The organism is Mesorhizobium sp. 43Arga (assembly GCF_053714255.1).
The window spans coordinates 1-56,525 of record NZ_JBSKBO010000002.1 but is presented as its reverse complement, the minus strand read 5'-3'; the positions used below and the strand labels follow the sequence as shown (position 1 = coordinate 56,525).

Genomic DNA, 56,525 nt, shown 5'->3' with positions numbered 1-56,525 from the left:
GTGCCCTCCCATTGCTTGAATTCGGTCTTCTGGCCGTCGATCAGCGCCTGGACGAAGGCGAGATACTGCTCCTTGTCCATCGGACAATTGATGTAGTCCTTGCCGGTGCCGCCGGGGCCGACCTTGTCGTAGCGCGACTGGAACCAGCAGGTATCCATGTCGATCGTGTCGAAATGGATGATCGGCGCGATGGCGTCGAAGAAGGCCAGCGCATCGGCGCCGGTCGCTTCGGCGATCGATTGGGCAAGCGATGGGGCGGTCAGCGGCCCCGTAGCGATGATCGCCTGGTCCCAGTCCGCCGGCGGCAGGCCGGGCACTTCCTCGCGCTGGATGATGATCAGCGGGTGCGCCTCGAGCTTTTTCGTCACGGCCTCGGAGAAGCCGTCGCGGTCGACGGCCAGTGCGCCACCGGCCGGCACCTGGTTCGCGTCGCCCGCGCTCATGATCAAGGAGCCGGCCAGCCGCATTTCGGCATGCAGCAGGCCAACCGCATTGTTCTCGGCGTCGTCTGAGCGGAAGGAATTGGAACAGACGAGCTCGGCCAGGCCATCGGTCTTGTGCGCGTCCGTGCCGCGAACCGGGCGCATTTCATGCAGCACGACGGAAACGCCGGCTTGCGCCGCCTGCCATGCGGCCTCGGAGCCGGCGAGACCGCCGCCGATGATGTGTATGGGATTTTTGCTCATGAGCGCCGGAATAATCGCTTGGGGCGGCGATTGCAATTGCCGCGCTTTGCGCGGGCACGGCGCGGGGGGCGAAACCAGCCTCTGAATGCAACAACACCCGCCGGGGGAGGAGGTCCGGCGGGTGTCGTTTTGGGGGTCGACCCTCGGGAGGAGGTGAAGATCGACCGTATTCGTCATCGCCGGGGAGGAGGTCGGCTTTGACGAAATCTCTTTTGCCATTTTTTAAAAGGGGCAAAACCCTTTGGAGCAAAACTCGTTTTGCCCTGGGAAACAACGCCCGCCGCGGGAGGAGGTGCGGCGGGCGCCGTTTGGTTGGCCAACCCTCGGGAGGAGGTGAAGGTTGTGCCTATTCGTCATTGCCGGGGAGGAGGTCGGCTTTGACGAAATCTCTTTCGCGTTTTGAAAAGGGGCGAAACCCTTTGGAGCAAATTCGTTTTGCTCGGGGGAACAACGCCCGCCGCGGGAGGAGGTGCGGCGGGCGCCGTTTTGGTGGTCAACCCTCGGGAGGAGGATAAGGGCTGACCGTTCGCTGAAGGTCGGGGAGGAGGTCGACCCCAGCGAAATTCCGTTAGATCGCCCGGCGGGCGACGATCTTGATTTCGTCGCGGACGATACCGAGATCATGGAGCTGGCGGTTCGAAAGGCGACCCAGCTCGGTAACCGTCTCGCGATATACGCGCCAGTTACGATAGTTGCGGATCAGGTTCATTGTCGTTCTCTCTTCAGAAACTTGTTCGGACCATTCGCGGTCCGAAGGATTAGACCGCCTTGCGAGCGACGTAAGGAATGTCGCTGCGGCTGATGCCGAGGTCGGTCAGTTCGCGGTTGCTCAGGCGGCTCAGCTCGGACACGGTGTCCCGGTAGCGGCGCCAGTTGCGATAGTTGCGGATCAGGTTCATGGTAGTTCTCGTTTCGTCTTTCTTGCGGATCATTCCGTTTGTGTACGAACCATAAGTAGGCGGGCTCATATCGATTTAAAAGCGCTATGGCTGCATGGCAGCAATGCAAATTGTGCAATGCAACATTAACGCGCCTTCACGGACCTGACACAAAGAAGCCAGAATCGGAAAGTGCCGTGACGTCAACGGGTTGGCTGGTTCGGCTGAAAAAACGACCTAGCGGGGGATGCAGGACATGGCGGGCTATTCGACACGGGTCAAATCCGACATTGCGCGGTGGCTTCAGGCAGGCCTGATCGACGCCGCGGCGGCCGATGCCCTGACGCGTGACGTTGAGGCCAATACGCGCAAATCACTGAGCTTCGGTTCGATCCTGGCCATGATGGCGGCGCTACTGTTTGGCGCGGCCATCCTGATCTTCGTCGCTGCCAACTGGGATGCCATCCCGCGGCTGGCGCGGGTCGCGGCGCTGTTTTCCATCATCCTTGGAGGCTATGTCGGCGGCGCGGTGCTGAAGACGCGCGACCACGCGGCGATCGGCGAGGCCTTATGGATCGTGGCTGCCGCTGCTTTCGGCGGTTCGATCGCGCTGATCGGCCAGATGTATCATTTGTCCGGCGACGAGGCTTCCGCGCTGGTCACCTGGGGCGCCGGTACGGCGCTGGCGGCGGTCACGCTGCGGTCGAACCCGCTGACCGTCGCCTCGGTCGGCATCGCCGACGCCTGGCTGTTCTTGAAGGGCTTCGATTATTACAGCCGCAGCGAGTTTCCGCATGCCTTCGTCGCCATGGCCATCGTGCTGTTCGCCGTCTCGTTCTGGACCCGCAGCCAGGCCGCGCGGCACCTGATCATCCTGTCGCTGCTCTTCTATCTCGTGCTGTTGGCCGGAAATCACGCGACGCTGCCGGTGGCGATCCCTCTGGTCATCGTCTCCGCCGTGCTCTTCGCGGCTTCTGTCTTCGCACCGGAACCGGTCGACAGGATCGTGCAGCTCGGCGGCCGCTTGCCCTTGCACGCGCTGCTCGGCTTCCTAACCGGGCTCGCCATCATCCAGTTCGAACTGGCCGACGAAAGCACCTACAACAGTGGCTTCGCCATTGCCTCGGTCGTCGCGCTGGCCGGCATCGTCGCCGCCATCGTGCTGGCGGGACGGGAGAGCCGCGGCCTGCGCTGGCTTGCCTATCTCGGCTTCGCCTTCGAACTCGCCATGATCTATGTCGTGACCTTGCAGTCGATGCTCGACACGGCCGGCTTCTTCCTTGCCGCCGCGGTGCTGCTCGGCATCCTGGCGATCATCATCATCCGCGTCGAAAAACGCATGAAGGGTCCGGCAACGGGGGAAGCCACCGCATGATGACCGGAAAGAGGCTTGTTATCTCGGCACTGGTGCTGGCGCTCGTCCAGATAGGGTTCCTGAGCTGGATCATCGCCGGCCGGGCAGCGATCCTGCGCAACGGCAAGGAAGTGCTGCTGAAGATCGAACCGGTCGATCCGCGCGACCTGCTGCGCGGCGACTACATCATCCTCGGCTACGCGATTTCGCGCATTCCGGTAAAAATGATCGCCAACATTCCCGCCGGCAAATTCTCCAGCGACGATACGCCGATCGTGGTCCGGCTGAAAAAGGGCGACGACGGTTATTGGACACCGACCACCGCCTGGTTCGGCAAGGTGCCGACGCCGGCCGGGGCCGACGAGGCCGACATATCAGGCCATGTCGCCGAGGGCTGGGATCTGCGCAGCGAGGGCATGACCATCGCGCCGGACTACGGCATCGAGCGGTTCTACCTGCCGGAGGGCAAGGGCATGGAGATCCAGAGCGACATGCGGGTGCGCCCGTTCGGGATAAGGCTTGCGCTCGCCAGCGACGGCACTGCGCAGATCAAGGCACTGGTCGACGGCGACAAGACGCTGTTCGAGGAGCCGCTATATTAATAACGATGGATGCCGGTCATCGGTGCAAATCAAGAGACCAGACCCCAAAATCAGGTGTAAGGCCTTTCCGTACAAGCGTTGCGGCAACGCGGAACCGGAATAGACTCATTTTTGTGTCAGCTGTGGTACCCCCACCGGGGCGGCGTGTGCCACTATACGAATAGCCAAACAGATTCTTCGCAAGAAAGTTAATTGACTCAGGGATGGACAACTCCGCGGATCAACTCCGGACCTTACTCGTCTCGGCGATGATTTTGGGATAGGGACCAGTCGATATTGTGTAGCTAAAGTCTGATGCGCCTTTGTCCTGCTTGTGTATCGAGGGGCTGCGGACAAGCCAGTCATAGACACCCGAAACCATGCAGCGATCGTTTGCACAGGTGACCACAATGCTGTCATTGCGGACGTTATATACGCGTTCAGGCCATCGCCGGTAATAGTCCCTCTTGTCCTGAATGATCGAACTTAGGTTCGTCAACTTGCCATAATAGTCGACCGTGCGAGCATAGGACGCCTGAACTTGAGCAAGAGCGAAATCGTCGTTGTCGCCATGATGTTCGATCAGATCCTTGACGAAGGCGACCGCAGCGCTCTCCGCCTGTTGCCTGGCGTCGGGCGCGGGCGCAGGGTCTGGCCTCGTCGACACCTGCGATGTATCTACGGGCGATTGGTTCGCTGCGACATTGGTCACACGCAACTCTGCCATTTCGGTGGCCGATAGGTATCTTATGTCATGCTTGTCATAGCTCGAAGCCAATTCCATCAGCTCGGGGTCCACTCCCATCTCGACTACATAGGATGTGATTGCGGCCGTTCCGAGCTGGACACGAGCCTTTGCTTCTTCTCTGGAGATCCCGTCAACCGATTTCAACCAAGCCCGATGAACGCCGATAGAACCTGGTTCGGCAACCCGGTGGACGCCACCCAGGAAGGCCAGTGAGCAGGCTGAAGCGCACTGCAATTGGCGAAGCTGAAGCGTATCCAACCCTGCAGCGCGGATCATACGCCCCAACCGAAGCGCGCTGCCGACATTGCCGCCGGGGGAGTTGAATACGATCATCCGGGCCCCGCTGCTCGCAACCGCGTTGCTAAAGGCGTTCAGGGGTTCATGGTCTTTGAACTCGCCTGATACAACAAGAAACGGCTGCTGCCCTGGAGACGAAACAGGCGTGTATTCCAGGGCCTCAACCTTACATGTTGCTGCCGCGACAATTGACCCTACCGTCAGAACGAGAGAAACTACACGCATAACCCGACAGATCCCCCACCTGCCTGCTGCAAGTAAGAACCTGTCAACAGACTATTTCAAGAGCCTTCCTTGAAAGTTGGATTTCATTCGGAGCGGCTGTCGTATATGCCGGCGACGCGGTGATCACCAATGTCGATTTCAGTTGAACGAAGCAGGAGATTGTTCAGTGCCGCTCGAACTTATCAACCCCGATGATCTGCCAGTTCCAGAGATGTACTCACAGGTTGTCGTCGCGACGGGGTCCAAGCTGCTATTCGTCTCAGGTCAGCAGCCCGAAGACATAAACGGCAAGCTCGTTGGGCATGGTGATTTCGCGGCGCAGGCGCGCCTGGCATTCGGCAATCTCGGCCGAGCGCTCCGTGCGGCAGGCGCACGGCCCGAACAGGTTTGCAAGATCACAATCTACATTGTCGACTATAAGCGTGACGAACACGTACCGATCATCGAAGAAGCGCAGATTTCGCTGTTTGGCGATCACAAGCCAGCCAATGTGGTGGTCGGGGTGCCGATAATGTCCCCAGGCTACCTCATAGAGGCCATAGCGGTCATTGACGAGGCCGTCAGAAACTAGCGTGCCAGGTCTTTGAGACATAGGCGGGGCCGATGCCAGGCAGATGGCTTTGGTGTCGTCGCCTCTCCGAGCCGCAGCGGCATCCGTGCGAATGGGTGACAGAATTTTCAGCTAAGCTTTCTGCGAAGCAGGCTAAAGTCGACAAGGCGCAGAAGTCTTGTCTTGTCGGTCACAAGCTTGTCGAACGCCGCATCAAAATCATCTCCGATCGCATGCCACTCGCCCTTCAGCCCGCGAACGCGCCGGGCGCGCAGCCAATTCTTTATCTTCGCGCCAATCCCGATGGGTTTCAGAATTATGCCACAGCCGTAATCGGCATCGACGGTGAAATAGTCGAGATCTGGATTGCCCAGCACGAAATCGATGTATGCTTTGTAAGTCACGCCGCACCACTCGCCGTCAAAAAAGGAGGGGTTGGCTGCAGCCCGGTGAGGGGGCAGGCAGTCATGTACCACCACCGCACCGCCGGGCGAGACCATGCGGAAAGCTTCCCTGATGTCTCGCGCCGAGCATTCGTATGTGTGATGCGGATCAACGAACACAAGGTCGAACGTCCGTCCCTTCAGCCGTGTGTCCTTGAGACATGCCGCGATATCGTCATCAGCGGAGGAGAAATCGACGGGGAGGCCATCGAGCGGCAGCTCTGTCGTCCGATACACCAGGCGCATGCAGGGCTGAAAACCCAATTGCCGTGCTTCCGCGTACCTGAAGCCAGTGGTGCTCGTGTTGATTTCAAGGTAGCTCGTGAGCCCGAAGCGAACCGAGAGCAACCCGCAGATGTGCGCCTTGTTCCAGTAATCAAGCGTCATATGATCCCGCCGTTTCTCGGCAAATGACTGGATCCCATTGCCGGCTGTTTCTCAGCGATCAATCAATAGGATTCTCGGCAGGCCCATGGCCGCGCTGAGGAAAGATAATGTCAAGATCAGGAAGAGGCAGAATAAAACAGCTACGGTCGATTGGTGCGGATGAAGGGACTCGAACCCCCACGCCTTTCGGCACTGGAACCTAAATCCAGGGCGTCTACCAGTTCCGCCACATCCGCATCATCCGGCAATCCCATGTAGCCATCATTCTGTCAATGTCGCAGACGAGATGTCTGGTCAGGGCCGAAATGCTGGTTATTCGCCTAAACGCGAAGATGGTTGAAAATTAGGCTCGCCTGTGACAAAAGGCGTGTCGAATGTGACGGGACGCGACGATCCGCTTCTACAGAATGTGAAAAGAAGTAGGAAAAACAAGAACTTATTCACATTTTGGAACGCAGTTTGGGAGAGTTTGAGCCGTAATTTCGGTCAAATCGCCAGGTTCCGTACCAAAAGCCATTCCCGGCAAGATTATACCGGCAGGCTGTAAACGGCAGAGGCCGTGGCAGTCTCATTGGTGAAAACAAAGGTTTTACGATGCAGGTCACCGAAACGCTCAACTCCGGTCTCAAGCGCGAGATCAAGATCACCGTGCCGGCCGGTGACATGGAAGCCAAGCTGATGGCGCGGCTGTCGGACGCCCGCAACAAGGTTCGCATCAACGGCTTCCGGCCGGGCAAGGTGCCGGTGCAGCACCTGCGCAAGGTCTATGGCAAGTCGTTCATGGCCGAAGTGGTCAATGAGATCCTCAACGATTCGACCCGCTCGATCATCACGGGCCGCGGCGAAAAGGCCGCCATGCAGCCCGAAGTCATCATGACCGAGGACGAGAAGGAAGCCGAGAAGATCCTGGCCGGCGGCACCGACTTCGAGTTCCGCCTCAATTATGAGGTCATCCCGGCGATCGAGATCAAGGATTTCTCCGACATCAAGGTGACGCGTCAGGTGTTCGACGTGCCGGACGCCGAGATCGACGACCAGGTCAAGCGCGTCGCCGAATCCGCACGCAGCTATGAGCCGAAGACCGGCAAGGCCGCCGAAGGCGACCGCGTCAGCATCGATTATGTCGGCAAGATCGACGGCGAGGCCTTTGCCGGCGGCGCCGGCACCGACCAGCTGCTGGTTCTGGGCTCCAAGGAGTTCATTCCGGGCTTCGAGGATCAGCTTATTGGCACCAAGGCCGGTGACGAAAAGCAGGTCACCGTGACCTTCCCGGAAAACTACCAGGCGGCACATCTGGCCGGCAAGGAAGCCACCTTCGACGTCACCGTCAAGGAAGTGTCGAAGCCGGGCGAACTGGAAATCAACGACGAGACCGCCAAGAACCTTGGCCTGGAATCGCTGGAGCGCCTGCGTGAGATCGTGCGCGGCCAGATCGAGAACCAGTTCGGCTCGATGACGCGCCAGAAGGTCAAGCGCCAGCTGCTTGACCAGCTGGATGCCGCCTATTCGTTCGAGGCTCCGTCGAAGCTCATTGACGCCGAGTTCAACAACATCTGGGCCCAGGTCACCCGCGACCTGGAAGCCGCCGGCCGCACCTTCGCCGACGAAGAGACGACCGAAGAGGAAGCCCGCGCCGAGTATCTGCGCCTTGCCGAACGCCGCGTGCGCCTCGGCCTGGTGCTGGCCGAGATCGGCGAGAAGGCCGGTGTCACCGTATCGGACGAGGAATTGCAGCGCGGCCTGTTCGAGCAGGTTCGCCGCTTCCCGGCCAATCAGCAGCAGGAAGCTTTCGAGTTCTACCGCAGCAACCCCGAGGCGCTGAATGCGCTGCGCGCACCGATGTTCGAGGAGAAGGTGGTCGATCACCTGCTCGGCCAGATCTCGGTCACCGATGTCAAGGTCAGCAAGGAAGAGCTGATGGCCGACGACGAGGACGCGGAGACCACGACCAAGGCGAAGCCCGCGAAGAAGGCCGCGGCCAAGAAGGCTGAAGCCAAAGCGAACGAGGACGAGGCTGAAGAGCCGAAGAAGAAGGCCGCGCCGAAGAAAAAGGCAGCCAAGGACGCCGAATAAGTTCGCACTTGATGGAATCGACGAAGGCCGCCCTTGAGGCGGCCTTTTTCGTTGCGAAACTGCAACAGCCGATTCGCTTTGCGGGAAGCGGCACTTGGCGTTACCCGGCGTTCAGCATTATCTGCGCTGCTGCTGCAAACCGTGTGGTTCCTGGAGGGGGCGTTGAGCCTATACTTCGAAACGGGGCGTGTCGTCGCCCTGGCGCTCGTTCTGGCCTTTGCCTGCGATCTCGCCCAAGCCGACGCGCTTGCCGGCGAGTGGCGCTTCGGCATGGACGATGATGGCCTTGTCACCGCTTCGCTTCATGGCACCAACAAGCTGATCACCGGCGGTGGCGCCTTGAGCTACAGCCCGGTGCTGACCATTGCCTGCCGGGCAGACGGCGAGCCGCGCTGGACCGAATGGCTGCAGTTGAATGACGGGGTTTCGGCCAGCCGCAAGATCACCATGTCGGTCACCGTCGACGGCGGCGGCAAGGTCGACGAGAGCTGGTCGGTCGGGTCACGCGGCCGAATGCTGGTGCGCGACGGCGCTGACGGCATCAAGCGCCTTGTTCCCGCAAGCCGGCTGTCGCTTTCCTGGCGGTTCGGCTTGTTGTCAGGCCGCGGCCAGGCGGATTTCGACCTTGCAGGACTTGAAGAGGCGGTCGAGCAGATCGCCGGAAGCTGCCGGACGAATCCGCCTTGAGCGTGGCCAGGCCCTAAACCTTCGCAATGCTTGGCTTTTTCTACCCACCGCCTGGATTCCATGGTACGTTGGCGCCGCAATTCCGCTGGGGGAGATATTCTGCCCAGGCGCGGTCGTCCGAGGCATCATTGGCGATCAGGGAGGAAATGCCATGCGCGCTATAGCGTTTTTTGCTGCGGTGTCCGTTACGATCTTCATCGCACATCCGTCGCGGGCACAGGATGCCGCGGCTGGTGAGAAGGTCTTCACCAAATGCCAGGTCTGCCACATCGCAAACGAGGACAAGAACAAGATCGGCCCATCGCTGCACGGCGTCATCGGCCGCACGGCCGGTACGCACCCGGATTTTAAATATTCCGATGCCATGATTGCGGCAGGCAAATCCGGCGTCAAATGGGACGAGCCAACGCTGACGACCTACCTTCACGATCCCAAGGCCATGGTCAAAGGCACCAAGATGACGTTTCCCGGACTCAAGAACGATGCAGACGTGGCCAACGTCATTGCCTATCTGAAAACGTTCTCCAAGTGACCTGGCTCCTCCGCCATCCGTCTAACGTCTTGTTTTACCGTGGTCTTATCCAAATCAAAGGACAGCGTAAGCAAAAACAGGGTTCCAGTCTTCGCTCACGCGGGCGTTCAGTTCGGGACCATCGCCCAGCTTGCCTGATTCCGTCGGTGGTCGTCTGGGATGTCGACTAGGGAAAGCCGCCTCAAGGATACCTCCATCGGCCTTTCGGAAGCGACGGCGGCCGATTTCTTCGCGCTTTTGAAGCCGCGGGTCATGGCGCTTGCCGTATTCACCGCTTTCGTCGGCCTGATGGTGGCGCCTGGCGCGATGAATCCCGTCATCGCCGTGATTGCAATCGCCGCGATTGCGATCGGAGCAGGAGCGGCGGGGGCCCTCAACATGTGGTATGACGCGGACATCGACGCGCTGATGTCGCGCACGTCAAAGCGGCCGGTTCCGTCGGGCCGCGTCACGCCGGGCGAAGCCCTCGGCTTCGGCCTTGTGCTTTCCGCGCTTTCGGTCATGACACTCGGCGTACTGGTGGGCTGGCTTGCCGCATCGCTGCTGGCCTTCACCATCTTCTTCTACATCGTCATCTACACGATGTGGCTGAAGCGCTCGACGCCGCAGAACATCGTTATCGGCGGCGCCGCTGGTGCCCTTCCTCCTGTCATTGGCTGGGCTGCCGCAACCGGCGCCGTCGGCGTTGAAAGCCTCATCCTGTTTCTGATCATCTTTCTGTGGACGCCGCCGCATTTCTGGGCGCTGGCGCTATTCAAGGTTGGCGACTACGCCGCTGCCGGCATTCCGATGATGCCGAATGTGGCGGGCCCTGCTTCGACGCGAAGGCAGATCCTTGCCTATGCTTTGCTCCTGGCGCCGGTCGGCGTGCTGCCTTGGCTCTTCGGATACACCAGCGGCTACTATGGAATCGCCTCGGCCGCATTGGGCGTCGGTTTCATCTGGCATTCCTGGAAGGTTCTGGCAGCTTCCGAAACGGAGCTGAAACCCGCCAAGGCGCTGTTTGCCTATTCGATCCTCTATCTTTTCGCGATCTTCGCTGCGCTGCTTGCCGACACCATTGCCATGCGCGCGCTGATGTCAGCCGGAGCCTGAGCGGAGATCGCCGTTGGCGAACCGCCCTGGCCGGTCGGCAAGCGCCGTACCGACGACGCTGCAGTGCTGTCACGATGGCAGCGCACAGAATCCCAGCAACAGCAGAATGATTATGCCGAGGCCGAGTATGAGAAGCGTCCTTGCGTCCATGACCTTCGCCTTCGACCCGGTGCATGGTCCTGAAGATCGGGATCGACCCTGCTTGGCCGCTCTCCGGTTCGCAAAGGATCATGCGCCAATCCAAGTGATCCAGCGTCTTTACGTGCCCAAAGGGACACGCGGCGCTGCATGAGCATATCGAAGAAGAGCCTCCAGAGCCAGCCGTGCGGCTCGGCCCGCTATCCGTGCCAACAACGGGCGACAAGTCTCTCACAAGAGAGTATATTTGGTGGCGGTGCAGGTCGCGGTTTGCGTGGCCAGTCCCGCAGACGACAGCACCGCGAAACCGCGACCTTTCCGGAGCAGTCTGGAGGAACGGTCATGGCAAACTTTCATGTGATAGCAGGCGCCAGCGAGACGCTGGAACATACCAGAATTCGAAAAATCGCTGTTTCCGACCTTTTTGACGCGCTCAAGCTGGGCGTCGATGATTTCATGGTCAAACCGTCGCATATCGTCTTTCTCTGCCTGATCTATCCACTCGTGGGCGTCGTGCTCGCCGCCTGGACTTCGGGCGCCAATGCTTTGCCCTTGTTGTTTCCGCTGGTTTCTGGTTTTGCGCTGGTTGGCCCATTCGCGGCGATAGGCCTCTATGAGATCAGTCGAAGGCGGGAAGCCGGACTCGACACCTCCTGGAGGCACGCTTTCGAGGTCAGGAACTCTCCGGCGCTGCCGGCCATTGCCGCGGTGGGGATCATGCTGTTTGCAATCTTCATCACGTGGCTTTTGACGGCGAAGCTGTTCTACGAGTATCTTTTCGGCCCAGCACCGCCGGAATCGATATCCAGCTTCATCGACGCGATATTTGCCACCGGACGCGGCTGGACGCTGATCATACTAGGGCATGCCATCGGCTTCGTCTTCGCCGTGGTGGTGTTGTGCACGACGGTCGTCGCCTTCCCATTGTTGCTCGACCGCGATGTCGGCGCCTATGAAGCGATCCACACCTCGGTGCGCGTGGTCCTGGCAAACCCGATCGTGATGGCTGTCTGGGGGCTGATCGTCGCCGTCGGCCTGATCATCGGCTCACTGCCAGTGTTCGCCGGGCTTGCCGTCGTGTTGCCGATCCTCGGTCACGCCACCTGGCATGTCTACCGCAAGGTTGTGGAGTCGCCCGCCAGGCCGACGGGTTGAGGACGTTCTGCCTCACCCACCGGCCAGGGTGCCGGCGCGAGTTTGATCGAAGCCGTCAGTAAGCCCGGTGACTGAAGCGGGCGCGGTATGCGCCCATGGTCAAGTTGCGGAAATCCTCGCCGCTGACATGCACCAGCGTTCTGTGGTCGCCGCCTTCGAAGTAAATGTCGGCGGCATCGCCAAGGCTTTCATCGACAATCACCGGCACATCGTAGGGGGCGCCGATCGGGGGGATGGCGCCGGTGTCGCAATCGACGAAGAGCGAAGTCACCTCGTCTTCGGAGGCTAGTCCGAGACGCTTGTCCATGACGCTCTGCAATGTGCCGAGCTCGATCCTGTGCGTGCTTGGAACCACGGCGAGCGCATAGCCGAGTTCATGGTGAACAACGACCGATTTGGCCACTATGCTGCCGGGTACATGCGCCGCAATGGCGGACTGTCTGCTGGTGGATGTGCGATGGTGGGCGACCGTGTCGTATGAAACTCCCTTCTCGTCGATAAGTCCTTCAGTCTGGTTGCGATCGTCATCTTGGCCTCCCTTTGCCGGAGTTCGCGACGGGTGGAGAATGAGGGCAATCATTCTCCTTATGTCGTTTCCGGTGCTAAAATTGACCAGCTCCTGATGGTTCGAGGCGCGGCGGCAGGATCCGAATGCTGTCTGTGCGTCAGGGTCCGGCTCCGAAAAATGCCAGCCGGGTGAGAAGCGTGTAGTCGGCTTCGAAGACCATCATCGTCACGAACACCAGCACCAGTACCGGCGGCAGGATGATCGCATAGGCCAGCGCCAGCCGTTCCCAGGCCATGTGCATGAAGACGGCGACGATCAGTCCTGCCTTGAGGATCATGAAGATCAGGATCAACGACCATCTGAGATAGCCTTGCAGGCCGAAATAATCGACCAGGTAGGAGCAAGTACTGAGGATGAACAGCCATGCCCAGACCACCAGATAGAGCTTGATCGGGTGTTCCTGATGCACGTCGGCACGGGCGGCGGCCGCCGGCGCTTCATGTGCAAGACCCGCATGAAGTGCGTGTTGTCCGAGGCCGTTTGCGGTTGCTTCAGCCATGTCTGCCTCTCACCAAAGATAGAAGAAAGCGAAGATGAACACCCAGACCAGGTCGACGAAGTGCCAATACAGCCCCATGATCTCGACGTTCTCGTAGCGGCCCCTGCGGCTGGTGAAGAAGCCGCGCCGTCCGGTGTCGAAATCTCCGCGCCAGACCTTTCGTGCCACGATGATCAGGAAGATCACTCCGATCGTCACATGGGTGCCGTGGAAACCGGTGATCATGAAGAACGACGAGCCGAATTGTGCGGCCCCCCAGGGATTGCCCCAGGGCCGTACCCCTTCAGTGATCAGCTTGGTCCATTCGAAGGCTTGCATGCCGACAAAGGTCGCGCCGAGTGCCGCGGTCAGAAGCATGAGGATTGCCGTCTTGCGGCGGTCGCGGCGGTAGCCGAAATTGACCGCCATGGCCATTGTTCCGCTGCTTGAGATCAGCACGAAGGTCATGATGGCAATGAGGATCAGCGGGATTTCCGAGCCGCCGATGCGGAGCGCGAAGACCTCGCTCGGATTGGGCCAGGGCTCGCGTGTCGAAATGCGCGCGGTCATGTAGGCGAGCAGGAAGCAGCCGAAGATGAAGGTGTCGCTGAGCAGGAAGATCCACATCATGGCCTTGCCCCAGGACACGTTCTTGAACGCGCGCTGATCCGAGGACCAGTCGGCGGCAATGCCTCGCCAACCCGTGGGCCGTGGCTCCGTCTGGCCGATATGTGTCAGTGTCTCTGCCATCCGCTTGATCCCCTCAGGTCAGCAACTGTCGGCAAATGTCGATGAACGTCGCGGCCCACCCGGCCAGCAGGACGAAGATGACGAGCCAGACGAAAAGCAGGAAATGCCAGTACATGGCGCACAACTCGACGCCCAGGCGAAGGCGTTCCGGCCGCGTGCCATTCCAGGCGTTAGTGGTCGTTCTGCCGAGGCCCATCAGTCCTCCCAGTATGTGCAAGCCATGCATGCCGGTTATCAGGTAGAAAAAGCTGTTGGCCGGGTTGGAACTCAGCAGATAGCCGTCTTCGGTCAGTTGCCGCCATGCCATGAACTGGCCGACCAGGAAGGCAAGCGCCGTGAGTCCGGCCGTGGCAAGGCCGAGCCTGACCATGTCGATCTGATCCTTGCGTGCGGCGACGACGGCGCATTGCAGGGCTATGCTGCTCAGGATCAGCACGCCGGTGTTGAGCCAGAGCAGGCGCGGCAGCGGCAACGGCTGCCAGTCCGACACCGCCATCCGCATGAAATAGGCACTGGTGAAGAGCGCGAACAGGCAGCCGACGACAGCGAGGAAAACGCCGAGGCCGATCTTGGCGGTTGGCAGGGCCGACCGGTCGAGGCCGACAAGATCACCGGCCAGACCTTGCTCGAGCCATGGCTTCGACATCAGCCCCTGGTGCGAAAGCCACCATCCGGCAAAGCCGGCGATGACAAACAGGAAGACTATGATGACGCTCATGCCGGCTCCCTCGAGGGGCCGTAGGAGCCCGGCATGTTCTGCGGGATGAAGTCCTCCTTGGCGCCCGGTACGCTGTAATCGTAAGCCCAGCGATAGACGATCGGCAGGTCCTTGCCGAAATTGCCGTGGGCCGGCGGCGTTTGCGGCGTCTGCCATTCGAGGGTCGTGGCCCGCCACGGATTGCCGCCGGCCTCGCGGCCATGGCGGATGCTCCAGATCAGGTTGAACAGGAACACCATCTGGGCGAAGCCGACGATGAAGGCCATGACGCTGATGAACGAGTTCAGGTGATGGGCCGACTCCGTCATGATCGTCATGTCGGTCAGTTCAGCATAACGCCGCGGCACGCCCATCAGGCCGAGGTAGTGCATGGGGAAGAAAATCAGGTAGGCGCCGAGGAAGGTGACCCAGAAATGGAACCGGCCCAGCGTTTCGTTGAGCATCCGGCCGGTGACCTTCGGGTACCAATGGTAGATCGCGCCAAAGACCACGAGGATCGGGGCGACACCCATGACCATATGGAAATGGGCGACGACGAACATCGTGTCGGATAGCGGAACATCGACGACGACATTGCCGAGGAACAGGCCGGTCAGCCCGCCATTGACGAAGGTGACGATGAAGGCCAGGGCGAACAGCATTGGTATGGTGAGATGGATGTCGCCGCGCCATAGGGTCAGCACCCAATTGTAGACCTTGATGGCGGTCGGAATGGCGATGATCAGCGTCGTGGTGGCGAAGAAGAAGCCGAAATAGGGGTGCATGCCGCTGACATACATGTGGTGCGCCCAGACCACGAAGCTCAGCGCGCCAATGCCGACGATGGCCCAGACCATCATCCGGTAGCCGAAGATGTTCTTGCGCGCATGGGTGCTGATCAGGTCGGATACGATGCCGAAGGCCGGCAACGCCACGATGTAGACCTCGGGATGGCCGAAGAACCAGAACAGGTGCTGGAACAGGATCGGGCTGCCGCCATTGTGCGGCAGTTGCTCGCCCATTTCAGAGATCGCCGGCATGAAGAAGCTGGTGCCCAGGACGCGGTCAAGCAGCATCATCACGCTGGCGACGAACAGCGCCGGAAAGGCGAGCAGCGCCATGACGGTGGCGGTGAAGATGCCCCAGACGGTCAGCGGCAGGCGCATCATTGTCATGCCGCGCGTGCGGCCCTGCAGAACCGTCACCACATAGTTGAGGCCGCCCATCGTGAAGCCGATGATGAACAGGATCAGCGAGGAGAGCATCAGGATGATGCCCCAGTCCTGGCCGCCTGGCGTCCCGCTCATGATGGCCTGCGGCGGGTAGAGCGTCCAGCCGGCCCCCGTCGGTCCGCCGGGCGCGAAAAAGCTCGACACGAGAACCAGCACGGCGAGCAGGTAGATCCAGTAGCTCAGCATGTTGACATAGGGGAAGACCATGTCGCGCGCGCCGACCATCAGGGGGATCAGATAGTTGCCAAAGCCGCCGAGGAAGAGGGCGGTGAGCAGGTAGATCACCATGATCATGCCGTGCATGGTGATGAACTGGTAGTAGGCTTCCGGGGTGATGAAGTCGAACGTGCCGGGAAAGCCAAGCTGCAGTCGCATCAGCCAGGACAGCACCAGGGCGACCAGGCCGATTGCCGTTGCCGTCGCCGAATACTGGACGGCGATGACCTTGGCGTCCTGCGAGAAGACGTATTTGGTCCACCAACTGTGCGGATGGTAGAGTTCCACTTCCGCGACTTCGGCCGGCGGGATGCCGTCTGCAGGCGTGATGTCGACCATAGGAACACCTCCGTGTCCTTTTTCAGCGAGACCCGACCGTTTCGAGCTTTGCTGCAATTTCGGGACCCGCTGCCGCCGTCCGTCCCGTCGTCTCGTCTGCCGACCCCGTCTGCTTGGGGGCCGTCGATTGTGCAAAAGTCTGCTGCTGGCCGAGCCAGGCCACATAATCTTCCTGGGTATCGACCTTCACGACGCCATGCATCATCGGATGTCCCTGGCCGCAAAGTTCGGCGCACAGGACCTGGAAGGTTCCGGTCCTGGTCGGGGTGAACCAGAAATAGGTCACCGAGCCCGGGATCATGTCCATCTTGGCGCGGAATTCCGGCACATAGAAATCATGCAGCACATCGATCGAGCGGAGCAGCATCTTGACCGGTTTGCCGACCGGCAGATGCAGATCGGCCGCTTCGACCACGACGTCGTCCCGACCATTGGGATCGCCGGGGATGATCCCCAGCGGATTGTCGGCACCAACGTCGCGCGTGTCTGATGTGCCGAGCTTGCCGTCCTTGCCGGGCAGGCGGAAACTCCACTGCCATTGCTGGCCAATGACCTCGACCTCGGTTGCGTCGCGTGGAACGGTAACAAATCGGCTCCAGACGAACAGGCCGGGAACCAGCAACGCCGTGACCCCAACCGCGGTGACGATCGTCAGCCACGATTCGAGTCGCTTGTTCTCCGGTTCGTAGGCAGCGCGGTTTCCCTCCCGGTGACGGAAGCGGAACACGCAATAGGCCATGAAAAGCACGACGGCGGCGAAGACGACGCCGGTAATCCAGAAGGTAATGATGATGGTGTTGTCGATATAGGCCCAGTTCGAGGCAATCGGCGTCCACCACCATGGGCTCAGGAGGTGAAACAACACTGAGCCCACAACGATCAAAACGAGTACAAGCGCTACGGCCATGCCCCGTTCCTCCGGATATTTCGCGGCGCGAGAAGCAGGCCTGCGAAATACCAAGCCGCATCATGCTCGCTTTCCGGTTGAAATTCCAGAGCCGACTACTTGATGTGCAAAACGTTGCTTTTCGCCGGCCGGCCGGGATCGCCTCCGGCCGAGAAGCGGGCGCTGCTCGCCTTTCGAGGTGATCGATGAGATCCGCTGTTCCAGCGCGTCCGCCAGATGGATCTTCGAGGTGTATTTCGACACTCTCGAACGAGGTGACAGCCAGTAGAGGCAATTGGAAGCGACGCCCTAGCTGGAAGGCGGCGCCCGAAACCGTTTTCCCGAAAAGACCTCGAGCGCTTGCGGCTTTCGACCGCCGACGATCCAGTCAGCAAGGTATTTGGCGAAGCCAGGCGCGATGGCAAAGCCATGGCCGGTCCAGGCAAATCCATAGATGGTGTTGTGCAAGGCGGCAGGCGTGTCGACGATCGGGATGCCATCGACCGCGCAACTCTCGACGCGGGACGCATCCACCTTCAGGAACGAGGATTCGTCGATGAAGGGCAAGGTGGCGATGGCATCGATCAGGCCGAGCGCCGTCGAACTGAGCGATCCCTTCCAGCGCCCCCCGGGCGTATAGGCAACGCTCTGGCCGCCTGAAAGCATCAGCGTGCCATCCTGGATCTGCTTCACCGACAGCTTGCGGTGGGCGTGACCGAGAAGATGATTGATCTTTTTGCCGCGTGGATTGGAGACGAACATCATCTGCGGGATCAGGGTGATGACGGGCATGATTTCGTGTGGCTGAAGAACCGGCTTAAGCAGCGGCAGGACGCCATTGTTGGCCAGGAGAACGAGTTTGTCGCCAACCGGCACGACTTCACCACTCGCCAGCCTCACTCCCTTTGCCCTGGCTTTGTCGTGGAGGATTTCGGTGACGCGCGTGCCGGTGCGCAGGCTCGCCCCGACCTTGCGCGCCTGTTTGGCGAAGGCCAGCGTGGCGAAGCTGTGATCGCACACGCCGTCATCCCTGCAGTAGACCGAGCCGATCAGATCGCCCGACAATTCCGGCTCACGTTCCAGCGTTTCGTCGCGGCTGAGAAGCTGGGAGGGAACGCCAAGTGCATTCTGTGTCATGGCCATGGCTTCCATCATGCCGCGCACCTCATGCTCATGAGCGCCATGCGGGATGTTGAAGAGATGAAGCCCACCGGTCCGGCGGTAGCCGACGCCGCCTTCGAACTGTTCCTGATACTTCGCCCAGAGCGGAAAGCTGACAGTCACCATCGGCAGTTCGCGCAAGTCGCGGCTATTTGCCCGCACGCCCCGCTCACCGGAGCCGCCCGATGCGCCGGCGGCAATGTCGTCGGCCTCGAGCAGCGTCACGGTCCTGCCGGCCCGCGCCACTTCGTAGGCGAGGCTCGCACCGTAGATGCCGCCTCCGACGATCACGATTTCAGACGCGGTGGCCTGTGTGGTCATAGTGTCGGTTCCTTCTCGGTTATTTTCGCGTGGATCGCATGTGTGGAAAAGTTGGCTTACTTCAAGCCGTCGCCGCCGCCCGACAAAAATTGCCGGAAGCAGTCGGACCGGCCGGCGGCGAACATGTCGTGGGGCGAGCCTTCCGCCTCGACCGCGCCCTTGTGCAGGAACACGATCTTGCTGGAGACGTCCCGGGCGAAGCCCATTTCGTGGGTAGCGACCAGCATCGTCCTGCCTTCTTCGGCCAGCGCGCGCATGACACGCAGCACCTCGCCGACAAGCTCCGGGTCAAGCGCGGAGGTCGGCTCGTCGAAAAGCATGACCTTAGGGTGCTGGGCCAGTGCCCGGGCGATGGCCGCTCGCTGCTGCTGACCGCCGGAAAGATGGGCGGGATAGTGATTGCGCTTCTCGGCAATGCCGACCTTCTCCAAAAGCGCTTCCGCCTCCTCCAAACAATCGGCGCGGGGGCGCTTCTGAACATGGATCGGAGCCTCGATCAGATTCTCGAGGATCGTCTTGTGAGACCAGAGATTAAAGTTCTGAAACACCATGCTGACGCTCGCGCGCATGCGCTGCAACTGATGCCTGTCGGCAGGCCGCGTCCTGCCGCCCACCTGCTTCAACTGGATGGTTTCGCCGCCGACCTCGATTTGCCCGCTATCGGGCGTCTCAAGCATGTTGATGCAGCGCAGCATCGTCGACTTGCCGGATCCGGAGGAACCGAGGACGGAGACGACATCGCCTTCCATCGCCTCGAGCGAGATGCCTTTCAGCACCTCGAAGGCGCCGAAACTCTTGCGAAGCTCCATCAGGCGCACAGCCGGCTTGAGCTGGTCAGTCATAAGGTTCCTCCTTGGCCAGATGCCGCAGCCGGAGGCGGCCTCAGATCGGCGCCCAGCGCGTATTCGGCCCATTGAACGAGGCGCGTGACGATAAAATTCATGGACAAATAGATCGCGGCCGCCACGGTCAAGATTTCGATGGCGCGGAAAGATTCGGAAATGAGCTGGGCCGCGAGGCCGGTCACCTCCATCAGGGTGATGATGGAGGCCAGCGCCGTCGATTTGATCATCAGGATGAATTCGTTGCCGTAGCCCGGCAAGGCATGGCGCAAGGCGAGCGGGAAGATGACGCGGCGGTGGAGTGTGAGGTTCGACATGCCGCAGGCCCGCGCAGCTTCGATCTGGCCCGATGGAACCGAGAGCAATGCACCGCGAACGATCTCGCAGGAATAGGCGGCGTTGTTCAAGGTCAAGGCGATGAGCGCACACCAGTAGGGTTCGCGCAGGACAGGCCAGAGAAAACTGGCCCGCACCGCATGGAACTGGCCAAGCCCGTGATAGATCAGAAAAATCTGCACCAGCAGCGGCGTGGAGCGGAAGATGAAGACGTAGAAGGATGCGGGCCAGGCCAGGAGCCGCGAAGCTGACAGCCGCGCCAGGGTGAGCATGACGGCCAGAATGGCGCCCAGCCCGACGGAGGATATAGCGAGCTGCAATGTCAACGGCACTCCCGTCAGCAGCTTCAGAAGTGTCTGATACAGGAACGGAATGTCCATCAGGCCCGCCTCGCGCCGATTGTCAGCCGCGCCTCGGTCCGCCGCAGAAACCATGTCGAGAACGACGAAATGGCCAGGTACAGGACGGCGGCGGCGAAGAAGAAGGTGAAGGGCTGGCCGGTCGATCCCGCGCCGATCTGCGCCTGACGCAGAATTTCCACGAGCCCGGTGACCGAGACCAATGCGGATTCCTTGAGCACCAGCTGCCATACATTGCCGAGACCCGGCAGCGCATGCCGCAGCACCAGCGGCGCGATGATGCGGCGAAACATGGTTGTGCGGGACATGCCGGCGGCGATCGCCGCTTCGATCTCTCCGGGCGAGACCGCGCGATAGGCGCCGCGCATGACCTCGGCCTGATAGGCGCCCGACACCAGCCCGATCGCCAGCGCACCGGCCATGAAGCCCGGCAGGCTGACGAAACCCGAAAAGCCGAACAGGCCGGCCAACGGCGTCAGGACCGCGCTTGACCCGAAATAGAAGAGATAGATGACGAGAATGTCGGGTATTCCGCGAAGCACGGTGGTGTAGGCGTCGGCAACCAACCGCGGAAGAATGCCGCCCTTGATCTTTGCCCATGCGCCGAAGCTGCCAACCAGGAGGCCGAAGGCGTAGCCGGTCAATGCCACTGCAAGTGTCATCATAGCGGCTTGAAGCAGTGCGGTTCCCCAGCCGGCTTCGCCAAATCCCAGAACGAAATCGGATGCAGTCATTGCGATGGCTCGTCGCGCAGGGCGCGGCAGTGTGGGGCAGGGGTCATCGGATGCTCACATTGCTGAAACAAGCCGCATAAGAGATGTGCAGGGCGACCCAGCGCGCCCGGTCGCTTATCTCTTCAGGGGCAATAACCGCGGAAAGACCCCGCGCTGCCTGCGCTCGTCCGGTTCAGTTCTTCACGGAGATATCGACGCCGAACCATTTTTCCGTCAGCGCCTTGTTGAAACCGTCGGCATTGACCGCGTGGATCGCCGCGTTGAACTTGTTCTTCAGCGCGGTGTCGCCCTTGCGAAAGGCCACGCTAGTCCCGCTGGCCAGCAGAAAGGTCGGTCCCACGAGTTCCGCCTCAGCCATGTCAGGATTTTTCAGCGCCTCGGCGAGAACCGTGATGTTGGCCATCGTGAGATCGATGCGACCCGCCAGAAGATCGAGATTGGCCTCATCCTGCGTCTTGTAGGATCTGACCGTGACCGCGTCCTTCAGATATTCGTCGACAAATTTGCCGGCCGTCGTCGATCCCTGGATGCCGAGGACTTTGCCCTTGAGCGCCATGTCGAGCTTTTCAACAATGTCCTTCGATCCGGTGGCCTTGTCGCGGAGATCGAACTTGTCGTGCCAGGGCAGGGCCTGTGCCAAACCACTGCCTTTCAGTGCCAGGAAAGCGTTGGGCGCGGTGGAATAGGGATCCGAGAATGCGGCCACTTTCTCCCTCTCGGGTGTTACGCCCATGGAGGCGATGATCGCATCGAATTTTCCGGCGTTCAGCGCCGGCAGCATCCCATCCCAGTTCTGCGCGACGATCTCGCATTGTGCCTGCATGCGCTTGCACAATTCTTTGGTGAGATCGATTTCATAACCGGCTAGCGTGCCGTCGGGGAGCGTATAGTTCCATGGCGCATAGGCGCCTTCGGTTGCGATGCGGATGTGGAGCGCGTCCTGCGCCAGGACCTCGTTACAGGGATAAAGGCCGACCAGCGATAGCGCGGCCGCCAGCATGGCATTTCTGATCATGTGAAGCTCCCTCTCTTGTTATGAAACGCCCCGCAGCCCTCATCGCCAATGATAGGAAAAACCAATATCATCACTCAGGTCAGGCGAGGGGTATCGATTTTCCGCAGTCGACAAATGCCTATCTGGAACCTGCTGCAATGGCTTATTTCGCTTGATTAGAAAGGAATCGTCCAAAGCATTCCAATATGAAATGTTGCGCTTAATATAGATTTTTCCTATAGGAGTTGGCTCACTCGAAGCGCCCGGGGGTGGCTGATGAACTACAAACAGCTTGAAGCATTCCGGGCAGTCATGGAGGCTGGAACGGTCACCGGCGCGAGCGAGACTCTGCACATCGCCCAGCCTTCGGTCAGCGCGCACATCGCGAACCTGGAACACGCGCTGAAAATCCCGCTCTTCATTCGTCGGGCGGGACGTCTGGTCCCGACGGCGGAAGCCATGCTTCTCAACGAAGAGGTCGGTCGGATCGTCAAGGGGATGGCGAGGATACGGCGCCTTGCTGGCGATATCGGGCAATTGGAAGCCGGGCGGCTGATGATCGGTGTCTATCCGGCGCTTGCCAGCATCGTCTTGCCTCGTTTCCTGAAGTCATTTGCCGGGCATCACCCGAAGGCGCGCATGGGCATATTTCCGGCGGCCTCGCTGCGGATCGCCGAATTGACGGTAAACAAGGAGATCGATCTCGGCCTCATTCAGATGCCGGTGGTGGATCCGGCCATCGCCTGCGATCTGATTTTTCAGACAGAATGCGTCTGCGTGGCGCCGCTTGACCATGCATTCGCCAATGACAGCGTGATTTTCGCGGCCCAACTCGAAGGGCAGGAGTTTATCGCGCTTGGCCGCGAAGACCGCACGCGGCAGGATATCGAGCGCGCGCTAGATCACGCCGGCGTTGCCGTCGACCACCGTTTCGAAACACCCTTCGCCGATACGGCATGCGCCCTGGTCGCGCAGGGCCTGGGCGTGTCGATCGTCGATCCGTTCTCGGCGACTCGGTGGGAAGGCAAATTGACGATACGTCCCTTCAGTCCCGATCTCCTTTGCGACATCTACATGGTCAGAAAACGAGCTCAGGTCTCGTCCATGCTGCAGCAGGCGTTCGAGCGGGAATTCCGAACCGCGCTCGAGGAGAATGTGAGCGGAGGCACGCGCCTATTTTAGGGTGAGTTGATGTTCAGGTGATGCCCGCCTGCAAACGGCTGATACCTGCACTTCCGATGCTCACGTACGAAAAGTACGCTCCGCTCCGGTTCTCGGTATCAACCATTTTCGGCACGGCCCGACCTGAATCTCAATACACCTTAGCCAGCTTACCGGTCCTATTTCAGCAGGTCGACCAGGACGTCGAAAGCGGCGTCGATATCGGCGCGGATCGCCTGGCGGACGGCTTCGGCGTCGCGGTTGCGCAGTGCCGCGAACATCTCCTGGTGGTGCTCGTTGGCGGTCGAATAGTTTCCGGAATCATGCAGCAAGTTGAAATAGGGGCTGATCTGCAGCCAAAGATTCTCGATGATGGCGAGGATGTTTTGCGAGCCGGCGGCCCGGTAGATGGAGAAGTGAAAGGCGTAGTTGGCGCGCAGATAGGATTTGACGTCTCCCTCCGCATTGGCCTGTTCAAGCGCTGCCAGATGCTGGCCGAGTTGCGCGATACCCTGATCGTCGATGCGCTCGGCCGCCCAGGCGGCGGCGATCGCCTCGATCTCGAAGCGGACATTCCTGAGATCGACGAGCCGCGCGCGGCTGAGTGCGGGAATGCCGATCGAGCGGCCTGAAACGACCTTCAAGGCATTGGCCGCGGTCAGCCGCCGCAAGGCCTCCCTGACCGGCATCGGACTGACCCCGAAGGCGTCGGCGAGGCCTTGCATCGTCACCATCTCGCCGGGCACGATGCTGCCGTCGAGGATCAATTCGGTGACATGGCGATAGACCCTGTCCTGCAGGGTCTCCCTGGACAGGGGCACGATCTCGACACCAGGCTTCCTGAACGCCGCTCCGGCCATTCCCATCAAACCTTTCGGCGCAAAGACCGCGCCACAATCCGTTCCCGGAATGCAGGGTTCCAGCTGCCCCGTCAAGCGGTGGCGATCGCGGCTTCGATGTAAGATATTTCATCATGGATCTTTGATCAAATAGTGATACGGTCCCCGGCATCGGATGACGAGGGCTACGGTTTGTGCCCTCCGGAGGCATTCGGTCGTTCGTATCGGGAGGAATTCGGCGGCGCGCTGATCACCGGCGGGCGCGGCCACTATCTCGGCATGCTCGGCGGCGTGCTGCTTTTGACGGTGCTGCAGATGCTGCTGGCCGGCACCGCGCTGCCATACGCCACCAGGGCAATTCTTTACGGGCTGGTCGTTCTCAGTGCCGTCATGGCGCTGCGCGAACGGCGGCTGCAATGAAAGGACAGGACGATGAGCGCAAAGGCACCTGGAACGGCGGACGAATTTCTGGCCGGGCTGAGAAGGCAGCGCGTGCTGGTGACGGCGGGCGCCGGCGGCATCGGCTTCGCTATCGCCGACACGCTGTCGCGGCTCGGCGCGCGCATCGTCGTCTGCGACATCTCCGACGAAGCGCTGGCCGTGGCTCCGGCCAAGATCGATCTGGTCGCGGCGGTCAAGGCCGATGTCTCGCGCGATGAGGATGTCGACAGGCTGTTCGAGACGGTCAAGCAAGAGCTCGGCGGGCTCGACGCGCTGATCAACAATGCCGGCATTGCCGGGCCGACCGGCGGTGTCGACGAGATCGAACCGGACGACTGGCGGCGCTGCATCGATATCTGCCTGACCGGCCAGTTCCTCTGCGCGCGGCGCGCCGTGCCGCTGATCAAGGCGGCGGGCGGCGGCTCTATCGTGTCGATGTCGTCGGCCGCCGGCCGCCATGGCTACGCGTTCCGCACGCCCTATTCGGCGGCCAAATTCGGCGTCATCGGTTTCACCCAGAGCCTCGCCAAGGAGCTTGGGCCGCACGGCGTCAGGGTCAATGCCATCCTGCCCGGCATCATCGAGGGGCCACGCATCGAGGGCGTCATCGCGGCACGTGCCAGACAGGTCGGCATCAGCCATGAGGAGATGACCGGGCGCTATCTGCAGAACATCTCGCTGCGCCGCATGACCAGCCCGTATGATGTCGCTTCGATGGTGGCGTTCCTGCTTTCCGATGCGGGCATCAACATTTCGGGCCAGTCGCTCGGTGTCGACGGCAACGTCGAAACACTTTGAGGACCAATCCATGGCCAATGTCGCGATTGTCGGAAGCGGGTTCATCGGGCGGGCCTGGGCGATCAGCTTTGCCCGCGCCGGCCATGATGTGCGCATGTGGGACCAGTCGCCTGCCGCGACAGGAGGCGCGCGCGACTACATAGAAGGCGTGCTCGGCGATCTCGCCGCGAACGACCTGCTGCGCGGGCAATCCGTCGGCACCGTGCTTGGCCGCATCGCCATCGTCGGCGAGTTGGCGGACGCGCTGGCCGATGCCGCCCATGTCCAGGAAAACACGCCTGAAAACCTCGATGTGAAGCGGGAGGTATTCTCGCTGATCGACAGGCTTGCTGGGCCGCAAACGGTCATCGCCAGTTCCACCTCGGCGCTGTTGCCGTCGAAATTCACCGACCATCTGCAAGGGCGGCACCGCTGCCTGGTCGTGCATCCGATCAACCCGCCCTATCTCATTCCGGCGGCCGAGGTGGTGCCGGCGCCGTGGACCTCCGCCGAGACGCTGGAGAAGACGCGCGCCTTCCTCATCGATGCCGGCCACGCGCCGCTGGTGATGAAGCGCGAACTTGACGGCTTCATCATGAACCGCCTGCAAGGCGCTTTGCTGGAGGAGGCTTTCCGGCTTGTCGCGGACGACTACGCCAGCGTCGAGGACGTCGATATCGGCATCCGCGACGGCTTGGCGCTGCGCTGGTCCTTCATGGGACCGTTCGAGACCATCGACCTCAACGCGCCCGGCGGCGTGCGCGACTATGTCGACCGTTACCAGGGCATCTATTCCAACATTTTTCCGCAGATGCTGCGTCGTGTCGACTGGGCGGGCGAGGTCATGGCAACTGTTGAAGCCGAGCGCAGCAAGCGCCTGCCGAGGGAAAGCCTGGGTGACCGGCAGGTGTGGCGGGATCGCCGGCTGATGGCGCTGGCGGCGCACAAGAAGAAATCGGATCAGGAGTTCGGACAATGAAAGAAACCAGCCGCAAATCAGGTGCATCGGCGGCCAAGGGCAAGGTCATCATCACCTGCGCGGTGACGGGTGCGATCCACACGCCGACCATGTCGCCTTATTTGCCGATCACGCCGGATCAGATCGCCTCGGAGGCGATCGCGGCGGCGCAGGCAGGTGCTGCGATCCTGCATCTGCATGCGCGAGACCCGGAAACCGGCAAGCCCGACCAGACGCCCGAGGCCTTCGCCCGCTTCCTGCCGCGCGTCAAGCAAGGCACCAATGCCGCCATCAACATCACCACGGGCGGCAGCCCCTACATGAAGGTCGAGGAGCGCGTGCGCCCGGCCGCCCAGTTCAAGCCCGAGGTCGCCTCGCTCAATATGGGCTCGATCAATTTCGGGCTCTATCACCTCGCCGACAAATACGAGACCTTCAAGTTCGACTGGGAAAAGCCGCATCTGGAGGCGACGCGCGACCTCGTTTTCCGCAACTCGTTCAAGGACATCGAATACATTCTGGCGACTTGCTACGACAATGGCACGCGCTTCGAGTTCGAGTGCTACGACATCGCCCATCTCTACAACCTCGCCCATTTCGCCGATCGTGGGCTGGTGAAGCCGCCTTTCTTCGTGCAGTCGGTGTTCGGTCTGCTCGGCGGCATCGGCACCCATCCCGAAGACGTCGCCCATATGAAACGAACCGCCGACCGGCTGTTCGGCGATCAGTTCCGCTGGTCGGTGCTCGGCGCCGGCGCCAGCCAGTTGCGCATCGCCGCGCAATCGGCGGCACTCGGCGGCAACATCCGGGTCGGGCTGGAGGACAGCCTGTGGGCCGGCAGGGGCAAGCTCGCCAGGTCGAACGCCGAACAGGTCGTGCTGGCGCGCAAGATCATCGAGGGGCTTGGCATGGAGGTGGCGACGCCGGACGAGGCGCGCGAGATCCTGTCCCTGAAGGGCGGCGACAAGGTCGCCTTCTGACGCGGCCTACGACGTTGCTACCGGCGTTGCCACCAACCGCCGCACCTTCGTGAGCGTCGACACAAGCAAGGGCGGCGCGCGGCCGATGGCTCGACCGTCGATGCCCAGGGATATCTGTGGAATGCGCTGGTCTATGGCGGCCGCCTGGTGCGCTACGCGCCGGACGGCACCCTCGATCGCATCATCGACATGCCGGTGAAGAAAATCACCAGCGTCATGTTCGGCGGACCGAAGCTCGACACGCTCTATGTCACCTCGATGGCCAAGCCGCCGCTGCTGCGCTTTCCCGGCGACGGTGTCCTGCGCGGCAGCCTGTTCGCCATCACCGGCCTCGGCGTGACCGGCGTTCCTGAACCGCGCCGGCTGAGGGGCGGCTCTGGCAGCGCCATTTCCCAAGCCACCGGGCGGGAGCTCGGCGGCCTTGGTTATTGCCGTTCTGGTCGACGCCTAAGGCGTGGTCTGCGCTTCGATCTTGGTGGCCATCTGGTCGATCTTGTCGGCAAGGACACCCTGGGCCCAGGCCGTGACCTCGTCATCGACCGGCTTGTTGGCCATGTCCGTCAGCGCTGCATCGAGCGATGCCTGGTCGGTGCCGACGGTCGCCGTGGCAGCCGCCGCCTCTGCCTGGTCGGCCGCTGCGTTGTCGTCGTCGACAACGGCCTGCTGGGCGGTGATCTGATCTTTCACAGCCTGGATCTGCGCAGCCGTGGCGTTCGGATCAGCCTGCAGCGCGGTGAGCTGCGCATTCAGCGCATCCAGTTGGGCCTGCGCGGCGGCGGCCGTGGCGGCTGCCGTCTCGGCCGCGGCCTGGGCGACCTTGGCTTTCGCCGACTGTGTCACGAAGGCCTGGAGGCCAGCGAACTTCTTGCTCTTGGAATTCATATAGGCGTTGATGTTGCGCTGCAGGGAGTTCAGCCGGCCGAGCTTGGCATGGATGTTTTTCTCCTTCGACACGGATGCGACCTGGGTGGTCGTGTCGACCGTGGTGTCGGTCGTTGTGTCAGTGTCCACCTTGCCAACATGCCCCGGAGCCGACGCGGACTTGCCGTGCGAGGCACCGCTGTTGCCCTTGCCATTGCCGACAGCATTGCCGCCGCCATTGCCGTTGCCGTTACCACCGCCGTTGCCATGCCCGTTTCCGCCGCCACCGTGCCCGTTGCCGCCGGCTCCGGCGAGCGCAGGCGACGCCAGAAGCGCCAATGCGGCAAGCGCTGCGAACAGAGTTTTTCGGTTCGTCATGGTGTCTCCTCGGGAATCGCCACCCTTCGCCCAACCGCGCTAGATCAGCGTAATATGAGAATCCGCTAATCGTACGGGGTAAACTTTAGACAAATGCGGTCGCGATGCGCGATCCTGGTAGGCGGGAGCGCCGTAATCATTTGATATTCCATATAAATCGGTGCCACGAGGCGCCCGTGGTACTGAAGTCCCACGCCAGCCGGACCTTGGTCCGGACTGCCAACCAAGAGCGGCAGAGCCGTTTATCGGAAAGGCTTGGAAGTAAGGGAAATTGATGGTGAAGCACGGTGCGGCGCGTCACCCGGCTCGTCATACGCGGTCTGTCAAATTTCCGGCCACGAATCCATGTTGGCGTGCATCGGGCACTGGTCTCCGGGACAAGCCGTAAATTCGCAGAGGCGGCAAAAATGGCTTACGCCATAAGCGTCCGTCGCCAGCGGGCTCATCAGCTTCCCGAGCAGGCCGGCCAGTTGCTTTTCTTCCGCGGCGGTGAGGACCCCAAGATACTTATTGACCGCCGCGCAACGTGCGACGAGAGCGGGCAATACGGCTTTGCGGCCGGCCGGAGTCACATGGAGATGCGTAACCCGCTTGTCCCCACCTTTGCGAGCTTCGACGAAACCCTGGGCCTCGAGCTTGTCGACCAGGCGCACCGTCGCGGTGTGCGACAGGTTTAGCGCCCGCGCGAGCTGGGCGTTGGTGATGCCCTCCCAAAAGCCCATGATGTTGAGCGCGGCCGAGGCGGAGTCGGTTTGGTTGGGGTGACTTTTGAGGGTCACTTCCACACGTTCGGTGATTTCGCCAGCGAAGGCGGCAAGCATATTGGCGGTTCTCAAACGAGTCATGGCGGCAATCTTTATCATGAGGGGTTGACGGCGCTAGCCACTATGTGACTTATTATGTGCGTGCAACACGCACTTATCAAGGAGAAAGGTCATGATTGCTTTGCAGAGATGGACCCAGGCGACGGGGCAGATGGTGGCTCGATACAGCGTTGTCCTCTTTTTCGTCGGGTTCGGGCTGGCCAAGTTCACGCCGGCTGAAGCGACGGCGATTTACCCGTTGCTTGTTCACAGCCCGTTCTTGTTCTGGCTTCCCAGATTGTTTGATCAGCAAATGTCTTCGGACGTCGTCGGCGTGGTGGAGATCGCCTTGGCTCTGATGATGGCTTCGCGTCCTGTTACGCCGTGGATCGCGGCGATCGGCAGTTACGGCGTCGCAGTTTCGCTGGTGGTCACGCTGAGCTTCCTGATCACCACACCGCAGCTCGACCCGGCACTTGGTGCCTTCATCGTCAAGGACCTGACCCTTCTCGGGGTGGCGCTTTGGTCTGCTGGCGAGGCCCTGGCGGCTATAAAGCCGCGCGTACCTTCGCTTTGAATGATATCGGCGCGAGCAGCCAAGCGATCTGTTAGCGGACGTCAACGATCGGGAGATGGCAATGAACGTATCCGAAGCTTCCGGACCGCGCGCGGACCGAGCCACGCATCGCGAATGGATCGGCCTCGCCATCATCGCGCTGCCTTGCATCCTCTACGCGATGGATCTGACCGTGCTGAACCTGGCCGTGCCATCGCTAAGCGCCGACCTCAAGCCCACGGCCGCGCAACTGCTCTGGATCGTGGATATCTACGGCTTTCTGGCGGCCGCGTCGCTGCTCATCATGGGAGCTCTTGGCGATCGGATCGGCCGGCGCAAGCTGTTGCTGATTGGATCGGCGTCTTTCGGGTTGCTGTCACTGGTCGCCGCTTTTGCACGCAGTGCCGAAACGCTCATCCTGGCTCGGGCGCTTCTCGGCATAGCCGGCGCGACGATGGCGCCCTCGACGCTGTCCCTCATCAGCAACATGTTCCGTGACGACCGCCAGCGGACCTTTGCCGTAAGCGTCTGGGTTGCGAGTTTCTCGTTTGGCGGCGCGATCGGCCCTGTCATAGGTGGTCTGCTTCTGTCGCACTTCTGGTGGGGAGCCGTGTTTCTGGTGCCCATTCCGATTACGGCGCTTCTGCTGATGGTCGGACCCTTGTTGCTGCCCGAACACAAGGCCCCAAACGCCGGGCGGCTAGATATCCTGAGCGCTGGCTTGTCTCTGGCGGCTGTGTTGCCGATCGTTTTTGGCATCAAGCTCGTCGCCGAGGGCGGCAATCTCGTGTGGGCGACATCGGCGATCGCGTTGGGCCTGGTGCTCGCAGTGGTATTCGTGAGGAGGCAGATGGACTTGTCCGATCCGCTCCTCGACTTGCGGCTGTTCAAACGGCCCGCCGTGACCGCAGCGCTCGGCATCAACATCCTCGACTTCTTTGTCGGCTTCGGAATTCTCGTTCTTGTCGCCCAGTACCTCCAACTGGTTTTGGGACTAACACCTCTGGAAGCGGGCCTTTGGAGCATCCCGGCCGGGCTCGGCTTCATCATGGGATCATTGATGACGTCGGCTGTGCTCAGGCTGATGCGGCCAGCCTACGTTCTCGGCTCCGGCCTGACGCTTGCAGCCTGCGGCCTCGTGCTGATGGCGTACGCCACCGAAATACACAGCTTGATTCTGATTGTTCTGGGGAACGTGCTGTTCTCGATCGGCTCGGCTCCGGGCATCGCGATCGTCGCGGACCTTGTCGTCAGCGCGGCCCCCAAGGAGCGATCCGGCGCTGCCTCGGCACTTTCCGAGACGGCCTCCGAGTTCGGTGGCGCGCTAGGCATCGCCCTGCTTGGCAGCCTCGCAACCCTGCTTTACCGCTCCGCGCTAGGCGTGGCGATGCCGACTACGGTTTCCGTCAACACAATGGAGACCGCGTTACGCGGTATCGGCGCCGCAAGCAGCCTTGCACCAACTCTCGGCGATGGCGACGCCTTGTTGTCGGCAGCTCGAAGCGCGTACGCGAGCGCGGCGGGCATCACCTTCCTGACTGCCGCCACGATCATGATGCTGGCGGCAATTGTCGCGGCGACAATGTTCCGGGAGCTGAAGACGCCGGAATAAACGCTCGCTCAGGCAAGCGCGATCTTGCGGGGCTTCATCTGCGCGCGGCCGCGGGCGCAGCCATTCCCAATCAGATCAGCAGCAGGCCCTTCATGCTGGCGTATCCCTTACGCCCGATGATGATGTGGTCGTGCACGGCGATGCCCAGCCGTTTACCCGCTTCGATGATCTCTTTCGTCATCTCGATGTCGGCGCGCGATGGCGTCGGGTCGCCTGACGGGTGGTTGTGCGCCAGGATGATCGCGGTGGCCGACAGTTCGAGCGCCCGCTTGACCACTTCCCTGGGATAGACGGGCGTGTGGTCGACAGTGCCGGTCTGCTGCACCTCGTCGGCGATCAACGTGTTCTTCTTGTCGAGGAACAGGATGCGGAACTGCTCGCGCGCCTCGAAGGCCATGGCCGACCGGCAATAGGCGAGAAGCTGCGTCCAGGACGAAAGGACCTCGCGGCCATGGACTTCGCCATGCGCCATGCGCTGCGCCGTCGCCGCGACAACCTTCAGGTCGAGCGCCACCGCCGGGCCGATGCCCTTGACCTCCTGCAGCAGGTTGACGGGCGCGCCAAGCACTTCGGCCAACGTGCCGAAGCGCGCCAGCAACGCCTTGGCCGGCGGCTTGGTGTCGGCGCGCGGGATCAGCCGGAAGAGCAAGAGCTCCAGAAGTTCGTAATCGGGCAGGGCGTCCGGGCCCGCCGAAGCAAAGCGCTCGCGCAAACGGTCGCGGTGGCCGAGATATCCAGGTTTCTCGGCTGGAACGGGCCTCGCCTTCGCGGCTGGCCGAACCGGCACCTCGGAGAAGAAACTCCGCTCGTCTTCGTCGCTGGCCTTCCCCATCAGCCCCCGCATCCAGCCAATCGGTCGGGCAAAGCGGTTGCCCGACGTACCAAAATATCAGGCCGGCAGGCCGGGCCGGTCGAGGTTGTTGGGCGAGAGCGTGAAAATCTCGCAGCCCGTGTCGGTCACGCCGATCGTGTGCTCGTACTGTGCCGACAGCGAACGGTCCCGCGTCACCGCCGTCCAGCCATCCGACAGCACTTTCACATGCGGCCGGCCGAGATTGATCATCGGCTCGATGGTGAAGATCATGCCGGGCCGCATCTCGACGCCTTCATTGGCGCTGCCATAGTGCAGGATGTTGGGGGCGTCGTGGAAGAGCTGGCCGACGCCGTGGCCACAGAAGTCGCGCACCACCGAGCAGCGCTCCGCCTCGGCAAAGGTCTGGATGGCGGCGCCGATGGCGCCGGTGCGGGCACCCGGCCTGACGGCGGCGATGCCGCGCATCAGGCATTCATGGGTGACCTCGAGCAGGCGTTCGGCCGCCCGCTTGATGGTGCCGACCGGATACATGCGCGAGGAATCGCCATGCCAGCCATCGAGAATGTAGGTGACGTCGATGTTGACGATATCGCCATCCTTCAGCGGCTTGTTGTCGGGAATGCCGTGGCAGACGACATGGTTGATCGAGGTGCAGGACGATTTCGTATAGCCGCGATAGTTGAGCGTCGCCGGCAGTGCGCCGTGATCCATGCCGAACTCGAAGACGAAACGGTCGATGGCGTCCGTCGTGACGCCGGGCGCGACCATCGACACCAGCGCATCCAGGCAGCGCGCGGTGAGGTCGCATGCCTTGCGCATGCCGGCAAAACCGTCCTCGCCATAGAGGCGGATCTGGCCGGTGTTTCTGAGAGGGGCCGTCGCGGCGTCGAGATAGGTGACCATTTTGTCCGTATTGAAGGGTGGGCCCTGCAGGAGTGCTGGCGTGAATATCCCGCCAGATTTGGCACTTGAGGGCAAAAGGTTCAAGGAAGAACTGGCTGATGCGGCCTTAGCCGGCAGGATATTCGTCTCGTCGGGGCAATTTCTACCGGTTTTGCACGGTTGCTTTCCTTTCCGGCCGTCCTGCGCTAGGGCGGATGTATGTTTTGGAGATCGCGTCCTTTACCCAAGCGCGCCAGATCGCTTAAGGCATCGCTGACGGCAGCCTGCTCTTGTCTGATGGGCCTGGTGCTGCTGGCGATGCTGTGCCTCGGCCGGCCCGACGTTCCCACTTTCGCGGACTCTGCCCAGGCCGGCGCCAGCGTTGGCCTGGAACGGTCGGGTGAGGTCGCGGCGCTGCTGCGTGTCACCAACAAGGCGCAGGCGCTGGAGGTTCGAACAGCCCGGCCGGTGCTGGCCAAGTTCGCCGGCTTCCATCCGACCTTGCCGGCTCCGCAAGCTGTTTTCCTTTGGTTGGACCGGATTTCCCCAGCCGCAGCCGTTGCCGGATCCGGCATGGCGTCCGCTCCCTGCGCGAGCACCAACCAGCCGCGTGCGCCACCGTCCACGCAGGTCTGAGCGGTCCAGGACCGCACGTTCATCCCCATTCCAAGCCATTCGCGTCGCGACCCGTGCGGCGGCCTTCAGCCGTGCATGGTGGCGTGACGCGCCATTTCCGGATCATTGCAATGCAACGACGTATCAAAACATTCAAAAGCCTGACGCGTGCGGCCTCGGCTGCCTCCTTTCTGTCCGTCCAGGCGTTCATCTGTATCGGAACCGTCTATTGGGCGGTCGCCGAGACGCTCTATCTGTCGGGAACCGGTGCGCTCGTCCTTGGTGCCCTGTTCGCCTTGCCGTCGGCCTATGTTCTCCTGACGGTGGTGCGCATGGCTTTCGACGCGGAGACCGACCCGGCCAATCAATAGTGGCGCCGTCGATTGGGAAAGTTCTGCCGGACTGGCTGGTGCCGACAGGACTTTCCTCGGCCCGTTTGCAGCAAAAAACAGCCGTTTCCGCAGTGACGACACATTTGCGTGGCACTGACTGGGCAAAGCAACTTTTGACGACGAACGGCGTTGCCTGGGCGAAGGGTTCGGGAGATTTGCGGATGGACAGATTGCAATTCGAGGTGCCGGTGCGCATCGCGCAAGGCCCCGGCCTGCCCGTCGAGGAGATTTACAGCGTCGAGCAGGCGCTGGATTTTCTCCAGGACTGGCCGGCCCGCCGGCAGGGACCGGTGTATCAGAAAGCATTCAATGCCTGCTTCGGCGCCACGGTAGACGTGGTCAAGACCGAGGATGCCTGCCGGGCGTTCATGGCGTTCTGCCGTGTCACCGGACTGATGGCCAGCGACATGATGGCGCCGCGCAAGCGTAGCGGCGAGGCAAGCGCGCTCCAGGCCTGAGGCAGTTTACCCTTCCGGCTATCCAACTTTTCAACTTGGCTTGCATGCACGTGATGACCTGGTGCGCGGATCATTACCTGCATCTCGTCCGATGACGACGCATCGACAGCGGCGTTAAGCTTCCGTTTCCATATCAGAGGCTACGCCATTGCTTGTTCAGCAATGGTTGATTCGTTGCGTCAGTTCATGGTTTGGAAGATGTCCCCAGAAAAAGTCCGTGCATTCCCGATCGACCGTCAGCTATTCTTGGTCAGGGAAGTTGCAGCCAAGCTAGACAATCTGCATGGCGAGCCTGCAGCCTCGTTCTGGAGGGCTAAAGCAGCCGAGTTGCTTGACCTGGTTGTCGGGTCGGGCAGGGACAGAGCCACAGCCAGTGATGAAGTGCGCAGGTTTTTCCTGGCCGTACAGAGAGAGCTTTCGGCTGGATTGGCGGCTGAATCGGCTCCAGTTCTTTCCGCCTGAAGCAAATATTTCACGATTGTGTCGCACTGCTTACTCCAATAGCGCGTAAACACTGTCTTTTGCTATGGGTCTGTGTGCTTGAACGGCTACACTGCACCCAATTTACATCACCTCTATTCTTGGGAGCGCCCGTTGCCATTGCAATCTGCTAGGTTGCATTAGCAAAGGCAGATTCGCGGCGGGGGCGGTGCGGATCAGGGGGGCGATGGATGACTCGTGTTCGTGAGGGGGCAGCCGAGTCTCGCTTTGTTTCAGGCTGGTTGAAGCAGAGATTTCTTGGCCTTTCAGGGTTTGCGACAGCAGCGGCCATTTTGATGGCGCTGACGCTGTTCGTCGGTTCGACGGGGCCTGCCGAAGCGACTTGCACAGGGCCGAGTGGTGGCGTCGAGACCTGCGCGGGATCTGGAACACGGTCCGACATCAGCTACACCGCGCCTGGCGTCACGACGCTCAACGTCAATACGCTGACGATCGACCCCAGCCGGATATCCCTGACCGGTACCGGGGCGGCGCCGCCACCGCCGGGGGGCGGTGTCCAGCACTACACCTGCAGCACTGGCAACGCGGCCGACTGCGTCATCACACCGGAAAAACCGGCCCAGAACGGCAATCCCGCCGTAGCCGAGAGCTGCGCGGTCGCCAATGGCGCGCCTGCCGGAACAACCTGTATTGCGCCGCCGATCACCGCGGCGGGCGGGCCATCCGGCAATGCCGGCCCGACATTGACGGTCAACTACAATCAGCCGGGAGCCAACACCAACGTCTCCGGCAGCGGCGCAGTGGTCGCAACGGGCACGATCGGCGTGCTGGGCGCGTCGAACGGCAGTCGCGGCGGCAATGGCAGCAACGGCTACGTCTTTTCCAATGGCGGCGACGGCCATGATGGTGCCGATGGCGGCACTGTTACGGTCAATGTGGATGGAGCCGTCAAGACGAACAACAATTGTGTCCTGCCCACGGCTTGTCCGAACGCAGGAATCGTTGGGAGCAGCGTCGGCGGCGACGGTGGCGATGGCGGCGACGCCAAGGGCATTTCAGGCAATGCCGGCGATGGCGGGCTGGGCGGCAGCGGCGGCAATGCCACCGTCAATTTCAACAGCGGAAGTGTGGAGACGCTGGGTAACTACTCTGCGGGCATTGCAGCCATCAGCCAGGGCGGCCATGGTGGCAATGGCGGCGGCGGCGGCGGCCTGGTCTTCAACCCGGGCGGTGGCAGCCCGGCCGGCGCAGGCGGCAACGCCAATGTCTTCACCGGCGTCGGCACGACGATCACCACCTACGGCATTTATTCACACGGCATAGCCGCGCAGTCGATCGGCGGCGGCGGCGGCGGCAGTGCCGGCGGGTTCGGCCTGTTTTCGTCCTCCGGCGGCGGCGGCGGCAATGGTGGCAATGGCGGCATCGTCCAGGTCACCAACAATGCCAACATCACCACTTGGGGCAACAATTCACAGGGCGTCCTGGCCCAGACCATCGGCGGCGGCGGCGGCGATGGCGGCTCGAATTTCGGCCTGTTCGCATCGGGCGGTAGCGGCAGCCTCGGCGGCAATGGCGGCCCTGCCAATGTCGTGACGGTCGGCGTCACCAATTCCGGTGCGATCGTCACCCATGGCCAGGAATCCAACGGCATCCTGGCGCAGTCGATCGGCGGCGGCGGCGGCAATGGCGGCAATTCAGGCGGTCTGGTCTCGCTTGGCGGCAACGGCGCATCGACCACCAATGGCGGCATCGTCGAAGTGACGAACACCGCGGCCGGTTCGATCAGCACCGACGGCAAACAGTCCGCCGGCATCTTCGCACAGTCGGTCGGCGGCGGCGGCGGCAATGGCGGCACCTCCGGCGGCCTGTTCTCGGCCGGCGGCAAGGGCGGCGCCGGCGGCAATGGCGCGCGAGTGACGGTGACCAATGCGGGCGATATCGAAACCGGAAAAAATGGTGCCGCTTCAGTCAATTCCGCCGGCATCTTCGCGCAATCGGTTGGCGGCGGCGGCGGCAATGGCGGCGGCGCGTTCTCCGGCGGCGTCGGCTTCAGCGTCGCGCTCGGCGGCGCGGGCGGAAGTGGCGGCACCTCCGGCGCGGTGGAAGTGCTGCGCGACGCCAACGATACAGCCTATTCGATCATCACCCATGGCGACCAGTCGGATGCCGTTTTCGCCCAATCGATCGGCGGTGGCGGCGGCAATGGCGGATTTTCGGTTTCGGGTGCGGTCGGCGCGCTTGCGCTCGCCATGGGCGGGGCTGCCGGCAATGCCAGCGACGGCAACATCGTGACGGTGGAGACCGCCGGTTCGTTGACCACTTATGGCCAGGGATCGCGCGGCATCTTCGCGCAGTCGATCGGCGGCACCGGCGGCAATGGCGGTGCGGCGATCGCGGTGGCGGTCAACGCCACCGGGACATTCGCGGCGGCGATCGGCATTGGCGGCAATGGTGGTGCCGGCGGTGCATCGAAACTCGTGACCGTGTCGAGCCTCAGCGACATTTCGACAGCCGGCAACAATGCCGGCGGCATCGTTGCCCAGTCGGTCGGCGGCGGTGGCGGCAATGGCGGCTATGCGATCGGCGGCGCCATTGGCGGCGCGGTCGGCATCGCCGTCAATATCGGCGGCAAGGGTGCCGGCGGTGGTGCCGGTGCGGACGTCATTGTCGGCAGCTCCGGTTCGATCCACACAAAAGGCAACAATTCGACCGGCATCCTGGCGCAATCGGTCGGCGGCGGCGGTGGCAATGGCGGCTTCACCATCTCGGCGGCCCTAGGCGGCGGCGCGGCGAGCGTCGGGCTTGGCGGCGCGGGCGCCGACGGCAGCAATGCCGGCAATGTCACCGTCAATGCCGACGGCGCCAGCCATACGGTCACCACCGCCTATGCCGGCACCTGGAACCTTGTCACCGAAGGCAAGAACGCGGTGGGCATCCAGGCCGAGAGCATCGGTGGTGGCGGTGGCAATGGCGGCTTCTCCGGCAGCCTTGCGGCGGGCGGTCTTGTCGGAGTCGGCGTCAGCCTTGGCGGCACCGGCGGGGGCGGCGGCGACGCCGGTATAGCGACCGTCAACAATGGCAAGAAGGTCGGCAACACCGTCACCCAGAACAACATACTGACGATAGAGGACAACTCGACCGGCATCCTGGCGCAGTCGATCGGCGGCGGCGGCGGCAATGGCGGCTTCGCCGTGACGCTCAGCGTCTCCGGTTCCTATGAAGGCGCCGGCGGCGCGGCCGCGGTCTCGGTCGGCGGCAGCGGGGCCACCGGTGGCGTCGGCAAGGATGTCTTCGTCACCAGTTACGGCGACATCGCCACTTACGGCAAGCAGTCCGACGGCATCCTGGCGCAGTCGATCGGCGGTGGCGGCGGCAATGGCGGCTTCAGCGTCGCCGGCACGTTCACGACCGGCGCGCTGGGCGCTTCGGTGGCCGTCGGCGGCAGTGGCGGCAGTGGGCAGAGCGCGGGCGAGGTGACGGTGACCTCGACCGGCAACATCCAGACCCATGGCGACCAGTCGATCGGCATCATGGCGCAGTCGGTGGGTGGCGGCGGCGGCAATGGCGGCTTCGCCGGCGCCGGCGCGATCACGCTGCAGGGCGTCAGCGCCGCGGTCGGGCTCGGCGGCAACGGCGCCGGTGGCGGCAGCGCGAAAACCGTCCGCGTCACCTCGACCGGCGACATCACGACATATGGCGACCAGGCGATCGGCATTCTGGCGCAATCGGTCGGCGGCGGCGGCGGCAATGGCGGATCGACCGTTTCGCTGGCGCTTGGCAAGGATGCCGGTATTGGCGTGGCGCTTGGCGGCAAGGGTGGCGCGGCCGGCAACGGCCTCGATGTCACCGTCATCTCGACGGGCAACATTTCGACGGGCGCCGGCTTCATATCAGGCGGTGTTCGCGGCACGGGCGCTGCCGGCATCCTGGCACAATCGGTCGGCGGCGGCGGCGGCAATGGCGGCTTCGCCGGCACACTTGGCGGCGGCAAGTCGATCGCCGTCGGCGTGGCGTTTGGCGGCAGCGGCGCGGGCGGCGGCAGCGCCAACATGGTCAAGGTCACCTCGACGGGCAACATCTCGACCAATTTCGACAATTCGTCCGGCATCATCGCCCAGTCGATCGGCGGCGGCGGCGGCAATGGCGGCTTCAGCGTCGCCGTCACCGGTGCGCTCGGCGATCCCGATGCGGCAACGGCGTCTGTGGCGATCGGCGGCAAGGGCGGCGTCGGCGGCGTCGGCAAGGCCGTGACGGTGACGAGCACTGGCACGATCACGACGACGGGCAAATTCTCCAACGGCATCCTGGCGCAGTCGATCGGCGGTGGCGGCGGCAATGGCGGCTTCGCGGTCGCCGGCTCGGCCACGACGGGCAATGCCGGCATCGGCGTTGGCGTCGGCGGCACGGGCGCCACCGGCTCGACATCAGGCAAGGTGATCGTCAACAGCTACAGCCTCGTCGGCGCGAACGGCCAGCCGGTGCTGCAGGCGCCGGCCTCGAACATCGTGTCGATCTGGACCCAGGGTGACAATTCATCCGGTATTTTCGCGCAGTCGGTCGGCGGCGGCGGCGGTTCGGGCGGCTTCGCGGGCAGCCTCGGCGTCGGGCTCGGCGGCGGCGGGCTCGGTGTCAGCATCGGCGGCGGCGCCGGATCCGGCTCGACTGCCGAAACGGTCACCGTCACCAGCTACAACAACATCCTGACCGGAGGCAAAGACTCCTTCGGCATCATGGCGCAATCGGTCGGCGGCGGCGGCGGCAATGGCGGTTTTGCCATTGCGCTGGCCGGCAGCAAGGATATGGCCGCCAGCGTCGCGGTCGGCGGTTCCGGCTCGAGCGGCGGCGACGCCGCGGTCGTCACCGTCACCAGCCACGGTAACATCGAGACCGACGGCGACGGCTCGCATGCGATCTTCGCGCAATCGGTCGGCGGCGGCGGCGGCAATGGCGGCGGCGCGATAGCCGGCACGCTGACCGGCGAGGGCACGGGCAGTCTGGCCGTGGGTGTCGGCGGCTCCGGCGACAATGGCGGCAACGCCAAATCGGTCACCGTCACCTCGACGGGCGATCTCAGGACCGAAGGTTTGAAGGCTGACGGCATCCTGGCGCAGTCGATCGGCGGCGGCGGCGGCAATGGCGGCTTCTCAGGCGCGCTGGCTATCACCACGGGAGCCGGCGCGATCGGCGTCGGTGTCGGCGGTTCCGGCAAGGGCGGCGGCAACGCCGACACGGTCACTGTGACCTCGACCGGCAACATCGTTACCCTCAAGAACGGCTCGAACGGCATACTGGCGCAATCGGTTGGCGGCGGCGGCGGCAATGGCGGCGCCGCCATAACCATCGCGGGCGCCGGCCAGAAAGCGGCCGCGGCGGTTTCCGTCGGCGGCGCCGGCGCCAAGGGCGGTACCTCCCAGCTGGTCACGGTCAACAACATCGGCACGATCGACACGACCGGCGACAAGGCGAACGGTATTCTTGCCCAGTCGATCGGGGGCGGTGGCGGCACCGGCGGCTTCGCCATCTCCGGCGAGATGGTCGTCGACGGCGCCGGTGGCGCCGCCGTCAGCGTCGGCGGCAACGGCGGTACCGGCCAGGATGGCGGCCGCGTCATCGTCAACAGCAATGTCGGCACCGCGCTCGCCAATAACAATGCGACCATCCACACCGACGGCGGGGATTCGAATGGCATCTTCGCGCAGTCGGTCGGTGGTGGCGGCGGTGATGGCGGCTTCTCCGGCGCGGTTTCGGTCACCGGCCAGAACGCCAAGGCCGCGATTGGCGTCTCCGTCGGCGGCTCGGGAGCCGGCTCCGGCAACGGCAAGACCGTCAACGTCACCTCGGTCGACAACATTTTGACCGCAGGCAATGGCGCGAACGGCATCCTGGCGCAATCGGTCGGCGGCGGTGGCGGCAATGGCGGCTTCTCCTTTGCGGCGACAATCAAGGGCTCGCTCGGGAAGAACCCGAGCAAGAACGGCGCGGTCTCGGTATCGCTCGGTGGGGGCGCCGGTTCCGGTGGCAATGCCGAGAAGGTCACGGTCGATTCCACCGGCATCATCCAGACCGGCGGCAACAAGGCTTTCGGCGTGCTCGCGCAATCGGTAGGCGGTGGCGGCGGAACCGGCGGGCTAAGCGTGGCGGCAGCTCTCAATCTCGGTGAGGGCGGCAACCAGATCACCGCCGCGGTCGGCGGCGAGGGCGGTGGCGGCGGCACCGGTGGCGAAGTGCTGCTGACGCGCCACGGCTCGACCATCACCACGGGCGATCAGTCCGTCGGCCTATTCGCACAATCGGTCGGCGGCAGCGGCGGCAATGGCGGCATGGCGATCTCCGGGGTGATTGCCGGCACCGACGCCAAGACCTTGTCGGCCAGCGTCGGCGGCTTCGGCGGCGCCGGCACCAACAGCGGCAAGGTGACGATCGACAACACCGGCGCCGTTTCGACCTACGGGGTCGAATCGCACGCCCTCCAGGCGCAGTCGATCGGCGGCGGCGGCGGCAATGGCGGCATGGCGGTCTCGGCCGTGATCGGCTCGCTCGGCAGCGGAACCAATTTCAATGCCGGCGTGACCGTCGGCGGCTTCGGCGGAGACTCCGGCTTTGCCGGCGACGTCTTCGTTACCAATCACGGTCTCTTGCAGACCGGCTTGCTCGCGGCCGGCCAGACGACGACCACTGGCGACGGCGCCTACGGCATCTTCGCGCAGTCGGTCGGCGGCGGCGGCGGCGCCGGCGGCAACGCCATCACCGGCGTGCTTGGCCTTAAAGGCAATAATGCGGGCACGCAGGTCAATGTCAGTGTTGCCGTTGGTGGCTCGGGCGGCAACGGCAACACGGGCGGTAACGTCACCATCAGGCAGTATGGCGGCATCGAAACCAACGGCATGGGCGCCTTCGGCATCCTGGCGCAATCGATCGGCGGCGGCGGCGGCACCGGCGGCCGCGCCAATTCGATCTCGCTCCAGCTTGGTGCGAAATGCACCCTCCCAAAGGTCTGTCAACCGGCCGGCGGCAAGCCGGGCTGGAACTTGCAGGCGACGGTTGGCGGCGCCGGCGGAACAGGCAATGATGCGCAGACCGTCGATGTCGGCAATTACGATTTCATCACCACGCATGGTGACAAGTCATCCGGCATCGTCGCGCAGTCGATCGGCGGTGGCGGCGGCATCGGCGGCGACGCCTATGTCGGCACGGGCGGCCTGCTCGCGATTCCCTATGTACCGGTGGATCCGACATTGCTGCTGAAACCACTGGGCACCGCCAGCCTGACAAGGTCTGGTGCCGTCGCCATCGGCGGCAATGGCGCCGGTGGCGGTAACGGCGGCACCGTCATCGTTGCCAACGAAGGCGTGATCACGACTCACGGCACCAAGTCGGACGGCATCCACGCCCAGTCGATCGGCGGCGGCGGCGGCGATGGCGGCGACGGCGAGGCCGGCGCGCTCGGTACCGTTGGCATTGGCGGCCAGGGCAAGGCCGCCGGCAATGGCGGCTCGGTTACCGTCACCAACGGCAAGATCGACCTCAGCCAGGCCGGAACGGCCATCATCCAGACCTTCGGCACGTCGCCGACGCCGCCGGCAGAGGGCGCGCCGAGCGCCGACCCGGAGGAGGGCTATTCGGCCGGCATCTTCGCGCAGTCGGTCGGCGGCGGCGGCGGCACGGGCGGTGGCGCTGGCGGCCTGTTGTCACTTGGCGGCTCCGGCAAGGCGGGCGGCACCGGTGGTCACGTCACGGTCAACAATTACGGCGGCATCCTCACGCATGCCGATGATTCGGTTGGCATTTTCGCCCAGTCGATCGGTGGTGGCGGCGGCGCCGGCGGTTCGCTCGGCATCAGCGCGATAGCTGTTGGCGGCGCCGGCGGGGCAAGTGGCAACGGCGGCCAGGTGGACGTCATCAATGACGCCATGATCGAGACGCACGGCATCGATTCCCACGCCATTCAGGCGCAGTCCGTGGGTGGCGGCGGTGGTTCGGGCGGCGGCAAGAATGGCGGGATCACCGGCTCGATCCCGGCCCTGATCTCGATCGGCGGCGCCGGCGGTTCGTCCGGTATCGGCGGCATCGTCAATGTCACCAACAACAACAGCCTCCACACCTATGGCGCCGGGGCGGACGGCATCAACGCCCAGTCGATCGGCGGCGGCGGCGGTTCCGGCGGCCGCGCGATCGGCTTCATCGCCGTTGGCGGCAAGGGCGGCGATGCCGGCAACGGCACCACCGCCGGCAGCAACGGCGGGGGCGGCGCGGTCACCGTCAACAACAATGCCAATGGCGCGATCACGGTCGAAGGCATCGGCGCGCATGGGATCTTCGCGCAGTCCGTCGGCGCCGGCGGCGGCTCGGGCGGCGGCGCCTTCGGCGTCAGCATCGTGCCGGTGGCGATCGGCGTCGGTGGCGGCGGCGGCAGTTCGGGCGATGGCGGCGTCGTCACCGTCAACAACCATGGCAACATCACGACGGTGTCGGCCTCGTCGGTCGCGATCTTCGCTGAATCGATCGGCGGCGGCGGCGGTACGGGCGCCATGAGCGTGGCGGCAAGCCCCGCGCCTGGCGCCTTCACCTTCGGCATCGGCGGTGACGGCGGCGCCAATGGCAAGGGCGGCAACGTCAATGTCACCAATTTCAGCGACGGCATCATCCACACAAAGGGCTTCGGCTCGACCGGCATCATGGCGCAGTCGGTGGGCGGCGGCGGCGGCGCCGGCGGTGCGTCCTATTCCGTGTCGGGCGGCCCGCCCGGACTGGCCATCGCGCTCGGCGGCAAGGGTGCTGCCGGCGGCGACGGTGGCATCGTCACCGTCATCAACAATGGTGCCATGCAGCTCGACGGCGACAATTCCGTCGCGATCTTCGCGCAATCGGTCGGCGGTGGCGGCGGCTCGGGCGGCACCGCGATCGCCGCGGCGATCGGCGTGCCGGTGTTCATCGGCGGCGATACAGGCGCGACCGGCAAGGGCGGCGACGTCACCGTCGCCAATACGGGGCAGATCAGGCTTGCCGGCAACGGCTCTGTCGGCATCTTCGCGCAGTCCGTCGGCGGTGGCGGCGGTGTGGTGACGGCGGACACCGACGGCATCGTCCAGGCTGTCGCCGGCGGCAGCGGCAATGGCGGTGTCGTGACGATCAACAGCAACGTCGCGATGCTTATCACGGGTGACAATTCGGTCGGCGTGTTCGGCCAGAGCATCGGCGGCGGCGGTGGCGTCGGCGGATTTTCCGGCAACTATCTAGGCCTCGACCAACTGCAGGCCACAAGCAGCAAGATGGCCATGACTGCCACCCCGCAAGGCTTCATGGGCAGCGCCGGCGGCGGCGGCACCGGCGGCGCCATCACCTTCACGCAGACGGCCGACCTCGCTGTCATCGGCAAGAATTCCTTCGCGCTTATGGAGCAGAGTGCCGGCGGCACCGGCAACATACCGGACAATGGCGACATCAACGTCACCATCGCCAGTGGCGTGACGATCACCGGCGGCTCGGGTGCCGGCGGCGGCATCGGCTACAAGGACGGCAAGGACAATGTGCTGACCAACAACGGCACGGTCCGTTCGGTGCTGCTGATCGACGGCTACGCCATGCGCGGCGGCGTCGGCAACGAGACGTTCGACAACAAGTACCTGACAGTCGGATCGATGGATCTCGGCGCCGGTCTCAACATCTTCAACAACAAGACCAGCGCCGTCTACCTGATGGGCGACACCATCTATCTCGACCTGCCCGGCCAGTTCAACAATGACGGTTTTGCTGCTCCCGGCGGCCTCGACCGCGTGATGACGACCGAGGTCACCGGCAACTGGTCGCAGTCGCTTGGCGGCGTCTATCTGCTCGACCTGGACCTCGATCCGGAGGCGGACCGCATCAATGTGAGCGGGACGGCCGACGTCAATGGCCTGGTCAGCATCAACATCATGAACCCCGGCGCGGCGAAGCCGGGAAACCAGGATTACATCATCCTGGAGGCGCTGGGCGGTGTCACCGACAATGGGCTGAAGCTCGATACGGTCCCGAGCGCGGTGGCGCAGTATGCGCTGAAATATCCGAACCCGGAGGATATCGTCCTCAATGTCAACATCAATTTCGCCCGCACTGGCCTGACCGAGAACCAGACTGCGGTGGGCCAGGCGATCAACGCCATCCAGACCGATCTGACGTCGCCGAACTTCACCAAGATCGCCAACGCGATCTTCTACATTCCGACGCTTGATCAGCTTGGCGCCCTCTACGACACGATCTCGGGCGAGGGCGTCAGCGGCTTCCAGCAGCCGGAGTTCGACGCCAACGGCACCTTCCTGGCGCAGATGAGCCGGCAGGCCGATGCCTGGCGCATGGGCATCGCGACGGACCCGATGAGCCAGTCACTGAAAGCACCGGCGGCGGCCTATGCCGAACCGCCGGGCAAAGCCAATCCGTTTGATGCCTTGACCAAGGCGCCCAATGACCAGCGCTGGAGTTATTGGGCGACGGCGGGCGGCAATTCGGGTGCGGTTACCGGCGATCCGGTGGTCGGCAGCGCTGCCCTTGGCTACAAATCCGGCAACTTCGCCGTCGGCCTGGACTCGCAGGGCGATCCCGATGTCCTGATGGGCTTCGCGCTGGGTGGTGTCGCCGGATCCTTCGCCGTGCCGGACCGCGAAACCTCCGGCAACATCATCGGCGGCCATGCCGGCGCCTATGGCGCGCGCAAATGGGGCCAGTTCTACATCAACGGGTCGCTGGCGATGGATCTCTACAGCAACACCACCGACCGCTTCACCTCGGTCCCAGGCGCGCCCAATCCGCTCAATCCGGTGCCGGCAATATCAAGGGAACACTGGACCGGCGATTTCATGAGCGCCGGCTTCGGCACCAGCCTCGAAGCCGGCTGGCGGCAGCCTTTCGGCGCCGGCGCCATCACGCCGTTCGCCGGGCTGCAATTCCAGGCTCTGGCGATGCAGGCCTTCTCGGAAAAGTCGACCAGCGACGGCGCGCTCGGCCTCGACTTCGACAGCCGCACGGTCATCTCGCTGCCAGTCTCGCTCGGCCTGCAGCTCGACACCACGATCGCGATCGGCGAGAGCAGGACACTGCAAGCCTGGGGCCGTGCCGCCTGGCTGCATGAGTTCAAGCCGGACCGCTCGGTGGAGCCAGGCTTCCAGGCAGCACCCGGCTATGCCTTCGTCGTTCAGGGTGCAGGGGCGGCCGAGGACGCGGTCACCGTCAATGCCGGCGTCAAGCTGAACTGGAGCGCCAACACATCGGTGTTCGCCACCTTCGACGGCAAGTTCGCCGACCGGGTGCAGACCTATGGCGGCAATGTCGGGTTCAGGGTGAACTGGTAGGCGAGGCACGATCGCTCGCCTTTACGATACTGGCGCCTATCGCAAGCCGGCAGCTCCGAGGCGCCGACGCTTGCCTCCGCTGTCCGGCTCCACTGGTCGCCTGGCGCCCAATCGCGCGTCAAGGATCGGTAGATCTCGGCGCGCCGCGGGAGACGAGTTCTCGTTGCCTGCGTCCGGAGGTCAGCCGACAGCCGGCCGTTTGAAGCCAATCGAAGCTCTGATCAAAAATGAACGGAACTTTTTAGCCGTTCCTTCATATATGCGTGCTTTCTAATTTAAGCTATGACTTTCAATCGCTTCACCCGAATTCGGCTCGTCGCGACCGGTATACGCCGGAGTACAAGGGCGAATGTTGCCACCATCTTCGCCCTCAGCCTGCCGATCGTCGTCGGCGCGGCCGGCTTCGGTGTGGAGACCTCCTACTGGTACTACAACAGCCTGAAACTGCAGGCGACCGCCGATGCCGCAGCCTATGCCGGCGCGCTTGAACAGATTTCAGGCTCCGACAAGCCGACGATCATCGCGGCCGCGACGCAGTCGGCAGCGACGAACGGACTGGGCTCGGGCACGATCGTCGTCAACACACCACCGGCGTCCGGGCCGAATACGGCGAAGAAAGCGGTCGAGGTCATCGTCGCTCAGAACATCAACCGGATGTTCACCTCGATCTTCACACAAGGCCAGGTGCCCGAACAGGCGAGGGCGGTGGCCGTCATCATCAACGCTTCGAAGGCCTGCGTGCTCGCGCTCGACCCATCCGCTTCGCAGGCTGCGCTGTTTTCGGGCAACACGAGCGTCAAGCTCATCGGCTGCTCGGTCATGGCCAATTCAATCGCCTCGGACGCCATCAAGCTTCAGGGCTCGGCAAGCCTCCAGGCTGACTGCCTGATATCGGGGGGTGGTGTTGCTCTCAACAATCCCGTTACGACCGTCTGCGCGGCTCCGATAACCCAGGCGCTGCCTGCCGTTGATCCATTTGCCGACCTGCCAGCCCCGGCCGCCTCGAACCCCTGCCAGAACGCCAACAAGTCGACGTTGAAGCCCGGCACCTACTGCAGTGGGCTAAGCCTCAGCGGCACCGTCACCTTGCAGCCTGGCGTCTATGTCATCCAGAGTGGCGATTTCAAAGTGAATGCGAACGCCAACGTCTCAGGTGACGGCGTCACCATCTATCTCGCCGGCGGCTCGCGTGTTTCGATGAACGGCAACGCCACCGTGTCCCTGAGCGCGCCGACCTCCGGCATCTATTCCGGCGTGCTGATGTATGGCGACCGAACGAGCACCGGCGGACAGAGCACCTTCAACGGCACGGCGGATTCGCTGCTGACGGGTGCGCTGTATTTCCCCAAGCAGCAGGTCAACTATCTCGGCAATTTCTCCGGCAACAGTGGGTGCACCCAGGTCGTTGCGGACCTGATCCAATGGTCCGGCAACTCAAACATCAGCCAGGATTGCACGAGCCTCGGGATGCGCGACATTCCGGCGACGCAGTCCGTCGCGCTGGTCGAGTAGGCTTCCATGGAACTCCGATCAAAGCCGATCCTTGGCGACGTTTCAGGTGTTGCCGCGGTCGAGTTCGCGATGGTCTTGCCTTTCCTGTGCGCGGCGCTGCTCGGCATCATCGACGGCTGGTCCTATGTAACGAGTTCGCTGTCGATGCGCGCCGGCGTCAAGACCGCCGCGAACCTGATCATGGAAGGATCGACCAACGATACGGCGACGCAGGCCGTCGCCATTTCGAGCTGGGAGAAACGTCCGGCGGACGGCCAGGTCACGCTAAGCCGGATCTATATGTGCGGGACGACCGTGGTCGACGCCGCCACTCTGTGCAGCGGGCCAAAGGTGCCGTCGGTCTATGTTCAGATCCAGGCATCGGCCACCTGGACGCCGCCCTTCACCTTCGGCGTCTTTTCCGCTTCCAGCGTCATCGGCCATCTGGAGGTGATCCGTGTTCGCTAGCGCGGCTCACCGTTTCGCGGAAATGGCGAAGCGCCCTAACTCTTTGTTTTGCCGCGATTCCTTGGGAAAGGCGCGGCGCGCGTTTCACGGGAAGACCGTCTCACATTTTTCCTGGAACTGCGCTGGGACAAGCGCCTTCCCGCGGGATCGATCGGGCGGAGCCGGGTTGGAGTTCGCGCTGATCGCGCCGTTCCTCATCATATTGCTGTTCGGGATCTTCGCCTTGGGCTGGTCGATGCATTCGGTATCCAGCGTTCGCTATACGCTGGAGACATCATCGCGCTCGCTGCAGCTTCAGAACACGCTGACCCAGGCCGACATCCAATCGATCGCAACGCAGAAATTGCAGGCCTTGGGTTTGAAGAATGTGAACGTGACGATCGCTATCGACCCGGCGAGCGGCGGCTTCCGCATGGCGCATCTGACCGCCACCTATGCCTTCGTCGTCGATTTTCCTTACCTCAGCAGCTTTCCGATCAACTACGCCACCACCGTTACCGTGCCGCTGGTCGGCGGTTAGTCAATACGAGCCTGGCGCGAGCGTCGGCGTTTCAGCCTGCATGGTCCAGCAGTCTTGTCGTGGTGTCACGGCGATGTTCGGAATTGGCGCGGTCGATGCCTTCCACCGTGATCGCGAAGGTTCCGTTCTCGATCCTTCCAATCCAGCCCTTGGCTTTCAGGTACCAGAGATGAAACTCAAGGTGTTCTCGTGGACAGCCTGACAAACGCTCGATTTCTGTATCGCCAATGCCGGGGTTGTTTACGTCTTGCCGGCGTTTGACATAGAGCAGCGAGAGCAATTTCGCCTGAATGGCCACATCACGCTCGATCGTTGTGCTGTTGCTGGCCTCTCCAACCAACTCCGTTCGCAGGCTCAAATGGTCTTTGTGCTGAATGTCGTATTGCGCGCGCTTGACAGGGTCCTTGAGAACATTGTGGGCTTCCAGGATTTCGCCGAAGCGCGATTCATCGCCGGTGTCCTGATTGTCAGGATGGTAGCGCATGGCGAAATAGCGGAATACCCGTTCTATCGTTTCCGAGTTGGCGTTCGGGCTGATTTCCAGGAGTTCGTAGTAATCAACGAACAAGACATCGCCCCCACAACATCGCTATTGCGCAAACCCTTGAGAGCATGACCGCGGAAGGCAAGAAACAACAGTCCTCAACTTGCAACTTGGATCGGCGCGAACTGAAGCTGGTCGAGAGAATCCGCGCGTGACATTGCAAAGAGCCGCGTAACGGTGAAGGCGGCCAGAATCATGAAAACAGCGGTGAGGTTGAGGAAGGCGGGTGATGCAAAAATGCTCCCGCTCGGATCATAGCAGCTCAGTTCCATGGCGCTCTACCCCTTCAGCGACCTGATGGTTTGGATAATGATCCGGCTTTATGATGAATACAAGCGCTTGCTAATAAGATGGTTGATGCGGTTGCTCCCGGGACTCGGCAAGGGCGCCTCGAGCGTGAGCGGGGGAAGGAGGCGGCAGTGCCGCGCTACCGCCTCGCCGCCGAGGAGCGCGCATTGGCCGCTCTGGAGCGGGAGGCGCCTGAGCGGGCCGGACGCTGCGGCCGCGTACCTTGCTGCGACCGATCCTTTGTCCCGCAATGGATCAATTGGCGCTGGCACAACAATTGCATTGCCAGCGATACCGGCTGTTGGGACCGGCAATTGGGGCGAGTGTGGGGTGGGCCTCGCCGCTTCGCAAATGGAGCGGCGAGGTTTCTGCGTTCAAGCGGCTTGCAGGTGCAACCAGTGACACAGCGACTGGCCATAGGCGGGTGCCAGGACGCGCGGCAAGCCTCGTAGGACAGCGCCAGCGGGAAACGCGCGCTGGTGACGCCAACGGGGCGGCTTAACGCCTCACCTAAGGATAAAGTACAGCGGAACGAGTAACGAGAATGCCGCGACAGCGGTCAGAAAAATGTCTGTGGTCATGAGCCCCCGCTCGTATTTCATGACCATCTCACACTCAATTAGCTAAAATGCAAATGAACTCGCGGCCGACCTTTCAAATCCGGCTTGCCGGATAGACCCATCTGACAGGCGCCTGAGGTCCCACGCAATGAGCGGCCCGGCGCCTGCAGATTGGGATGTGAATAGGACGCCGGGCCGGGGCCGTTTTGTGAGCAACAGCGACGCCGGCTGGGCAATACATACGTTAATGCTAATATAATCACAGCGTACGAATGAAGGAAAACGCAAGGCCTTGGCCATGACCGACAGGTCGAGCACAACCTATATAGTCAGCGTCCTCGAGAAGCCAAACTGGCGCACCGTGCGGACCACCAAGGATAAGCAGAGGGCGCCGGCTGGGAGGGTGACATGATCCGAGGTGGCGGCGAACCTTCCGCCAGGAATAGCACCATCGCAGCTCCGGCCATGGGGCCGAAAATGCCAACGGCAATCAGTGGACCACGGAATTCTTCACCACGCCTGATGTTCTTCTGGTCACCCAGCATCCCCAGCCGAGTCTTAAATGTTCACACCCGTTCGCCGGTGGGCATTTGATGCATATCGCAAAACGTCGCGCTCGTCACCAACGTCGCAAAGGGGCTCTTGAGAAAAGGGGCGCCAAGATCGAACGTCGGCGCTCTTCCTCCTGCTTCACATCCCCAGCGTCACGCGGCTTTCGGCTGGCCGGGTAACATCAGCGAACAGTTCTGCCGCAGCCTCGACCTTGTCCGCCGAGGCGGCCACCTTGTCGAACTTTTTCAGCACGCGATCATGCAGCAACTGCAGTCGCGCGCCATGGTAAACCAGGCTGCGCAGGTGACCGTCCGAATTCAACGGCTCAAACAACATGGTGCAGGCTCCTCAAAGAGCGAAAATCTTAGGACAAGAAACTCTCGCAGACATCGTTCGTTCCTACGACACCCGGTACTTGGGCAGGTCAGGATCCGAATCGATCAACGCGATTGTGACATAACCGTACTTGCGATGCAGACGTTGGATCCCCCTGCAGCAGTTCATCGCATGTGCTGCAAATCGACAAAACTCGATATACAAGCGCTCACAGACCGCCTTGGGCCTGGCCATGGCTCGATGCATGAGGATCTTGTCGGGCTATTCGTCTGCTCGCCCTGCAAGGCCGCGGGCCGCGATAGGCGCCCGGTGTTCTTCACCTGCATCCCGGACTATGACGGCCAAAATCGGGAGCGGAATCGCGACTGGAAGCCGACCTTTGATCGAGGGGCGTAAGGGGATTTCAGTCTTAGTTGAGCGATTGCTAATAGGTAGCCCTTGTCGCGCAGGTACATGGTCAGGATTTTCTCGACCATCGATGACACCAACCGCATGTCGTCCCTTGGCGAGGCCAAAGGCAGAGGGCTTTTCACATCGGTTGGTCAAGTCTACACCATCGGTCGGGCGAAAACGCTGGTGGGCGCCATGAAACCGATCGCGATTGCAATTCCGTTACTCTTCCTCGTGGTGCAGGCTCAAGCGCAAGAGCGCAGGGATATCGCCGGCCTGAGTTGCGCCGAAGTTCAGGCACTACTGAAGCAGGACGGCACCACCGTCATTCGCTACCGCTCCATATTCAACCTCAGCCTGACGCGCTACGACCTCTATGTCAGCGGGCAGAAGCAATGCGGTCCTGGCGAGGTGGCTACTGGCGCGGGCGTGCCGACGACCGACACAGATTATTGCCCGGTCCATAAATGCATCGCGAGCGATCTCTTCGTGGCAAGGTAAAGCCGGTCAGGGCGTGCCGCGCCACAGCATTGAAAGAAAACTCGCCGGGCGAGGAACCCCAATTCCTCAAGCCCGGCGAAGGTTTACTTCCTGATCCCCGCGATCAGGGCTGGTGGGAGGAACACCGGCAATCTATGCAATGCAAATCCGATGCCAGCATTTTTCGTCCCGAAACGAGACGGGCTAAAGCGAGCCATGCAGGATCACGAACTTGTAGAGCGGCCTGGCCGCGCGGAGCCGGTAGCGAAGAGCATGCCGGCAAGCGCGGCCGCCTCGACTTTCTCAGTGACCATTTGCTTCGCTTCCCGCTCTGCCAATTTGCCTCCCCTGGCAATCCGTAGCGTTCGGAGCCAGATCACCTGCTGTGCGTCCAGCGCCGACAAATAAAATTCGAACCACGGATTGAACATTCGGACCTCCAGATCGCTCAGGAGAACGAGCGTGTCGAATGTCGGTTCCTAAGTCTGGAGCGCATTGCCGCCGAGGCACGAATGCTTGCCCAAATTCAGGCCACAGGGAAGCGCCAGAGCGCGAGCATCAGGGCGGCGATGGCGGCGATGTAGAGCGGGACCATACCGAACTGCAATTTAGCCCGAAGGGTGCCATTCACCCGATATGTTTATCACGTATCCGACCCTGACGTTTTTGTGTCGGCGACGATCTTCAGGATAGATGGTAACCGCTATCGGGAATTGGCCCATCTTCTCGTGCTTCCGATCGGCAAGATGAATCATCATACTCTCAGCCGCATTGGTCAGCCCCTTGATCCACGCCGACAGAAAGACCACTAAATCTGTTTGGCCGATTGGAGTTTTGGCATGGAGCACAGCAATGCTCGGACGCCGAATGACCCCGTCGGCTCCCAGCTCAAAATCCTTCACTGTTAAGCGCTGGGTCTCACTTGGATGTTCGACGCAGTGTCGTGCGTTTCGAATTTGATGCGCAAACGGCGACAATTCTCTTGCGAACAAGGTCAAGGAGTCATTGGCCCCATACTCTTTGACAAAAAACTTCTCTAGACTGTCGGGCCATCCTCCTAAAGCCTTTAACTGGGCCGACCCGTAGAAGACCTCAGGGAGACGGTAGACGGCCTGGAGAGCATGCTCGATCTTCTGGACAAACGTGTTCGCGCGCGCAACAACCTCAGTGACTGCGGGTATTCTCGTTCGGTTGAACTCCTTTGCCGCCTCGATCTCGCGGCCCTCATCAGCCTCTATCGCGTTCCGTATCTTCTCTGCGGCCAAAAGCTGGCTCATTATTTCGAGCGAAGTCGTGATGCATAGGTCGCGCATCTTTGGATCGGGGAAATGGTTCTTTGTGAAAAGTTGATTTGCCGTCATCAGGGTTCGACCAACTATCTCGGATTCGGAACCAGAATCCGCCACTAATTGTTGCATATTGGGGAGATCAATGTTGGTGCGGTCGGGATCGATCTGGTCTGCCATCCTGATTGTATAGACAGACCTATCCTTGATAATAAACATGGCTTCGGCAGTGGGAACCATGTCCCTTAATTCGCCATCCCCCTCGTCACCAACGTCCATTGAAAAGGTAGATTCGCGTTTCCTATCAATCGTGCGTTTCTCTTTTTTTGGTGTGTCTTCGTTCGCCGCCACGGGGTTTGCCCCTCCCTAAGAGCTGGGAACATGCGACGCAGAGCCGTTCCCCACAAGGGGAGTGCTTGACGATTTCACCGAATGGGACAGGAGGCGCTTCGCAAAGGCGCGCGCCCCGGGATTAATGGGACAGGCTGGCAACTGCGGCGATCGCCTGAACGACAGTCGCGGCCACGCCGCTGCTGGGCCATCAGGGAGAGAACCGGCTTTAATCTTTGCTCACGGCCTGATAACAAGATTCGCCTTTTTGCTGGAGGTATTGGTCGAAATAAGTGACACAGCGGAAGGTGACCCGTGGCTTCGCATCCTCGTTCGTCCAAAACGACACCAGCGACTGCCTTCCATCGGGCCATGACAGCCCGGCTGCACCAGTCTCTCTCCATCCGGATTGGGCTAAGCTCGCCGATGTCATCCCCGGAAGCGCCTGCCACTCCGCTGCCTCTCCGACACTAACGCTTCCCAAAGCCAACAAGATCGCAAAAACTGACCTGATCATTTCCTCAGCCTCACGCCAGCGCCACCGCCATTCTCAGGGATGAACTCGACGCCAGCCGCTTCCAATGCCGACCGCACAGCGCCTAGATTATTCGCCATGCCGGCGGCCTCACCCTGGCTGGCCTCCATGCGCTTAAGCGTAGGGACGGAAATGTTCGCTTTCGCGGCTAAGTCTGCCTGTGTGACCCCAACGAGAGTGCGGGCGGCAGCAATTTGTCGGCCAGTCAGTTTATCCATTAGTATCACGATTATCCCAAAGTATTGACTATTGGCTTGCAGTGAGCCATTGGTATCATGTTGATACTCTAATCTCAACGGAGAATACCAATGCCGAACACTACCGTTCCGGCAGCCGGCGGAGCTGTGCTCGCTGACCGGATGCCATCATCGGCCGCTTTTCCGGCCGTATCCTGATCGTGCAGCGGAGGCCGTCATGACCTACGCCGCGATATGCCTCTTGCTTGCAGCGGCGCTCCGCACGCGCCTGGGGCGCCTTCACCTAGCCGTTAGGCTCCTCCGCGCCTCCAACGCGCTCCATGCGGCTGGAAATCGCATCGTTGAGCGGATCGAGCGGGAGACGCGGCCATGATCCCCGAAAGCGAGATACGCTTTACCAAGAAGGGCGGAAGCCGGCGTAAGTCGCCAAGTTGGCGACACAGGAGAAACGCTCACGCTCCAGATCGACCGCACCAGCCGCAAATCGCTGTCATTGTCGATCGCGGCTCTGATCGACTTGCTCGACGATCTCTCGCCAGATCCCGACTTGGAGGATGAAGCCGACCTTGAACCGTCCCTGGGCTGGGGCGAGCGCGGCCCACAGGCCACTATGCCTTGGCAGGATGGACGCGGAAGCCCGTACGACGATCGTGAGGAAGAAAACGAGCACGGAGGCGACATCAACGACGAGCGGGAAGGCGACGACGAGCGGGAGGCCGATCCGGCTGATTGTGACGGTCCCGGCTTTATTGAGGGCGGTCAGGGCCTTTAATATCAACTTACGCCAGCGAAACCAATTGGCCCGGCGCCCTCGGCTTCCGAGCCGCTATTGAGCGCCCGATTTTTCCGGCGCCATCTTCTGCAACTTGGCTATCGCATCTATCGCGGCAAATACAGCGCCAAGGTCGGACGCGACGGGAGGGACAGTGCCCCGTTTCGCCCACTCCGAGAATCTGCGTCGGGAATCTGGACACCCGAATAACGCTCAAGTGCTCTCAGCGCGAATTGGCGACCGGGCAGGGAAGTATCTTTGTTCTCGCCCGCGAGAATTGAAAGCGAAACCCGAACCATCTCAATGTCGAGTTCTCTGTTTTTGTTCAAGTATCCGAATGCGCCGGTGGTAACAGTGCCGCCGATCCCTACAATGATCCCGACCACGCCGGAAACGACGGCACTCCAGAATGTTGATGCCATGGCATATCCCCCCTTCCACGCCGCATATTCGCAGGAACCAACTAGCCCCGCAACCGGCCCGGCGGCTTCGGCCTCAGGGTGCTCTTACAACAAGTGGCCGGCTGCTCAGGTGGTCGGGCTTATTTCTTCTAAAGCCCGAAAGAGGCGGGAAAAGGGTTCGTATCATACCCAAGGCGTGGCTCGGGATCGGCTTTTTTATCAGTGTGCGGCGTTGCGAGGGTGCCAGTTGCACCACAGTCCAGTTTTGCTGCCACGGCAGCCTTGATCGAAAGACCAGCACACGCTTTGGCAGCGACGGTCGCTTTCTTCTTTTCGTGCGCCAAGGCACCACTCGACACGGCAAGGACAAGCGTCGCGCAAACGATAGCGATTTTCACTAAAACCCCCTGCATTAGCCATAACTAATAAAAAGTTAACGTAACGTCATCTGCTCGTCAATCGATGACGGTTAACTACGCCATGCGGGGTATACGATGTGCCAGGCGGGTAGCGGCTGCTGAACGCCACTGCCAAACTCAAACGGCTGGCGGCTCCGACTTCCGGGGCTTTTATTTATTGAGCATGATAGGCTGCCCGAGCGGTAGCCAAGTCACCCCGCCAGTGGCGTCGCGAACCAAATACCACGTTTGGGCCGTTTGCCGATCAAGCAAGACAGTCGTCGACTGCGACTGACTTGGGTTCATATAGGCTGCAATCGAACCCTCAGAGACTTGATAGCGAGATTCGCTGCTGTTTGAGCAACCGGCGATGCTAGCAATGGCCATTCCGAAGATCGCAGTTCGCACGACAGTCGCCCTTCCTGGATATTCGTTCGCATTTGTTCGCAGACGTATATTCGTTGCTTATTCGACGCATCGGCATAGATGGCAGCTAAGTGCTTGAAAATTCTGGTACGCCCAAGGGGAATCGAACCCCTGTTACCGCCGTGAAAGGGCGGTGTCCTAACCGCTAGACGATGGGCGCGCTCAGACGAAGCGGCTTATACTGACGTTGTGCGCACCCGGCAACCCGTCAGATGCCGGCTTGGACAACTTTTTTGCGGGGCTCTGGAATCGGGGGCTTCATCACGACCGCATGGCTTGGTCATTAGCGGAGACAGCCCATTGCTTCGTCATGTATGGACGGCCCCTTTTGGGCAAGAGGCAAAATGACGGCGACGGCGTAAGTCTGGAGCGGTCATGTATTCGGCCTTTAGTGCGGTCGATTTCAATGACCGCTGACCAACAAGGGTTACGCGGATCGGTTCCAATCATTCTAGCGCGCTTTGGTGTCGCGATGACGAAGGCGGAGTGTGCCGATCCAGGTCCTGACCATTTTGCC

52 protein-coding genes, 2 tRNA genes and 3 pseudogenes (1 of these 57 running past the window's edge) are annotated in these 56,525 nt (G+C 62.1%); 26 read left to right on the top strand and 31 right to left on the bottom strand.

From position 1 onward, the window contains the following. From trmFO to ACWGS8_RS06605, 3 genes are all read right to left on the bottom strand, one after another. Positions 1-686: the 5' end (the start) of a methylenetetrahydrofolate--tRNA-(uracil(54)-C(5))-methyltransferase (FADH(2)-oxidizing) TrmFO gene (gene trmFO, locus ACWGS8_RS06615; RefSeq protein WP_454580173.1), read on the bottom strand. 733 nt of this gene lie to the left of the window's left edge; 686 of the gene's 1,419 nt are visible here — the first part of the coding sequence; the start codon lies at positions 684-686; its stop codon lies beyond the left edge, outside the window. 568 nt (positions 687-1,254) lie between these two features. After that, positions 1,255-1,395: a DUF1127 domain-containing protein gene (locus tag ACWGS8_RS06610; RefSeq protein ID WP_013895120.1), complete on the bottom strand. Its 141-nt coding sequence runs from the start codon at positions 1,393-1,395 to the stop codon at positions 1,255-1,257. A gap of 49 nt (positions 1,396-1,444) precedes the next feature. Then, positions 1,445-1,585 carry a DUF1127 domain-containing protein gene (locus tag ACWGS8_RS06605; RefSeq protein ID WP_013531315.1) on the bottom strand — a complete coding sequence of 47 codons (141 nt, stop codon included), beginning with the start codon at positions 1,583-1,585 and terminating at the stop codon, positions 1,445-1,447. 235 nt (positions 1,586-1,820) lie between these two features. Between ACWGS8_RS06605 and ACWGS8_RS06600 the strand changes: the two genes are divergently transcribed. Both ACWGS8_RS06600 and ACWGS8_RS06595 read left to right on the top strand, forming a co-directional pair. Continuing rightward, positions 1,821-2,939: a DUF2157 domain-containing protein gene (locus ACWGS8_RS06600; protein WP_454580172.1), complete on the top strand. Its 1,119-nt coding sequence runs from the start codon at positions 1,821-1,823 to the stop codon at positions 2,937-2,939. Then, entirely contained in the window at positions 2,936-3,520 is a 585-nt protein-coding gene (locus tag ACWGS8_RS06595) for a GDYXXLXY domain-containing protein (protein ID WP_454580171.1), read from the top strand. Before ACWGS8_RS06600 ends, ACWGS8_RS06595 begins: the two co-directional genes overlap by 4 nt. A gap of 220 nt (positions 3,521-3,740) precedes the next feature. Here the strand turns inward: ACWGS8_RS06595 and ACWGS8_RS06590 are convergent, their stop codons facing one another. After that, positions 3,741-4,769: a hypothetical protein gene (locus tag ACWGS8_RS06590; RefSeq protein WP_454580170.1), complete on the bottom strand. Its 1,029-nt coding sequence runs from the start codon at positions 4,767-4,769 to the stop codon at positions 3,741-3,743. Between the two features lie 166 nt (positions 4,770-4,935). Here ACWGS8_RS06590 and ACWGS8_RS06585 point away from each other — a divergent pair, with 166 nt between their 5' ends. Beyond that, positions 4,936-5,340: a RidA family protein gene (locus tag ACWGS8_RS06585; protein WP_454580169.1), complete on the top strand. Its 405-nt coding sequence runs from the start codon at positions 4,936-4,938 to the stop codon at positions 5,338-5,340. 107 nt (positions 5,341-5,447) lie between these two features. On the opposite strand, the gene ACWGS8_RS06580 is transcribed toward ACWGS8_RS06585, so the two are convergent. Further along, positions 5,448-6,149, bottom strand: a complete 702-nt coding sequence (locus ACWGS8_RS06580) for a class I SAM-dependent methyltransferase (RefSeq protein WP_454580168.1) — start codon at positions 6,147-6,149, stop codon at positions 5,448-5,450. A gap of 151 nt (positions 6,150-6,300) precedes the next feature. Next, positions 6,301-6,385: transfer RNA gene (locus tag ACWGS8_RS06575), tRNA-Leu, on the bottom strand. Positions 6,386-6,743: 358 nt separating this feature from the next. Here ACWGS8_RS06575 and tig point away from each other — a divergent pair. From tig to ACWGS8_RS06550, 5 genes are all read left to right on the top strand, one after another. After that, positions 6,744-8,222 carry a trigger factor gene (tig, locus tag ACWGS8_RS06570; protein WP_010909869.1) on the top strand — a complete coding sequence of 493 codons (1,479 nt, stop codon included), beginning with the start codon at positions 6,744-6,746 and terminating at the stop codon, positions 8,220-8,222. A gap of 162 nt (positions 8,223-8,384) precedes the next feature. Continuing rightward, complete coding sequence (locus ACWGS8_RS06565; protein WP_454580167.1) at positions 8,385-8,909, top strand: hypothetical protein; 525 nt, start codon at positions 8,385-8,387, stop codon at positions 8,907-8,909. 151 nt (positions 8,910-9,060) lie between these two features. Then, a complete protein-coding gene (locus tag ACWGS8_RS06560) occupies positions 9,061-9,441 on the top strand; it encodes a c-type cytochrome (protein ID WP_454581240.1) in 381 nt (126 codons plus the stop codon). 159 nt (positions 9,442-9,600) lie between these two features. Next, positions 9,601-10,536, top strand: coding sequence for a heme o synthase (locus ACWGS8_RS06555; protein ID WP_454580166.1), 936 nt, complete (start codon positions 9,601-9,603; stop codon positions 10,534-10,536). 480 nt (positions 10,537-11,016) lie between these two features. Continuing rightward, complete coding sequence (locus ACWGS8_RS06550) at positions 11,017-11,829, top strand: DUF2189 domain-containing protein (RefSeq protein WP_454580165.1); 813 nt, start codon at positions 11,017-11,019, stop codon at positions 11,827-11,829. A 55-nt stretch (positions 11,830-11,884) separates the two neighbouring features. On the opposite strand, the pseudogene ACWGS8_RS06545 reads toward ACWGS8_RS06550, so the two are convergent. From ACWGS8_RS06545 to ACWGS8_RS06495, 11 genes and pseudogenes are all read right to left on the bottom strand, one after another. Further along, positions 11,885-12,357: pseudogene (locus ACWGS8_RS06545) on the bottom strand (aminoacyl-tRNA deacylase). Between the two features lie 137 nt (positions 12,358-12,494). After that, positions 12,495-12,896, bottom strand: a complete 402-nt coding sequence (locus ACWGS8_RS06540) for a cytochrome C oxidase subunit IV family protein (protein ID WP_454580164.1) — start codon at positions 12,894-12,896, stop codon at positions 12,495-12,497. Positions 12,897-12,905: 9 nt separating this feature from the next. Further along, positions 12,906-13,625 carry a heme-copper oxidase subunit III family protein gene (locus ACWGS8_RS06535; RefSeq protein WP_454580163.1) on the bottom strand — a complete coding sequence of 240 codons (720 nt, stop codon included), beginning with the start codon at positions 13,623-13,625 and terminating at the stop codon, positions 12,906-12,908. A gap of 13 nt (positions 13,626-13,638) precedes the next feature. Beyond that, the gene (locus tag ACWGS8_RS06530; RefSeq protein WP_454580162.1) at positions 13,639-14,343 is read right to left on the bottom strand and encodes a cytochrome c oxidase subunit 3; all 705 of its coding nucleotides are present in this window, start codon (positions 14,341-14,343) and stop codon (positions 13,639-13,641) included. Then, the gene (gene ctaD, locus ACWGS8_RS06525; RefSeq protein ID WP_454580161.1) at positions 14,340-16,109 is read right to left on the bottom strand and encodes a cytochrome c oxidase subunit I; all 1,770 of its coding nucleotides are present in this window, start codon (positions 16,107-16,109) and stop codon (positions 14,340-14,342) included. Before ctaD ends, ACWGS8_RS06530 begins: the two co-directional genes overlap by 4 nt. Before the next feature lie 22 nt (positions 16,110-16,131). Beyond that, on the bottom strand, positions 16,132-17,016 hold the full coding sequence (gene coxB, locus ACWGS8_RS06520) for a cytochrome c oxidase subunit II (RefSeq protein WP_454580160.1): 885 nt from the start codon (positions 17,014-17,016) through the stop codon (positions 16,132-16,134). A gap of 288 nt (positions 17,017-17,304) precedes the next feature. Further along, on the bottom strand, positions 17,305-18,477 hold the full coding sequence (locus ACWGS8_RS06515) for an NAD(P)/FAD-dependent oxidoreductase (RefSeq protein WP_454580159.1): 1,173 nt from the start codon (positions 18,475-18,477) through the stop codon (positions 17,305-17,307). Between the two features lie 56 nt (positions 18,478-18,533). Beyond that, positions 18,534-19,319 carry an ABC transporter ATP-binding protein gene (locus ACWGS8_RS06510; RefSeq protein ID WP_454580158.1) on the bottom strand — a complete coding sequence of 262 codons (786 nt, stop codon included), beginning with the start codon at positions 19,317-19,319 and terminating at the stop codon, positions 18,534-18,536. Further along, positions 19,316-20,035, bottom strand: coding sequence for an ABC transporter permease (locus ACWGS8_RS06505; RefSeq protein WP_454580157.1), 720 nt, complete (start codon positions 20,033-20,035; stop codon positions 19,316-19,318). The genes ACWGS8_RS06510 and ACWGS8_RS06505 overlap by 4 nt, the downstream gene beginning before the upstream one ends. Further along, entirely contained in the window at positions 20,035-20,748 is a 714-nt protein-coding gene (locus ACWGS8_RS06500) for an ABC transporter permease (protein WP_454580156.1), read from the bottom strand. The genes ACWGS8_RS06505 and ACWGS8_RS06500 overlap by 1 nt, the downstream gene beginning before the upstream one ends. A 172-nt stretch (positions 20,749-20,920) precedes the next feature. Next, the gene (locus tag ACWGS8_RS06495) at positions 20,921-21,763 is read right to left on the bottom strand and encodes a transporter substrate-binding domain-containing protein (RefSeq protein WP_454580155.1); all 843 of its coding nucleotides are present in this window, start codon (positions 21,761-21,763) and stop codon (positions 20,921-20,923) included. A gap of 255 nt (positions 21,764-22,018) precedes the next feature. Here ACWGS8_RS06495 and ACWGS8_RS06490 point away from each other — a divergent pair, with 255 nt between their 5' ends. Then, complete coding sequence (locus tag ACWGS8_RS06490) at positions 22,019-22,924, top strand: LysR substrate-binding domain-containing protein (RefSeq protein ID WP_454580154.1); 906 nt, start codon at positions 22,019-22,021, stop codon at positions 22,922-22,924. A 158-nt stretch (positions 22,925-23,082) separates the two neighbouring features. On the opposite strand, the gene ACWGS8_RS06485 is transcribed toward ACWGS8_RS06490, so the two are convergent. Beyond that, positions 23,083-23,763 (bottom strand): GntR family transcriptional regulator, encoded by a 681-nt coding sequence (locus ACWGS8_RS06485; RefSeq protein WP_454581239.1) that lies wholly within the window; start codon positions 23,761-23,763, stop codon positions 23,083-23,085. A 216-nt stretch (positions 23,764-23,979) separates the two neighbouring features. On the opposite strand from ACWGS8_RS06485, the pseudogene ACWGS8_RS06480 reads away from it, so the two are divergent. The 5 genes and pseudogenes from ACWGS8_RS06480 to ACWGS8_RS06460 all read left to right on the top strand — a co-directional run. Continuing rightward, positions 23,980-24,162, top strand: a pseudogene (locus ACWGS8_RS06480) (hypothetical protein); the annotation flags it as partial. Between the two features lie 12 nt (positions 24,163-24,174). After that, complete coding sequence (locus tag ACWGS8_RS06475) at positions 24,175-24,981, top strand: SDR family oxidoreductase (RefSeq protein ID WP_454580153.1); 807 nt, start codon at positions 24,175-24,177, stop codon at positions 24,979-24,981. A gap of 10 nt (positions 24,982-24,991) precedes the next feature. Beyond that, positions 24,992-25,939, top strand: a complete 948-nt coding sequence (locus ACWGS8_RS06470; RefSeq protein WP_454580152.1) for a 3-hydroxyacyl-CoA dehydrogenase — start codon at positions 24,992-24,994, stop codon at positions 25,937-25,939. Next, positions 25,936-26,898 (top strand): 3-keto-5-aminohexanoate cleavage protein, encoded by a 963-nt coding sequence (locus ACWGS8_RS06465; protein WP_454580151.1) that lies wholly within the window; start codon positions 25,936-25,938, stop codon positions 26,896-26,898. Before ACWGS8_RS06470 ends, ACWGS8_RS06465 begins: the two co-directional genes overlap by 4 nt. Positions 26,899-27,012: 114 nt before the next feature. Beyond that, positions 27,013-27,099, top strand: a pseudogene (locus tag ACWGS8_RS06460) (SMP-30/gluconolactonase/LRE family protein); the annotation flags it as partial. Positions 27,100-27,345: 246 nt separating this feature from the next. Here ACWGS8_RS06460 and ACWGS8_RS06455 read toward each other — a convergent pair. Next, complete coding sequence (locus ACWGS8_RS06455; protein ID WP_454580150.1) at positions 27,346-28,137, bottom strand: hypothetical protein; 792 nt, start codon at positions 28,135-28,137, stop codon at positions 27,346-27,348. Between the two features lie 323 nt (positions 28,138-28,460). Further along, complete coding sequence (locus ACWGS8_RS06450) at positions 28,461-28,982, bottom strand: MarR family winged helix-turn-helix transcriptional regulator (RefSeq protein ID WP_454580149.1); 522 nt, start codon at positions 28,980-28,982, stop codon at positions 28,461-28,463. A gap of 91 nt (positions 28,983-29,073) precedes the next feature. On the opposite strand from ACWGS8_RS06450, the gene ACWGS8_RS06445 reads away from it, so the two are divergent. Together ACWGS8_RS06445 and ACWGS8_RS06440 are read left to right on the top strand one after the other, a co-directional pair. Further along, positions 29,074-29,517: a DUF417 family protein gene (locus ACWGS8_RS06445; protein WP_454580148.1), complete on the top strand. Its 444-nt coding sequence runs from the start codon at positions 29,074-29,076 to the stop codon at positions 29,515-29,517. A gap of 61 nt (positions 29,518-29,578) precedes the next feature. Then, positions 29,579-31,108 carry an MFS transporter gene (locus ACWGS8_RS06440; RefSeq protein WP_454580147.1) on the top strand — a complete coding sequence of 510 codons (1,530 nt, stop codon included), beginning with the start codon at positions 29,579-29,581 and terminating at the stop codon, positions 31,106-31,108. 70 nt (positions 31,109-31,178) lie between these two features. Here the strand turns inward: ACWGS8_RS06440 and radC are convergent, their stop codons facing one another. Continuing rightward, positions 31,179-31,940 (bottom strand): RadC family protein, encoded by a 762-nt coding sequence (gene radC / locus ACWGS8_RS06435; RefSeq protein WP_454580146.1) that lies wholly within the window; start codon positions 31,938-31,940, stop codon positions 31,179-31,181. Between the two features lie 57 nt (positions 31,941-31,997). Further along, positions 31,998-32,825 carry a type I methionyl aminopeptidase gene (gene map / locus ACWGS8_RS06430; RefSeq protein WP_454580145.1) on the bottom strand — a complete coding sequence of 276 codons (828 nt, stop codon included), beginning with the start codon at positions 32,823-32,825 and terminating at the stop codon, positions 31,998-32,000. Positions 32,826-33,101: 276 nt separating this feature from the next. Between map and ACWGS8_RS06425 the strand changes: the two genes are divergently transcribed. The 8 genes from ACWGS8_RS06425 (at position 33,102) to ACWGS8_RS06390 (ending at position 48,513) form a co-directional block, all read left to right on the top strand. Further along, complete coding sequence (locus ACWGS8_RS06425; RefSeq protein ID WP_454580144.1) at positions 33,102-33,440, top strand: hypothetical protein; 339 nt, start codon at positions 33,102-33,104, stop codon at positions 33,438-33,440. A gap of 110 nt (positions 33,441-33,550) precedes the next feature. Continuing rightward, entirely contained in the window at positions 33,551-33,790 is a 240-nt protein-coding gene (locus ACWGS8_RS06420; protein ID WP_454580143.1) for a hypothetical protein, read from the top strand. 182 nt (positions 33,791-33,972) lie between these two features. Beyond that, complete coding sequence (locus ACWGS8_RS06415) at positions 33,973-34,269, top strand: DUF982 domain-containing protein (RefSeq protein ID WP_454581238.1); 297 nt, start codon at positions 33,973-33,975, stop codon at positions 34,267-34,269. Positions 34,270-34,431: 162 nt separating this feature from the next. Further along, entirely contained in the window at positions 34,432-34,731 is a 300-nt protein-coding gene (locus tag ACWGS8_RS06410) for a DUF6074 family protein (protein ID WP_454580142.1), read from the top strand. Between the two features lie 314 nt (positions 34,732-35,045). Continuing rightward, positions 35,046-46,034, top strand: a complete 10,989-nt coding sequence (locus ACWGS8_RS06405) for a hypothetical protein (protein WP_454580141.1) — start codon at positions 35,046-35,048, stop codon at positions 46,032-46,034. 282 nt (positions 46,035-46,316) lie between these two features. Beyond that, complete coding sequence (locus tag ACWGS8_RS06400) at positions 46,317-47,546, top strand: pilus assembly protein TadG-related protein (protein ID WP_454580140.1); 1,230 nt, start codon at positions 46,317-46,319, stop codon at positions 47,544-47,546. A 6-nt stretch (positions 47,547-47,552) separates the two neighbouring features. Continuing rightward, positions 47,553-47,993, top strand: a complete 441-nt coding sequence (locus ACWGS8_RS06395; protein WP_454580139.1) for a TadE/TadG family type IV pilus assembly protein — start codon at positions 47,553-47,555, stop codon at positions 47,991-47,993. Positions 47,994-48,159: 166 nt separating this feature from the next. Next, positions 48,160-48,513, top strand: a complete 354-nt coding sequence (locus ACWGS8_RS06390) for a TadE/TadG family type IV pilus assembly protein (RefSeq protein WP_454580138.1) — start codon at positions 48,160-48,162, stop codon at positions 48,511-48,513. A 31-nt stretch (positions 48,514-48,544) separates the two neighbouring features. Here the strand turns inward: ACWGS8_RS06390 and ACWGS8_RS06385 are convergent, their stop codons facing one another. The 3 genes from ACWGS8_RS06385 to ACWGS8_RS06375 form a co-directional block, all read right to left on the bottom strand. Further along, a complete protein-coding gene (locus ACWGS8_RS06385) occupies positions 48,545-49,081 on the bottom strand; it encodes a DnaJ domain-containing protein (RefSeq protein WP_454580137.1) in 537 nt (178 codons plus the stop codon). Between the two features lie 74 nt (positions 49,082-49,155). After that, on the bottom strand, positions 49,156-49,329 hold the full coding sequence (locus ACWGS8_RS06380; protein ID WP_454580136.1) for a hypothetical protein: 174 nt from the start codon (positions 49,327-49,329) through the stop codon (positions 49,156-49,158). Positions 49,330-50,595: 1,266 nt separating this feature from the next. Then, entirely contained in the window at positions 50,596-50,793 is a 198-nt protein-coding gene (locus ACWGS8_RS06375; RefSeq protein ID WP_454580135.1) for a hypothetical protein, read from the bottom strand. Positions 50,794-51,246: 453 nt separating this feature from the next. Here ACWGS8_RS06375 and ACWGS8_RS06370 point away from each other — a divergent pair, with 453 nt between their 5' ends. Further along, the gene (locus ACWGS8_RS06370; RefSeq protein WP_454580134.1) at positions 51,247-51,684 is read left to right on the top strand and encodes a hypothetical protein; all 438 of its coding nucleotides are present in this window, start codon (positions 51,247-51,249) and stop codon (positions 51,682-51,684) included. 203 nt (positions 51,685-51,887) lie between these two features. On the opposite strand, the gene ACWGS8_RS06365 is transcribed toward ACWGS8_RS06370, so the two are convergent. The 3 genes from ACWGS8_RS06365 to ACWGS8_RS06355 all read right to left on the bottom strand — a co-directional run bounded on the left by ACWGS8_RS06365 (position 51,888) and on the right by ACWGS8_RS06355 (position 54,032). Next, positions 51,888-52,094: a hypothetical protein gene (locus ACWGS8_RS06365; RefSeq protein ID WP_454580133.1), complete on the bottom strand. Its 207-nt coding sequence runs from the start codon at positions 52,092-52,094 to the stop codon at positions 51,888-51,890. A gap of 177 nt (positions 52,095-52,271) precedes the next feature. Then, a complete protein-coding gene (locus tag ACWGS8_RS06360) occupies positions 52,272-53,300 on the bottom strand; it encodes a hypothetical protein (RefSeq protein WP_454580132.1) in 1,029 nt (342 codons plus the stop codon). 492 nt (positions 53,301-53,792) lie between these two features. After that, positions 53,793-54,032: a helix-turn-helix domain-containing protein gene (locus tag ACWGS8_RS06355; RefSeq protein WP_454580131.1), complete on the bottom strand. Its 240-nt coding sequence runs from the start codon at positions 54,030-54,032 to the stop codon at positions 53,793-53,795. 496 nt (positions 54,033-54,528) lie between these two features. Between ACWGS8_RS06355 and ACWGS8_RS06350 the strand changes: the two genes are divergently transcribed. Then, complete coding sequence (locus tag ACWGS8_RS06350; protein WP_454580130.1) at positions 54,529-54,783, top strand: hypothetical protein; 255 nt, start codon at positions 54,529-54,531, stop codon at positions 54,781-54,783. 107 nt (positions 54,784-54,890) lie between these two features. Here the strand turns inward: ACWGS8_RS06350 and ACWGS8_RS06345 are convergent, their stop codons facing one another. From ACWGS8_RS06345 to ACWGS8_RS06335, 3 genes are all read right to left on the bottom strand, one after another. Further along, a complete protein-coding gene (locus ACWGS8_RS06345) occupies positions 54,891-55,205 on the bottom strand; it encodes a hypothetical protein (RefSeq protein WP_454580129.1) in 315 nt (104 codons plus the stop codon). 128 nt (positions 55,206-55,333) lie between these two features. Then, positions 55,334-55,582 (bottom strand): hypothetical protein, encoded by a 249-nt coding sequence (locus ACWGS8_RS06340; protein WP_454580128.1) that lies wholly within the window; start codon positions 55,580-55,582, stop codon positions 55,334-55,336. 511 nt (positions 55,583-56,093) lie between these two features. Beyond that, a tRNA-Glu gene (locus ACWGS8_RS06335) sits at positions 56,094-56,168 on the bottom strand. Between the last annotated feature and the right edge of the window lie 357 nt (positions 56,169-56,525).

Bases quoted from the DNA above. Each gene is read 5' to 3' on its own strand.
- ACWGS8_RS06505 (WP_454580157.1), bottom strand. From the start codon at position 20,035: ATGGACATTCCGTTCCTGTATCAGACACTTCTGAAGCTGCTGACGGGA.
- ACWGS8_RS06370 (WP_454580134.1), top strand. From the start codon at position 51,247: ATGGTCAGGATTTTCTCGACCATCGATGACACCAACCGCATGTCGTCC.
- ACWGS8_RS06555 (WP_454580166.1), top strand. From the start codon at position 9,601: ATGTCGACTAGGGAAAGCCGCCTCAAGGATACCTCCATCGGCCTTTCG.
- ACWGS8_RS06535 (WP_454580163.1), bottom strand. From the start codon at position 13,625: ATGGCAGAGACACTGACACATATCGGCCAGACGGAGCCACGGCCCACG.
- coxB (WP_454580160.1), bottom strand. From the start codon at position 17,016: ATGGCCGTAGCGCTTGTACTCGTTTTGATCGTTGTGGGCTCAGTGTTG.
- ACWGS8_RS06580 (WP_454580168.1), bottom strand. From the start codon at position 6,149: ATGACGCTTGATTACTGGAACAAGGCGCACATCTGCGGGTTGCTCTCG.
- ACWGS8_RS06600 (WP_454580172.1), top strand. From the start codon at position 1,821: ATGGCGGGCTATTCGACACGGGTCAAATCCGACATTGCGCGGTGGCTT.
- ACWGS8_RS06425 (WP_454580144.1), top strand. From the start codon at position 33,102: ATGGGCCTGGTGCTGCTGGCGATGCTGTGCCTCGGCCGGCCCGACGTT.
- radC (WP_454580146.1), bottom strand. From the start codon at position 31,940: ATGGGGAAGGCCAGCGACGAAGACGAGCGGAGTTTCTTCTCCGAGGTG.
- ACWGS8_RS06355 (WP_454580131.1), bottom strand. From the start codon at position 54,032: ATGGATAAACTGACTGGCCGACAAATTGCTGCCGCCCGCACTCTCGTT.
- ACWGS8_RS06515 (WP_454580159.1), bottom strand. From the start codon at position 18,477: ATGACCACACAGGCCACCGCGTCTGAAATCGTGATCGTCGGAGGCGGC.
- ACWGS8_RS06530 (WP_454580162.1), bottom strand. From the start codon at position 14,343: ATGAGCGTCATCATAGTCTTCCTGTTTGTCATCGCCGGCTTTGCCGGA.
- ACWGS8_RS06540 (WP_454580164.1), bottom strand. From the start codon at position 12,896: ATGGCTGAAGCAACCGCAAACGGCCTCGGACAACACGCACTTCATGCG.
- ACWGS8_RS06345 (WP_454580129.1), bottom strand. From the start codon at position 55,205: ATGGCATCAACATTCTGGAGTGCCGTCGTTTCCGGCGTGGTCGGGATC.
- ACWGS8_RS06550 (WP_454580165.1), top strand. From the start codon at position 11,017: ATGGCAAACTTTCATGTGATAGCAGGCGCCAGCGAGACGCTGGAACAT.
- ACWGS8_RS06595 (WP_454580171.1), top strand. From the start codon at position 2,936: ATGATGACCGGAAAGAGGCTTGTTATCTCGGCACTGGTGCTGGCGCTC.
- ACWGS8_RS06375 (WP_454580135.1), bottom strand. From the start codon at position 50,793: ATGTTGTTTGAGCCGTTGAATTCGGACGGTCACCTGCGCAGCCTGGTT.
- ACWGS8_RS06510 (WP_454580158.1), bottom strand. From the start codon at position 19,319: ATGACTGACCAGCTCAAGCCGGCTGTGCGCCTGATGGAGCTTCGCAAG.
- ACWGS8_RS06475 (WP_454580153.1), top strand. From the start codon at position 24,175: ATGAGCGCAAAGGCACCTGGAACGGCGGACGAATTTCTGGCCGGGCTG.
- ACWGS8_RS06420 (WP_454580143.1), top strand. From the start codon at position 33,551: ATGCAACGACGTATCAAAACATTCAAAAGCCTGACGCGTGCGGCCTCG.
- ctaD (WP_454580161.1), bottom strand. From the start codon at position 16,109: ATGGTCGACATCACGCCTGCAGACGGCATCCCGCCGGCCGAAGTCGCG.
- tig (WP_010909869.1), top strand. From the start codon at position 6,744: ATGCAGGTCACCGAAACGCTCAACTCCGGTCTCAAGCGCGAGATCAAG.
- ACWGS8_RS06485 (WP_454581239.1), bottom strand. From the start codon at position 23,763: ATGGCCGGAGCGGCGTTCAGGAAGCCTGGTGTCGAGATCGTGCCCCTG.
- ACWGS8_RS06490 (WP_454580154.1), top strand. From the start codon at position 22,019: ATGAACTACAAACAGCTTGAAGCATTCCGGGCAGTCATGGAGGCTGGA.
- ACWGS8_RS06560 (WP_454581240.1), top strand. From the start codon at position 9,061: ATGCGCGCTATAGCGTTTTTTGCTGCGGTGTCCGTTACGATCTTCATC.
- ACWGS8_RS06410 (WP_454580142.1), top strand. From the start codon at position 34,432: ATGGTTGATTCGTTGCGTCAGTTCATGGTTTGGAAGATGTCCCCAGAA.
- ACWGS8_RS06365 (WP_454580133.1), bottom strand. From the start codon at position 52,094: ATGTTCAATCCGTGGTTCGAATTTTATTTGTCGGCGCTGGACGCACAG.
- ACWGS8_RS06610 (WP_013895120.1), bottom strand. From the start codon at position 1,395: ATGAACCTGATCCGCAACTATCGTAACTGGCGCGTATATCGCGAGACG.
- ACWGS8_RS06605 (WP_013531315.1), bottom strand. From the start codon at position 1,585: ATGAACCTGATCCGCAACTATCGCAACTGGCGCCGCTACCGGGACACC.
- map (WP_454580145.1), bottom strand. From the start codon at position 32,825: ATGGTCACCTATCTCGACGCCGCGACGGCCCCTCTCAGAAACACCGGC.
- ACWGS8_RS06590 (WP_454580170.1), bottom strand. From the start codon at position 4,769: ATGCGTGTAGTTTCTCTCGTTCTGACGGTAGGGTCAATTGTCGCGGCA.
- ACWGS8_RS06445 (WP_454580148.1), top strand. From the start codon at position 29,074: ATGATTGCTTTGCAGAGATGGACCCAGGCGACGGGGCAGATGGTGGCT.
- ACWGS8_RS06465 (WP_454580151.1), top strand. From the start codon at position 25,936: ATGAAAGAAACCAGCCGCAAATCAGGTGCATCGGCGGCCAAGGGCAAG.
- ACWGS8_RS06450 (WP_454580149.1), bottom strand. From the start codon at position 28,982: ATGACTCGTTTGAGAACCGCCAATATGCTTGCCGCCTTCGCTGGCGAA.
- ACWGS8_RS06415 (WP_454581238.1), top strand. From the start codon at position 33,973: ATGGACAGATTGCAATTCGAGGTGCCGGTGCGCATCGCGCAAGGCCCC.
- ACWGS8_RS06380 (WP_454580136.1), bottom strand. From the start codon at position 49,329: ATGGAACTGAGCTGCTATGATCCGAGCGGGAGCATTTTTGCATCACCC.
- ACWGS8_RS06470 (WP_454580152.1), top strand. From the start codon at position 24,992: ATGGCCAATGTCGCGATTGTCGGAAGCGGGTTCATCGGGCGGGCCTGG.
- ACWGS8_RS06495 (WP_454580155.1), bottom strand. From the start codon at position 21,763: ATGATCAGAAATGCCATGCTGGCGGCCGCGCTATCGCTGGTCGGCCTT.
- ACWGS8_RS06500 (WP_454580156.1), bottom strand. From the start codon at position 20,748: ATGACTGCATCCGATTTCGTTCTGGGATTTGGCGAAGCCGGCTGGGGA.
- ACWGS8_RS06440 (WP_454580147.1), top strand. From the start codon at position 29,579: ATGAACGTATCCGAAGCTTCCGGACCGCGCGCGGACCGAGCCACGCAT.
- ACWGS8_RS06455 (WP_454580150.1), bottom strand. From the start codon at position 28,137: ATGACGAACCGAAAAACTCTGTTCGCAGCGCTTGCCGCATTGGCGCTT.
- ACWGS8_RS06405 (WP_454580141.1), top strand. From the start codon at position 35,046: ATGGCGCTGACGCTGTTCGTCGGTTCGACGGGGCCTGCCGAAGCGACT.
- ACWGS8_RS06400 (WP_454580140.1), top strand. From the start codon at position 46,317: ATGACTTTCAATCGCTTCACCCGAATTCGGCTCGTCGCGACCGGTATA.
- ACWGS8_RS06395 (WP_454580139.1), top strand. From the start codon at position 47,553: ATGGAACTCCGATCAAAGCCGATCCTTGGCGACGTTTCAGGTGTTGCC.